At 43.8% G+C, this 57,671-nt stretch carries 48 protein-coding genes, 1 other RNA gene and 1 pseudogene (1 of these 50 running past the window's edge); 33 read left to right on the plus strand and 17 right to left on the minus strand.

Annotated features, from left to right (window positions below):
* Positions 1-292 precede the first annotated feature (292 nt).
* From KL866_RS14475 to KL866_RS14505, 7 genes are all read left to right on the plus strand, one after another.
* Positions 293-1,570, plus strand: a complete 1,278-nt coding sequence (locus KL866_RS14475; protein WP_214995672.1) for an efflux RND transporter periplasmic adaptor subunit — start codon at positions 293-295, stop codon at positions 1,568-1,570.
* A complete protein-coding gene (locus KL866_RS14480) occupies positions 1,570-4,692 on the plus strand; it encodes an efflux RND transporter permease subunit (RefSeq protein ID WP_214995674.1) in 3,123 nt (1,040 codons plus the stop codon). Before KL866_RS14475 ends, KL866_RS14480 begins: the two co-directional genes overlap by 1 nt.
* Positions 4,693-4,868: 176 nt before the next feature.
* On the plus strand, positions 4,869-5,579 hold the full coding sequence (locus tag KL866_RS14485; protein WP_025256116.1) for an SIMPL domain-containing protein: 711 nt from the start codon (positions 4,869-4,871) through the stop codon (positions 5,577-5,579).
* 174 nt (positions 5,580-5,753) lie between these two features.
* On the plus strand, positions 5,754-6,044 hold the full coding sequence (locus KL866_RS14490; protein WP_214995676.1) for a DUF1289 domain-containing protein: 291 nt from the start codon (positions 5,754-5,756) through the stop codon (positions 6,042-6,044).
* Between the two features lie 22 nt (positions 6,045-6,066).
* Positions 6,067-6,891: an HDOD domain-containing protein gene (locus KL866_RS14495; protein WP_025256114.1), complete on the plus strand. Its 825-nt coding sequence runs from the start codon at positions 6,067-6,069 to the stop codon at positions 6,889-6,891.
* A gap of 136 nt (positions 6,892-7,027) precedes the next feature.
* Complete coding sequence (locus tag KL866_RS14500; protein WP_025256113.1) at positions 7,028-7,831, plus strand: YdiY family protein; 804 nt, start codon at positions 7,028-7,030, stop codon at positions 7,829-7,831.
* Positions 7,832-8,040: 209 nt separating this feature from the next.
* Entirely contained in the window at positions 8,041-8,787 is a 747-nt protein-coding gene (locus KL866_RS14505; protein WP_025256112.1) for a YdiY family protein, read from the plus strand.
* Between the two features lie 127 nt (positions 8,788-8,914).
* On the opposite strand, the gene serA is transcribed toward KL866_RS14505, so the two are convergent.
* From serA to ssrS, 7 genes are all read right to left on the minus strand, one after another.
* Positions 8,915-10,144, minus strand: a complete 1,230-nt coding sequence (gene serA / locus KL866_RS14510; RefSeq protein WP_214995678.1) for a phosphoglycerate dehydrogenase — start codon at positions 10,142-10,144, stop codon at positions 8,915-8,917.
* Between the two features lie 399 nt (positions 10,145-10,543).
* On the minus strand, positions 10,544-11,200 hold the full coding sequence (gene rpiA, locus KL866_RS14515; RefSeq protein WP_025256110.1) for a ribose-5-phosphate isomerase RpiA: 657 nt from the start codon (positions 11,198-11,200) through the stop codon (positions 10,544-10,546).
* Positions 11,201-11,302: 102 nt separating this feature from the next.
* Positions 11,303-11,947, minus strand: coding sequence for a 5-formyltetrahydrofolate cyclo-ligase (locus KL866_RS14520; protein WP_251140081.1), 645 nt, complete (start codon positions 11,945-11,947; stop codon positions 11,303-11,305).
* Between the two features lie 45 nt (positions 11,948-11,992).
* Positions 11,993-13,609 carry an ATP-binding protein gene (locus tag KL866_RS14525; protein WP_214995680.1) on the minus strand — a complete coding sequence of 539 codons (1,617 nt, stop codon included), beginning with the start codon at positions 13,607-13,609 and terminating at the stop codon, positions 11,993-11,995.
* A 59-nt stretch (positions 13,610-13,668) separates the two neighbouring features.
* Positions 13,669-14,610, minus strand: a complete 942-nt coding sequence (locus KL866_RS14530) for a nucleoside hydrolase (protein WP_025256107.1) — start codon at positions 14,608-14,610, stop codon at positions 13,669-13,671.
* 22 nt (positions 14,611-14,632) lie between these two features.
* The gene (locus tag KL866_RS14535) at positions 14,633-15,529 is read right to left on the minus strand and encodes a ribokinase (protein WP_025256106.1); all 897 of its coding nucleotides are present in this window, start codon (positions 15,527-15,529) and stop codon (positions 14,633-14,635) included.
* A gap of 21 nt (positions 15,530-15,550) precedes the next feature.
* Positions 15,551-15,733: non-coding RNA, 6S RNA (gene ssrS, locus KL866_RS14540), on the minus strand.
* Positions 15,734-16,267: 534 nt separating this feature from the next.
* Between ssrS and KL866_RS14545 the strand changes: the two genes are divergently transcribed.
* The 8 genes from KL866_RS14545 to KL866_RS14580 all read left to right on the plus strand — a co-directional run bounded on the left by KL866_RS14545 (position 16,268) and on the right by KL866_RS14580 (position 25,845).
* Positions 16,268-16,834 (plus strand): UPF0149 family protein, encoded by a 567-nt coding sequence (locus KL866_RS14545; RefSeq protein WP_025256105.1) that lies wholly within the window; start codon positions 16,268-16,270, stop codon positions 16,832-16,834.
* A gap of 75 nt (positions 16,835-16,909) precedes the next feature.
* The gene (pepP, locus tag KL866_RS14550) at positions 16,910-18,223 is read left to right on the plus strand and encodes a Xaa-Pro aminopeptidase (protein ID WP_214995682.1); all 1,314 of its coding nucleotides are present in this window, start codon (positions 16,910-16,912) and stop codon (positions 18,221-18,223) included.
* Positions 18,224-18,265: 42 nt separating this feature from the next.
* Positions 18,266-19,657: an FAD-dependent monooxygenase gene (locus KL866_RS14555; protein ID WP_214995727.1), complete on the plus strand. Its 1,392-nt coding sequence runs from the start codon at positions 18,266-18,268 to the stop codon at positions 19,655-19,657.
* Positions 19,644-20,816 carry an FAD-dependent monooxygenase gene (locus tag KL866_RS14560; protein WP_214995684.1) on the plus strand — a complete coding sequence of 391 codons (1,173 nt, stop codon included), beginning with the start codon at positions 19,644-19,646 and terminating at the stop codon, positions 20,814-20,816. Before KL866_RS14555 ends, KL866_RS14560 begins: the two co-directional genes overlap by 14 nt.
* Positions 20,817-21,153: 337 nt before the next feature.
* Complete coding sequence (locus tag KL866_RS14565) at positions 21,154-22,704, plus strand: M28 family metallopeptidase (protein ID WP_214995728.1); 1,551 nt, start codon at positions 21,154-21,156, stop codon at positions 22,702-22,704.
* Positions 22,705-22,756: 52 nt separating this feature from the next.
* On the plus strand, positions 22,757-23,632 hold the full coding sequence (locus KL866_RS14570; RefSeq protein WP_214995686.1) for a multidrug transporter: 876 nt from the start codon (positions 22,757-22,759) through the stop codon (positions 23,630-23,632).
* Between the two features lie 203 nt (positions 23,633-23,835).
* Positions 23,836-24,747: an MBL fold metallo-hydrolase gene (locus KL866_RS14575; protein ID WP_409173990.1), complete on the plus strand. Its 912-nt coding sequence runs from the start codon at positions 23,836-23,838 to the stop codon at positions 24,745-24,747.
* 165 nt (positions 24,748-24,912) lie between these two features.
* Positions 24,913-25,845 carry an exopolyphosphatase gene (locus KL866_RS14580; protein ID WP_025256098.1) on the plus strand — a complete coding sequence of 311 codons (933 nt, stop codon included), beginning with the start codon at positions 24,913-24,915 and terminating at the stop codon, positions 25,843-25,845.
* A gap of 53 nt (positions 25,846-25,898) precedes the next feature.
* Here KL866_RS14580 and KL866_RS14585 read toward each other — a convergent pair whose 3' ends face one another.
* Complete coding sequence (locus KL866_RS14585; protein ID WP_025256097.1) at positions 25,899-26,747, minus strand: LysR family transcriptional regulator; 849 nt, start codon at positions 26,745-26,747, stop codon at positions 25,899-25,901.
* A 428-nt stretch (positions 26,748-27,175) separates the two neighbouring features.
* Here KL866_RS14585 and KL866_RS14590 point away from each other — a divergent pair, with 428 nt between their 5' ends.
* From KL866_RS14590 to KL866_RS14615, 6 genes and pseudogenes are all read left to right on the plus strand, one after another.
* Positions 27,176-28,090 (plus strand): BadF/BadG/BcrA/BcrD ATPase family protein, encoded by a 915-nt coding sequence (locus KL866_RS14590; RefSeq protein WP_214995688.1) that lies wholly within the window; start codon positions 27,176-27,178, stop codon positions 28,088-28,090.
* A gap of 131 nt (positions 28,091-28,221) precedes the next feature.
* Positions 28,222-29,358, plus strand: coding sequence for an N-acetylglucosamine-6-phosphate deacetylase (gene nagA, locus KL866_RS14595; protein WP_214995730.1), 1,137 nt, complete (start codon positions 28,222-28,224; stop codon positions 29,356-29,358).
* 366 nt (positions 29,359-29,724) lie between these two features.
* Positions 29,725-30,804, plus strand: coding sequence for a glycine cleavage system aminomethyltransferase GcvT (gene gcvT, locus KL866_RS14600; RefSeq protein ID WP_214995690.1), 1,080 nt, complete (start codon positions 29,725-29,727; stop codon positions 30,802-30,804).
* A gap of 48 nt (positions 30,805-30,852) precedes the next feature.
* Positions 30,853-31,242 (plus strand): glycine cleavage system protein GcvH, encoded by a 390-nt coding sequence (gcvH, locus tag KL866_RS14605; RefSeq protein ID WP_025256093.1) that lies wholly within the window; start codon positions 30,853-30,855, stop codon positions 31,240-31,242.
* Between the two features lie 121 nt (positions 31,243-31,363).
* A pseudogene (gcvP, locus tag KL866_RS14610) lies at positions 31,364-34,272 on the plus strand (aminomethyl-transferring glycine dehydrogenase).
* Between the two features lie 680 nt (positions 34,273-34,952).
* Positions 34,953-35,873 carry a hypothetical protein gene (locus KL866_RS14615; RefSeq protein ID WP_214995692.1) on the plus strand — a complete coding sequence of 307 codons (921 nt, stop codon included), beginning with the start codon at positions 34,953-34,955 and terminating at the stop codon, positions 35,871-35,873.
* Positions 35,874-36,051: 178 nt separating this feature from the next.
* On the opposite strand, the gene KL866_RS14620 is transcribed toward KL866_RS14615, so the two are convergent.
* Both KL866_RS14620 and KL866_RS14625 read right to left on the minus strand, forming a co-directional pair.
* A complete protein-coding gene (locus tag KL866_RS14620; RefSeq protein ID WP_214995694.1) occupies positions 36,052-37,818 on the minus strand; it encodes a hypothetical protein in 1,767 nt (588 codons plus the stop codon).
* Positions 37,818-38,939, minus strand: a complete 1,122-nt coding sequence (locus KL866_RS14625) for a DUF4297 domain-containing protein (protein ID WP_214995696.1) — start codon at positions 38,937-38,939, stop codon at positions 37,818-37,820. Before KL866_RS14625 ends, KL866_RS14620 begins: the two co-directional genes overlap by 1 nt.
* A gap of 681 nt (positions 38,940-39,620) precedes the next feature.
* On the opposite strand from KL866_RS14625, the gene KL866_RS14630 reads away from it, so the two are divergent.
* Positions 39,621-39,776: a hypothetical protein gene (locus KL866_RS14630; RefSeq protein WP_214995698.1), complete on the plus strand. Its 156-nt coding sequence runs from the start codon at positions 39,621-39,623 to the stop codon at positions 39,774-39,776.
* A gap of 360 nt (positions 39,777-40,136) precedes the next feature.
* Here the strand turns inward: KL866_RS14630 and cadR are convergent, their stop codons facing one another.
* The gene (gene cadR, locus KL866_RS14635) at positions 40,137-40,526 is read right to left on the minus strand and encodes a Cd(II)/Pb(II)-responsive transcriptional regulator (RefSeq protein WP_159609836.1); all 390 of its coding nucleotides are present in this window, start codon (positions 40,524-40,526) and stop codon (positions 40,137-40,139) included.
* A gap of 81 nt (positions 40,527-40,607) precedes the next feature.
* Between cadR and KL866_RS14640 the strand changes: the two genes are divergently transcribed.
* From KL866_RS14640 to KL866_RS14670, 7 genes are all read left to right on the plus strand, one after another.
* The gene (locus tag KL866_RS14640; RefSeq protein WP_159609834.1) at positions 40,608-41,243 is read left to right on the plus strand and encodes a cation transporter; all 636 of its coding nucleotides are present in this window, start codon (positions 40,608-40,610) and stop codon (positions 41,241-41,243) included.
* Positions 41,240-41,599: a DUF3703 domain-containing protein gene (locus tag KL866_RS14645; protein ID WP_159609832.1), complete on the plus strand. Its 360-nt coding sequence runs from the start codon at positions 41,240-41,242 to the stop codon at positions 41,597-41,599. The genes KL866_RS14640 and KL866_RS14645 overlap by 4 nt, the downstream gene beginning before the upstream one ends.
* Positions 41,592-42,476: a cation diffusion facilitator family transporter gene (locus tag KL866_RS14650; RefSeq protein ID WP_057790217.1), complete on the plus strand. Its 885-nt coding sequence runs from the start codon at positions 41,592-41,594 to the stop codon at positions 42,474-42,476. Before KL866_RS14645 ends, KL866_RS14650 begins: the two co-directional genes overlap by 8 nt.
* A gap of 87 nt (positions 42,477-42,563) precedes the next feature.
* Positions 42,564-42,959, plus strand: a complete 396-nt coding sequence (locus KL866_RS14655; RefSeq protein ID WP_057790219.1) for a hypothetical protein — start codon at positions 42,564-42,566, stop codon at positions 42,957-42,959.
* Between the two features lie 125 nt (positions 42,960-43,084).
* Positions 43,085-44,353, plus strand: a complete 1,269-nt coding sequence (locus tag KL866_RS14660; protein ID WP_214995732.1) for a TolC family protein — start codon at positions 43,085-43,087, stop codon at positions 44,351-44,353.
* Positions 44,350-45,288, plus strand: a complete 939-nt coding sequence (locus KL866_RS14665; protein ID WP_159609826.1) for an efflux RND transporter periplasmic adaptor subunit — start codon at positions 44,350-44,352, stop codon at positions 45,286-45,288. Before KL866_RS14660 ends, KL866_RS14665 begins: the two co-directional genes overlap by 4 nt.
* Before the next feature lie 53 nt (positions 45,289-45,341).
* Positions 45,342-48,455: an efflux RND transporter permease subunit gene (locus KL866_RS14670; protein WP_214995700.1), complete on the plus strand. Its 3,114-nt coding sequence runs from the start codon at positions 45,342-45,344 to the stop codon at positions 48,453-48,455.
* A gap of 370 nt (positions 48,456-48,825) precedes the next feature.
* Here the strand turns inward: KL866_RS14670 and KL866_RS14675 are convergent, their stop codons facing one another.
* Complete coding sequence (locus tag KL866_RS14675; protein ID WP_214995701.1) at positions 48,826-49,491, minus strand: hypothetical protein; 666 nt, start codon at positions 49,489-49,491, stop codon at positions 48,826-48,828.
* Between the two features lie 354 nt (positions 49,492-49,845).
* On the opposite strand from KL866_RS14675, the gene KL866_RS14680 reads away from it, so the two are divergent.
* Both KL866_RS14680 and KL866_RS14685 read left to right on the plus strand, forming a co-directional pair.
* On the plus strand, positions 49,846-50,160 hold the full coding sequence (locus tag KL866_RS14680; protein WP_214995703.1) for an HNH endonuclease: 315 nt from the start codon (positions 49,846-49,848) through the stop codon (positions 50,158-50,160).
* A 392-nt stretch (positions 50,161-50,552) separates the two neighbouring features.
* A complete protein-coding gene (locus KL866_RS14685) occupies positions 50,553-50,954 on the plus strand; it encodes a GFA family protein (RefSeq protein ID WP_073322687.1) in 402 nt (133 codons plus the stop codon).
* Between the two features lie 234 nt (positions 50,955-51,188).
* Here KL866_RS14685 and KL866_RS14690 read toward each other — a convergent pair whose 3' ends face one another.
* The 5 genes from KL866_RS14690 to KL866_RS14710 form a co-directional block, all read right to left on the minus strand.
* Complete coding sequence (locus tag KL866_RS14690) at positions 51,189-51,341, minus strand: hypothetical protein (RefSeq protein ID WP_214995705.1); 153 nt, start codon at positions 51,339-51,341, stop codon at positions 51,189-51,191.
* A gap of 157 nt (positions 51,342-51,498) precedes the next feature.
* Positions 51,499-51,723: a hypothetical protein gene (locus KL866_RS14695; RefSeq protein WP_214995707.1), complete on the minus strand. Its 225-nt coding sequence runs from the start codon at positions 51,721-51,723 to the stop codon at positions 51,499-51,501.
* A gap of 55 nt (positions 51,724-51,778) precedes the next feature.
* A complete protein-coding gene (locus KL866_RS14700; RefSeq protein ID WP_214995709.1) occupies positions 51,779-52,075 on the minus strand; it encodes a hypothetical protein in 297 nt (98 codons plus the stop codon).
* Positions 52,076-52,615: 540 nt separating this feature from the next.
* A complete protein-coding gene (locus KL866_RS14705) occupies positions 52,616-52,819 on the minus strand; it encodes a hypothetical protein (RefSeq protein ID WP_214995711.1) in 204 nt (67 codons plus the stop codon).
* A gap of 58 nt (positions 52,820-52,877) precedes the next feature.
* Positions 52,878-54,209, minus strand: a complete 1,332-nt coding sequence (locus KL866_RS14710; protein WP_285801336.1) for a HipA domain-containing protein — start codon at positions 54,207-54,209, stop codon at positions 52,878-52,880.
* Positions 54,210-54,779: 570 nt separating this feature from the next.
* Here KL866_RS14710 and KL866_RS14715 point away from each other — a divergent pair.
* Both KL866_RS14715 and KL866_RS14720 read left to right on the plus strand, forming a co-directional pair.
* The gene (locus KL866_RS14715) at positions 54,780-55,607 is read left to right on the plus strand and encodes a TnsA endonuclease N-terminal domain-containing protein (protein ID WP_214995714.1); all 828 of its coding nucleotides are present in this window, start codon (positions 54,780-54,782) and stop codon (positions 55,605-55,607) included.
* Positions 55,604-57,671, plus strand: partial view of a Mu transposase C-terminal domain-containing protein gene (locus KL866_RS14720; protein WP_214995716.1) — the 5' portion only. 161 nt of this gene lie beyond the right edge of the window; 2,068 of the gene's 2,229 nt are visible here — the first part of the coding sequence; it begins with the start codon at positions 55,604-55,606; the stop codon falls past the right edge of the window. Before KL866_RS14715 ends, KL866_RS14720 begins: the two co-directional genes overlap by 4 nt.

Consider the following 57,671-nt stretch of genomic DNA (forward strand, 5'->3'; position numbering starts at 1 on the left):
GGTTATAGCTAAATACATTCTATTATCAAATGAATGCGATGAGCGACTTTGATACGCTATCTCGCTGAGACCCACTATAACTATAAGCTTTTGCTTTCTATAAGGTTATTCTTACCTTTTCCCTAACATTCGCCCGTAGAGCTAGAAAAACACATTCGGGCATTCGTGCTCGTTTATCAATATATAACAGTATGTGATGTGTTTCATATGAAAAGATAATTATTTTTATTGTTTTGGCGTATGCATAATGCGCGGCATCAAACTTTAGTTTAATTATTTAGAGAATCTTGCAATGAATATTTTTACCCGTTTATTGGCAATAGTTAGCCTAACTGCGCTTGTCGCTGCATGCGGTGGTGACGAGCAGGATCCAAGTCAATCAATGAGCGCAAACAAAAATACAGGCATTCCTGTTGATGTGGCTTCTGTGGTAACTCAGCGTTTAACCGAATGGGACAACTTCACAGGCCGTTTAGAATCGCCGCACATTGTTGCACTTCGACCACGCGTGTCGGGCTATATCGATTTTGTTGCGTTTGATGAAGGTGAATACGTTGAGCAAGGGCAAACCTTATTCTTAATTGATAATCGCACATTTAAAGCGGAAGTGGACCGTTTGGCCGCTCAGCTTGAAGAAGCGAGAAGCCGTGTAAAACTGGCTGAGCAAAACTACAACCGCGCGTTTAAATTACGTAAAACTCAAGCGGTTTCTGAAGAAGTGCTTGATGCTCGTTTAGCAGAAAAAAATCAAGCGCTAGCAAGCTTAAATCAAACACAAGCAACGCTTGAAGTAGCGCGCTTGAATCGCGGATTCGCCCGTGTTGAAGCACCTATTTCTGGGCGTATATCGCGAGCCAATATAACAGAAGGTAACTTTGTTACTGCCGGTCAAACCGAGCTAACCCGAATTGTGTCTACTGACCGTTTATATGCGTATTTCGATATAGATGAGCAGACTTACCTTAATTACGTTAACAGTGATAAAAGTGCGTCGACCGCAGTAAGCGACCAGCCAGTAGCCATGCGTCTTGCCAACGAGTCAGACTACAATCATTGGGGCCAAATAGATTTTATCGACAATCAAGTTAACGGCAGCACAGGGACACTTCGCGTTCGAGCGGTATTCAACAATGAAGAAGGGCGCTTAATTCCTGGATTGTTTACACATTTAAAATTGGCAGGCGATACCGAAGAGCAAGGCATTTTAATTAAAGAAAAAGCCATTGGCACAGACCTTAACAACAAGTTTGTTCTGGTTGTGAACGACGAAAGTAAAGTGGAATACCGTGCGGTTACTCTAGGTGACAAAGTAGGTAGCATGCGCATTATCACTAGCGGCTTAAAAGCAAACGACACCATTGTGGTTGATGGCTTGCAGCGTGTTCGCCCTGGCGCACAGGTTGCCGCAAATGAAGTATCTATGGGGGATGACGATGCGCTTGCAAGCTTATCTAACTGGCAGTCACGTGTTGATAATGCTACTCAAGTAACCCAAAACATGGCGCAATATGAAGATGTTTTATCTGGTGGTTCATTTACCTCAGGTGCAGCAACGGCAGGTCTTAAGTAATGAATATCTCGCAGTTTTTCATTAGCCGCCCGATTTTTGCGGGCGTGCTTTCCCTGCTTATTTTTATTGGTGGTGCCATCGCCGTTTGGCAACTGCCCATCACTGAATACCCCGAAGTGGTGCCGCCTACTGTGGTGGTAACCGCGAACTACCCTGGCGCAAACCCTGAAGTTATCGCCGAAACCGTAGCCACGCCGTTAGAACAAGAAATTAACGGTGTCGAAGATATGCTGTATATGTCTTCTCAAGCTACCAGTGACGGCCGCATGACCTTAACGATTACATTCGCTATCGGTACCGATCCAGACGAAGCGACAACGCTGGTACAAAACCGTGTGAATCGCGCAACACCACGCTTGCCTCAAGAAGTGCAGCGCTTAGGCGTGGTTACCGAAAAATCATCACCAGATTTAACCATGGTGGTGCATTTAACGTCGCCCGATAATCGTTATGACATGCTGTATCTTTCAAACTATGCTGACCAGTTTGTTAAAGACGAACTAGCCCGAATAAATGGGGTAGGGCAAGTACGTCTATTCGGTGCAGGCGAGTTTAGCATGCGAGTATGGCTAGACCCTAACAAGCTTGCAGCACTTCAATTAAACCCTGGTGATGTTGCGGCGGCTATTGCGGATCAGAACCAGCAAGCTGCGGCAGGAAGTCTTGGTGCGCAGCCGACAGGCACCAGTGAATTTCAGCTGCTTATCAATGTGCGCGGTCGTTTAAAAGACGAAGCCGAATTTGAAAATATCATTGTTAAGACGGGTGAGAAAGGCGAGATTACGCGTCTTAAAGATGTGGCTCGCGTTGAGCTTGGGGCGAACAATTATGCCTTAAGATCGCTGCTTAATAATAACCCAGCAGCGGCAATTCCAATATTCCAAGCGCCAGGCTCAAACGCCATAGAAATATCTGACGGCGTGCGTTCGCGCATGGCAGAGCTTTCAAAGGTGTTTCCCGATGGCTTAGAGTACGACATTGTTTACGACCCTACTGTGTTTGTAAGAGGCTCGATTGAGGCCGTAGTAAACACGCTCTTAGAAGCCGTATTACTTGTTGTTCTTGTAGTTGTACTGTTTCTTCAAACTTGGCGTGCATCCATTATTCCATTAGTTGCGGTACCTATTTCACTGGTAGGTACATTCGCCTTTATGCAGTTAATGGGCTTTTCTCTTAATGCGTTGTCTTTATTTGGCTTAGTGTTGGCTATTGGTATTGTTGTAGACGATGCCATCGTTGTAGTGGAAAACGTAGAGCGAAATATTGCCGAAGGTAAGTCTCCATTTGACGCTACTGTCCAAGCAATGAAAGAAGTAACTGGGCCAATCATTGCTACCACGCTGGTTCTGGCTGCCGTATTTATACCAACGGCTTTCATGAGCGGCTTAACAGGGCAATTCTATAAACAGTTTGCACTTACTATCACTATTTCGACGGTAATATCTGCAATTAACTCGTTAACACTGAGTCCTGCTTTATCTGCTCTACTATTGAAGCCTCACGGTAAAGCAAACGATTGGCTTACTCGCGGCATGGATAAAGCATTCGGTCGCTTTGTATTTGCGCCTTTCAATCGTATTTTCGAACGTGGGTCAAAGCAGTACACGGGGGCGGTAGGCGGGTTGATCCGTAAAAGCGGTATTGTGCTTGTGTTATATGCGGGCCTTATTGCGCTTACTTATAACCAATTTGCAACTACACCGACTGGGTATGTTCCAGGTCAAGATAAACAATATTTGGTGGCATTTGCGCAACTTCCTAATGCCGCGAGTTTAGATAGAACAGAAGAAGTGATTCGTGAAATGTCTCGAATTGCGATGGAACACCCTGGCGTGTCAGACGCAGTAGCGTTTCCGGGCTTAAATATTAACGGTTTTACTAATAGCCCAAGTTCTGGAATTTTATTCACGCCGCTTAAGCCTTTTAGCGAAAGACAGTCACCAGAATTATCTGCAGGTGCTATTGCAGCAAAACTCAATCAGCAGTTTGGTTCTATCAAAGGGGCTTATGTCGCTATTTTTCCGCCACCTCCGGTTATGGGGCTAGGCACTATCGGTGGCTTCCGCTTGCAAGTGGAAGATAGAGGAAACTTAGGTTTTGAAGAGCTAGAGCGTGTAACCCAGGAAGTGATAGGTAAAGCGTGGGCGCACCCAGCGCTAACAGGTTCATTCACAAGCTTTACTGTAGCCGTGCCACAACTTGATGTAGACGTAGATCGTGAAAAAGCAGTGAGCCAAGGGGTAAACATCGATACGTTATTTACCACGATGCAAGCTTACTTAGGTTCGCTTTATGTAAATGACTTCAACTTGTTTGGTCGTACTTACCAAGTGAACGTGCAGGCTGATGCCCAATATCGTCAAGAGATAGGCGACATAACTCAGTTTAAAATCAGAAATAGCCAAGGTGAAATGATACCGCTAGGTTCATTCCTAGACGTTCAGCATAGCGCCGGTCCAGACCGAGTGATGCATTACAATGGCTACGTTACCGCCGAAATCAATGGTGCTCCAGCGCCTGGCTATTCGTCAGACCAAGCGAAAGCGGCCATCGAAGAGATTTTGGCTGAAACCTTGCCGCTAGGAATGACCTACGAGTGGACAGAGTTAACCTATCAGCAAATATTAGCCGGTAATGCATCAGCTTTTGTATTTCCACTGGTTGTGCTTCTCGTGTTCTTAGTGCTAGCTGCACAGTATGAAAGCCTTCGTTTACCACTGGCAATTATATTGATTGTTCCTATGACCCTATTGAGCGCCCTTATTGGTGTTCAGATTTACGGTGGTGACAACAATATCTTTACTCAAATTGGTCTGATTGTATTGGTTGGTCTTGCCACGAAGAACGCCATTCTTATTGTCGAGTTCGCTAAAGAGCTGCAGGACAGTGGCATGGATGCGCTTTCGGCAATTAAAGAGGCAAGTCGCTTGCGTTTACGCCCAATTTTGATGACATCAATTGCCTTTATCATGGGGGTATTACCTATGGTTATCTCTACTGGTGCGGGTGCAGAAATGCGTCAAGCAATGGGCGTGGCCGTATTCTCTGGAATGATAGGCGTCACTTTCTTCGGCTTAATTCTAACTCCCGTATTTTACTATTTGCTAAAACGTAAAGGTTAACTCTCCCGTCTACCCAAGCGTTGCCCTCTTAAGGGGCTCTTTAGGCCACTCAATTGAGTGGCCTTTTTTTTGCCACTATTAGTCAGTTTTTCACTCGTTTTACGTTGCTAGAATGCTTATATTTCACTTTATCGTATGGTTATAGTGAAATGCACAGCAGATAAACGGAGATTCAAATGAAAATTGGAGCTGCAATAATAATGGCATTGGGTATGGTGATAGCGGTGTCATTACTTGGCGTTCAAGTATCTTCAGCCATGAGTGATATGCAAACGTGGGACAGAGTTGTTACGGTGAAGGGGTTATCAGAGAAAGAATACATCGCCGACCAAGTGATTTGGCCTATTCAGTTTGTCGATGCGGGTAACGATTTACCTCAGCTTTATGAGCATATTGAAAAAAACAGTATAAAAGTGGCGAGCTTTTTAGAAGATAAAGGTATTCCCGCAGAAAGTATTACCATAGGTAAGCCTGAAATTAACGATAAGTTAGCGCAGCAATACGGAAGTAGCGAAAAGGCACCGTTTCGCTACAGCGCTATCCAAACAGTAACTGTCTTTTCCAATGAGGTTGAAAAGGTGCGAGACCTTATGCAGCAGATTGGTGAACTGATTAAAACTGGCATAGTGTTATCAGAGCAAAGCTATCGCGCTGCCCCAGACTACGTATTTACTCGCTTAAATGATGTGAAGCCCGCAATGATAGAAGAGGCAACGTTGAATGCTCGAGAAGTCGCTGAAAAGTTCGCTAAAGATTCAAAAAGTACGTTAGGTAAAATTAAGCGTGCTAATCAAGGTCAGTTTAGTATATCAAGTCGTGATAGCCATCATCCTCACATTAAGAAAGTACGCGTTGTGTCTACTGTTGAATATACGCTTGTAGATTAATATCCGTGCTATGCTTTAACTGCTGTTTACCTATTACTTTGGTATGCATGTACTTAGTGTATTAGATTACTGCTAATGTCTACTGGCGAGATACGCTTATTTACGTTTTAATTTGGTGTGGCGCTGATTAACTTCGGTGCTTAAAGCTCATTGTTTAAAGGTGGTAAACCTGAAATGACGGACCTCAAAGAGCAATCGCAGCAGCTGGAATTTTTTGAAATTCCAAGCCCGTGTATTGGTGTCTGCGAGTCTGGACCAAGAGGTTATTGTAAAGGCTGCTTTAGAAGTCGTGACGAGCGTCTATATTGGCTTAAAGTTAATGATGCAGCAAAAAGAAAAATAATTAGTGCGTGTGTAAGGCGTAAAAAAGCAAAGATGGCTAAATTACGCCAAGCGCAAGTACTCGAAAGCGAGAAGGCGGCGAAACAGTTTTCTCTTTTCGATAAGCCGCCTAAAAGTAGTTAAAAAAGAGATAGAGACCCATTTAATGCCGTTAGATAAGTATATTTCGTTTGCGACGAAATCCTTCACGTTACCTGATATCTGTATGCGTTTGCGTTCAATGTTGGACGATCCTCATTCCAACGTCGAGGATATTGCCAAATTGATCAGCGCGGATCCGTCTCTTACAGCAAAGGTATTACGCCTAGCTAACAGTTCCCTTTTCCGCTTCCGTTCTCAAATTGAGTCTGTCGCCAAAGCGATAAACATTATAGGCGGGGAAGCATTGTACAACTTAGTTATTGCCGAAACGGCTACATCAGCTTTTAAACATTTTGACACAATATTGATAGAGTTGGATAAATACTGGCACGCTTCAGTTTATTGCGGCATGGTCGCTAAAAGCCTCGCAATGCGTTTGAATGTTCGTGGGGCCGAACGTTTTTTTGTCATGGGTATTCTACAAAACCTCAGCGAAGTTATTGTAGCGAAGAAAGAACCTAAGCTTTATCAAGACTATCGCAGTGCTGAAAAAGCTGAATTGCCTCATATCGAGCAGCTTAAATATTTCGGTTTTACGTTTTCGCATTGTAGCGGTATCATACTTGAAAACTGGCGCTTGCCTATGGGGCTTTACTATCCGGTTACATTTATGAACGATGAAACCAAATATGTCTCTGAGGTTGATATCTGTGTACTTGCAATCGCAAGTCGTATTACATTAAGTCAGTTAGACAAAGAAAATTACGCGGATATTGAACTTTTTACTCCTGAGATAGCCAATACTGTAGGTCTGGACATGGAAGTAGTAAGTAACTCAATTGAATATGCTGAACAAGAGACAGCAAAAATTGTTTCACTTATCCACTGAGCTTGTAGTAAGACATCGCCTTAACGTTTCCGATAGTTAGCATGAACGTTGCAAAGCTCTTCCAGAGGATTGGTATAACAAGCGTCGCTCTAAGACGTGATCTAATAACTAGAAAAGCTTAACGTATATAAAGATTATGCTCACAAAAATCTTCCGGCCAAGTTTTGTCGTTGGTGTTGTTTGCCTAAGCCTTTGTGCTTCGGCCAGCGCTAGGGATCTTATTGAAACACTCTATCATGCAGATTTTACTCCCGACACTGATGATGAAATACCGCGTTTTAATCTAGATGGCGAGCTTGGTGTTCTGATTAATACCGGAAATACTTCAGCAGCCAGTGTAAAAGCAGCAGTTAACGCTGATCATGAGACCGAAAATTGGAGCAGTGTCTATTTTGCAGAACTGCTATATAAAGAGAGTGGAACGCCCACAACAGAAAGAAATATCAGTGCACAACGTTTTTTCACTAGCGCCCAATTTGATTACAAGTTACTAACACCCGGTCGGCGCCTTTTTATGTATGGTGATTATGAAGATGATCAGTTTACTGGCTACGATCATCGTGCGTCCTTAGCAGCGGGTTGGTCACAGCGCGTTTGGCGAAATGAAGATAGTGAGTTTCGTTACAGCCTAGGGCCGGGTTACTCCTTTATTGAAGTGGAAGAAGACAACGATAGCCTTGTCAATGACGGCATAATCGTACGTGCATCAGCTGAATATAAATATCACTGGAGTTCAGGTGCCAAATTGCGGCAATTTGTTAGCACAGAAGCCGGTGCGGAAAATACAAAATCACGTTCGGAAACCTCGCTATCGGCCAACGTTTTCGGCTCCTTAGCAATGAAGCTGTCTTTTATATTAAATCATGAGACAGACACGCCTGAAGATGTTGCGGCTTTAAGTACAGAGACATCGGTAGCGCTAGTCTATCAATTCTTTTAGTCAATTAGTGTAAATTTGCCGGGTATTATTGGTTTTTTACCGCCTCCGCATTGACTGAGCGACGTGAGAATGTACACTGCGCAGCAATATCTGCTGCGCTGGCCAACAAATGGCGCAGTCTAACTAATTTGTAAACTCGCATCGTACCGCTCTGTAGTACTCAAAGTGTCGTGTACAATTTATGGACCGATAATTAATAGGATTGTTTAATGAAAAAGCAAGTGCTTGCATCTCTAGTTGCAATTTCTCTTTCTCCCGCCGTATTCGCTCAAGATAAAGAAGTAAAACCTTTCACAATGGAAGGCGAGCTAGGCTTTATATCAACATCGGGTAATACTGAAACTACTTCAATCAGTGCAGGTATAACTGCACACCAAGAATTAGAGAAGTGGAGTAATGACTACGCGCTTGAAGGCTTATATAAAAAAGAAACCACGGAAGATTCTAATGGCGATGATGTTGAGTACACGTCAGCTCAGAAGTTCTTTGGTTCAGCACAGGGTAACTATAAGCTAGAAAACCCAGATAATCGTCTATTCGGCTTTGCGTCGTACGAAGATGACCGTTTCAGTAACTTTAACTATCAAGCAACGCTTGCAGCGGGTTGGAACCAAAAAATACTTGAGAATGACCGCCATACCCTTGAATATTCAATTGGTCCTGGTTACTCGTTTATTGAAACTCAAGAAGATGAAAACCTAGATAGCGTGATTGTTCGTGCATCGTCAGCGTATTCTTGGAAAATTTCTGATACTGCTAAATTTACACAAACAGTGAGTACAGAAGTCGGTTCTGATAACACAAAATCTCGTGCTGAATCAGCGCTTACGGCTACGATCAGCGGTAACCTTTCGATGCGTCTTTCTTTCAAACTTGATCACAATACCAATGTTGACGACGGCGTTGAGAAACTAGACACAGAAACCGCAGTTAGCCTAGTTTATAACTTCTTCTAAGCCGAACTAATTTGCCTGGCATACCGAAAGTAGAGCTGGGCACTTCAAAGCATTGAAGTAAAATTACAGGCATAAAAAAACGCTGCGCAATGTGCAGCGTTTTTGTTTAGACTTTAAATAAGTTTTCTTAGTGAAGAATACGTGTCTTTATTGTGCCGTCAATTTGTTGAAGCTCAGCTAGCGCTTCATAACCGCGGTCTTCTTTTACATCTACTACTACATAACCAATTTCAGCGTTCGTTTGTAGGTATTGGGCTTCAATATTTATACCTTTCTCAGCAAACGCCTGGTTAATTTGAGTAAGAATACCTGGCTGGTTTCTGTGCACATGTAATAGGCGTGAACGGCCCGTATGTTCTGGTAACGATACTTCAGGGAAGTTAACCGCAGACAAGGTTGAACCATTATCGCTATATTTTGCAAGTTTACCCGCTACTTCAATACCAATGTTTTCTTGCGCTTCTTGGGTGCTTCCGCCTACGTGAGGAGTAAGGATAACATTGTCGAAGGCGCGTAACGGCGATTCAAACTCTTCGGTATTAGACTTCGGCTCAACTGGGAATACATCAATTGCTGCTCCGTTAAGCTTGCCGCTTTCTAGCGCATTAGCTAGCGCATCGATATCAACAACTGTACCGCGCGATGCATTAATAAGAATGCTGCCTTTTTTCATTTGAGACAGCTCTTTTTCGCCAATCATATCTTGGGTTTGCTGCGTTTCTGGAACGTGAAGAGATACCACATCAGAGGTATTAAGAAGTTTTTCTAACGATTTTACTTGTGTAGAGTTACCTAATACCAGCTTGTCTTCAATATCGAAGAACTGTACACGCATACCAAGGTGTTCGGCAAGGATACTTAGCTGAGTGCCGATATGGCCATAACCAATAATGCCCAGCGTCTTACCACGTGCTTCATATGAACCAACGGCTGTTTTTTCCCATTCACCGCGATGAGCCTTAGCATTTTTACTCGGCACCTGACGAAGAAGAAGGATAATTTGGCCAAGCACTAATTCAGCAACAGAGCGAGTATTAGAGAATGGGGCATTGAATACGGGAATACCACGACGTTGTGTGGCTTCTAAATTTACTTGGTTTGTACCAATACAGAAGCAGCCTATAGCCACTAGTTTTTGCGCAGCAGCAACAACCTTTTCAGTAATTTGTGTGCGCGAGCGAATACCTACAAAGTGGGCATCTTTAATCTTTTCAATTAACTCATCTTCAGGAAGAGAGGTCTTCAGAAATTCTATGTTGCTATACCCGTTACTTTTAAGCGTCTCCAAAGCACTTTGGTGAACACCTTCTAACAACAAAATTCGGATTTTATCCTTCTCTAATGAAACTTTGCTCATGAATTCGCTATCTCTCGCTGATGTAATTTGGTTCGCTGGAATAACCCGTATAAGCGCGCTTAACATTTAGGCAAAGGTACAAAACCGTAATGGCATCAAACCCTTGACGCAATGGTAAATTTTCGCTCAAGGTTATGTTGCTAATAAGCATTGTTGCTAACAAGCATTATAATCTTGCTGATGACCATAGCTATAAAGTTTTATGGTCTCAAACCGCTATGATATTTCGACATCTATCCTTCCTTTGAAGACATCTAGACGTCTAAACGGAAATTAACAGAAAACGGGTAAAGTTAAAAGCTATTTTTGTATAGGTTTTCACCGTTGTTAGGTAATCGTTAAGCCAATAAACAGAACTTAGCGATCTAGCGGTGAAAACCGTTCCAGTATCAATATCTATTACTTATAGGTGTCGACACCGCTCTCTGTCGCGCTAAGAACAACATCCGCTCCGCGCAGGGCGAAAATACCATTGGTTACTACGCCAGGTATATTATTAATTTGCTGCTCAAGCTCTCTAGGGTTAAGTATATCAAGGTTGTGCACATCTAAAATAACGTTACCGTTATCTGTTACAACACCTTGTCTGTACTCAGGGTCGCCACCTAATTTTACCAGCTCGCGTGCTACAAAAGAGCGAGCCATTGGAATGACTTCTACGGGAAGAGGAAACGAACCTAATACAGGTACACGCTTGCTTTCATCCACAATACAAACAAAAGTAGTGGCAGCGCCAGCTACAATTTTCTCCCGGGTCAGGGCTGCACCGCCGCCTTTGATCATATGCTTGTGTTCAGTTACTTCATCCGCACCGTCAATATAAACTGAAAGATTGCTAACTTCATTAAGCTCGAACACTTCAATTCCTAAGGATTTTAGGCGCTCTGTGGATGCTTCTGAGCTTGAAACCGCACCTTCAATTTTGTGCTTAATCTTGCCCAGTTCTTCTATGAAAAAATTAACAGTAGAGCCCGTACCCACACCGACAATACTGTCTGCTTCAACATAGTCAATGGCTGCTTTGGCTACGGCTTGTTTCTTTGCGTTCTGATCCATGGTTACTCTCCAACTTTTTATACTTGCAAGTGTAACTTATAAGTGCACATGAACCCATAAGTTCATATGTTCAATTTTTTATAGTGACTATCACTATCACTATCATGAGTTAGAAAACAGAAGCGTGCGTGAAGGGGTCACGATTGCATCTAGTGGTACATCCCATGGTGCAACAGGGAGGGCATCAACTTCTTGCACATCGTGAGCGATACCTACTAATTTAGGAGTATGCTGGTTTAAGGTCGGTTGAGCATTCAACTTGCGTTGGGTAAAGCTTAAGGTGCGATCGTAATAACCCCCGCCCATACCCAAGCGGTTTCCGCTTGTATCAAACCCAACTAGGGGCATGAGAATAACATCGCATTGTGTCACAGGTATGACGGCTTCACAGGACAACACAGGCTCTTCTATGTTGTATTTGTTATTAATTAACGGATAATCAGGGGTATAAGATAAAAAAAGCAAGTGCCCTTTGCATACAGGGTGTAGCACAGGCAATGCGAACTTTTTATGCGAGAGTTGCCAGGTTGATTCAATGTAATATTTTAAGTTTACCTCGCCATCGTTAACCAAGTATCCCGCTACGGTGTCACTGCTCTCGAGAAAGGGCAGGGTGTTTAGTTGAGTTGCGACGCGCTGTGCTGCGTATTCATGTGTTTCATCAGATAAACCGCGTCGTGCTTCACGAAGTTTCTTTCGTAGTAGCGCTCTAGCTTGCATCCTTTCTTGTGAAACACTTGACTGCATAATTGACGACCTTGCTTTTACGAATAGAAAAACGAGTTTTTTCCACTATCCTAAATAGTGATTCAGCACACGAACCAATTCACTATTATCTATGGGTTTGGTTAGCACGTCATCAAGACCTCGCTCTCGCAAATACTCTGACTCAGTTATCACGTCAGCCGTTAGTGCAACAATCGGTAAATTCGGCTTATATACTTTTATCTGAGTCGTTGCTTCATCGCCTTGAATACCCGGTAAGTTAAGGTCCATGAGTACTAGGTCAACGGGGTTAGACTTCGCATATTCAACCCCTTCTTCACCTGTGCTTACCACAGAAAGCGACAGACCCAATTTTTCAAACAAGGTCTGGATAACCACTTGGTTTATATAATGGTCTTCAACCACTAACACATTCGCAGATTTATCAATGTTAACTTGTGCTACAAAGCTTTGTGGTTGTGCCTCAACGAATTGGTTCGCACTTAGCGCATCGGCGGGCAAGGTAACGCTTATGCGGGTACCGTGATTTAATTTACTGCTCACTTTAATCGTCCCATCCATAAGCTCGATAAGACGCCTAGATATATTTAAACCTAAGCCAGTTCCACTAATCGCTTGAGCGTTTTTCATTCGTTCGAAAGGTTCAAAGAGTCGCTTTTGGTCGTTATCACTTATACCAATACCTTCGTCAATGACATTGAATATCACTTTCCCGTTTTTGTATTTAACTTGTGCTTTTACGGACTTATCTTTATTGGTAAATTTAATCGCGTTAGACAATAAATTAAGTGCAACCTGTCCAAACTTGGTGTCGTCAAAAAATAACGAGTCGGGCACCGATTTATCAATGGTGGTGGAAAATACAATACCGCTGTCTTCGGCGCGAATCTTAGTTAACGAAAACAGATGTGTGAAGAAGTCGCTCGTATTCACTGCTCGAGCCATTACGCGCATTTTTCCGGCTTCTATTTGCTTGATATCTAATACCGAATTTACAATCTCTAGCAGCCTTTCGCCGCTTTGGCTTACATGTGAAAGCGGGGTGGTAAAAGACGGGGGTAATTCTAACTTTTGAGCTTCGCCTTCAAGAAGATGGCTGAACGTGTTTATAGCGTTAAGCGGTGTTCTAATTTCATGGCTAACGTAGGATAGAAAGTCAGACTTAAATTGGCTAGTGCGTTCAAGCTCTCGGTTCTTACGCTTTAGCTCTAAATGCGCTACAACTGATTTGCTCAATGTCTGCAAGGATGTTCTTTGTGTTTCAGTAAGCGTTTTCGGTTTACTGTCAATGGCGCAAAGTGTTCCAATCGCATGACCTGAAGGAGTAATGAGTGGCGCGCCCGCATAAAAGCGTATATCCGGCGAACCCGTTACTAAAGGGTTGTCATGAAATCGCGGGTCTAACGTGGCGTTAGAGATTTCAAACACTTCTTCTTGCAAAATGGCGTGGGAGCAAAAGGCTATTTCACGTGCAGTTTCTTCTGCATCTACTCCAACGCGAGACTTGAACCATTGTCTGTCAGGGTCAATAAGACTAATAAGTGCAATGGGGGTTTCGCATATTTGAGAAGCTAACGTGGTGAGGTCATCAAAAAGCTGCTCTGCTTCAGTATCGAGAACATCGTAACTGAGTAGCTCGGCAAGACGTTCATCTTCATTTTCTGGGAGTGCAGCTGCTTCCATTTATAAAACCTAACGCTGAAATAAAAAAGGGATTGTTTATTAACAATCCCTTAAACATATCACAGAGCGTAGGTGTCTATGAATAGTTGTTCCAGCTTTTTGTGGTCAACTTTGGTTGCCACTTTAATGGTATTTGCTTCGTTCCAAAGTGGGCTAGGTGTAGTGCCTGTTGGTGCAACCACTGTTTGGCCCCTGTCCAACGTGCCTGTACCAACGCGAGCGTGACCTTCAGTCAGTTCGAATAGCTCTGGGTGGCGAAGGTGAGCAATTGGGAATGCATCGTGGAAGAAACATACACGGTCTTCACGGTTTTGCGAGTAAAAGTCCATGTAGAACTGAGCACTTTCTTTTACAAAGCCACCAAGTGTATTGTTTTTCTCTTCAAGCTTTTCAACAAACTCCGGTGAGAACGGCGTGAAGTTTGTCACGTCCAAACCAAACATAGTCAGTTCCCAATCGGCAGCGAATACGATTTCCGCTGCGTGGGCGTCGTTCCAAATGTTGGCTTCTGCTACAGGTGTAACGTTGCCAGGTACAAACGCTGCTCCACCCATAATACTAACGCCTTTAACCAGCTTAGGTAGCTCAGGTTCAAGACGAAGAGCTAGGGCTAAGTTACCCAATGGACCAATTGCCACTAACGTTATTTCACCTGGGTACTTACGCGCCATGTCTACAATAAACTGGGCAGAGCTGCGTGGGTCTAACTCTGTTTTAGGTGCTTCAGGTTTAATGTGACCAAAACCGTGCTCGCCGTGAACAAAGTGAGCATACGTAGACTCAGGACCTACCCATGGCATACCTACACCTTTGGTTACAGGAATATCTTTTCCTGCAATTTCACAGAGAGTTAACGCATTTTGCGCTGCCATTGTTACCGGTACGTTTCCATAAACAGTGGTTAAACCAAGTACTTCAATGTCTGGAGACTGAAAAGCGAAAAAAATCGCCATTGCATCATCAATCCCCGGATCTGTATCTAATATGATCTTATGTGCCATTAAATTTTCTCAGTGCGTCTTGCTAGTTGGCGTGTTTCGCTAAGAAACGATCCACTTCTTTTTGTGTTGGAATACTCTGTGCTGCACCTTCACGAGTTACTGCAATCGCTGAGGCGGCACAGCCACGACGCAACGCTTGTTTTGCATCTGTGTGGTTGCTGTATGCAGATAAAAAATAACCGATAAAGGTATCGCCTGCTGCAGTTGTATCAACTGCATCTACAGAAAAAGCGTTTACTTCTATTACTTCGTCTTTACGCAGCATCATTACGCCTGCTTTACCCAGTGTAATAATAACTTCGCAGTGTGACCATTGTTCTTTGAACACTGTCACAATATCTTCAAATTCTTCTTTGCCAGTTATGGCTGCTGCTTCTGTTTCATTTACTATAAGTAAATCAACACAGTCCAGCGGAAGCTGTTTAACCGACTCGCTCATAGGGGCTGGATTAAAAGCAACTTTTAGCTGTTTTTCTTTCGCTTGGCGAAGTACTTCTTCAATGCTGCTGGTTTCGTTTTGGGTTAGTACCCAGTCTGAAGGGCGAGTATCGTCTAGCGCTTGCATAACCGTTTTGGCTGTAATGGTTTGGTTAGCACCACCAAAAAGCACAATGGCGTTTTCGCCGCTAGGCGTAACTTGAATGATAGCGTGACCAGAAGGGACTTCTGAACACTTAACACCACGGCAATCTACCCCTTTTTTAATAAGGGCTTGTTTGAAAGAGGCGTCGTTTTCGTGAATGCTGCCGACGTGTCGTACGTCTGCACCTGCTTGCGCTAAAGCAATCGACTGGTTTGCACCCTTACCACCTAGTAAAGTTTGGTAATGGGTTGAGGCCAACGTTTCCCCAGGTTGTACAAAGTGGTCTACCTGATAAACGTGGTCAATATTTATAGAGCCAAAATTTATTATTGCCATTTCTTCTTCCGTCGAAAGAGGGCGCTTCCCAGAATGCCGCTGTTCATGTTTCGCCCGTGAACCGAAAAGTTCAGGGCGGAAGTATCACAATTGCCGTAGGCTTCTCGATACGCGTCGAGCTTGCACAATAGCAGCTGTTTCAACTTCCTAGGTTTAAAGCATCGGCCAGGGACATGAATGAACTAGCAAACATCCCAGGAAACATTGTTGTTGTATTAACGCAACAGGGTATAACAAACGCAAGATCCAGTGAAGAGGATCACATAAAGCGCTTTATAACTATTTTGCGTGGTGAATATAAATGCGGTAAAAAAATACTATTTTCTTGACCAATTGGTCAGCAATTATACACGCATATACGATAAGCTCAATAACAACCAAACAGCAAATTCAGGCTCTTATAAACTTACAAGTCGTTGAGTTAGTGTTGCGAGAGGAATTCCGTATCCAACGAATATGATCTTAGATGAATTATGCCTCCGTTGCTAGCCATAGAAACATGTATTTTATTAATTTAGGGTCAATCAATGGTTGTTTGAACAGTCAGTAATCAATGCTTACGCTTGTTGTATAAAGTATAAACTCCGCAAATAAATAACTGTGTAAACACTGCGCGGTAAATTGGCAAAAGTGGGCTTTGTATATTGATTTTTGCTAGTATTAACGCCATCACGGAGTAACGGCCGAATCAAAAAGGGCTGTAAAATCTCAACTCATCTTAAATAAAGAGAACGAATCGTGGAAAAACAGCTCGATTACGATAGCGTAACTAATAAATTGTCACAGCAAGGTATCATTGTAGATGCGGCAGAAGTGCACGGTATTCTTACGGGAATGCTTTGTGGTGGCATGTCACTGACCGACCAGAAGTGGCTTGAAGCCCTTAGCGAAACCATCAACCAAGGTGATGCTTTTAGTGATCAAATTCAACACCTCCTCAATACGCTTTTCAACCAAACCTGTCAGCAGTTATTAGAGCCTGAATTTGCGCTTAGCTTGCTGCTTCCTGAAGACCAAGCGCCTATCAACGACCGCGGCGCTGCGCTTATCAACTGGGTGCAGGGATTTATGCTTGGCTTTGGCTTACATCAGCAAGATTTAGTTCAATGTTCTGACGACGTAAAAGAAGCCCTTGAAGATTTCTCGGATATCTCTCGCATGGAAGAGCCGATGGATGCTGACGAAGAATCTGAAAAAGCACTCTTTGAGGTTGAAGAATATGTAAAAATCTCAGCTATTTTGTGCTTCAGTGAACTTGGTCAATCACTTCTTGATGATCAACAAGACACGCCATCCGTACACTAGTACTTAAGGAAAGTTAAAAGTAGCAGCTGTTTAACCGGCTTACTTTACAGTGAATTAGTTAGGGTTTTCTAGTTTATGATTAGCGCTCAAGAGTTTATTGCCAGGCAAGACAGGCTGCTGGCACAGTGTCAGCCAAACAGTGTGTGTATAGTACCTGCCGCTGGGCTGGTAACGCGAAGCCGAGACACCGAGTATACCTTTAGACAAGACAGCGACTTTTGGTATTTAACGGGTTTTGAAGAGCCTGATGCATGGTTAATATTGTCTAATCATCCTCGCTACGGCGAGAGCTATCGCGCAATGGTGGTTCAGGAAAAAGACAAAAGCGCTGAATTTTGGCACGGTAAGCGCCTCGGTGCTGAAGCTGCGCTTTCTCGATTTAGCCTAGATGAAGCGTTTGAATTAGATGAATTAGAAGAAGCCTTGTTAGCGTCTATTCAAGGGCAAGACAACGTGTACTTTTCATTAGGTCATAACAAACTTAATGACAGATTATTTACAGAAGCTCTCAATACTTTGCGTGAAGCGCCAAAAGAATCATTAGCGCCTGGTGCGGTACACGATTTACGCCCCCAACTGCATGAAATGCGGCTGTTTAAGTCTGCCTGTGAAGTGGCAATGATGAAAGCGGCGGGGGAAATTAGTGCCCGAGCTCACAAACGCGCTATGCGGTTTGCTTCTCCTGGCTGTTTTGAATATCAGCTAGAAGCTGAAATTCACCATGAGTTTGCTATGGCTGGTGCGCGTTCTCCGGCTTACAGCACGATTGTAGGAAGCGGTGATAACGCCTGTATTTTGCATTACACACAAAACAATGCGCAGGTAAGCGACGGTGATTTGATCTTGATCGATGCCGGCGCAGAATATCAAGGCTATGCTGCAGACATTACCCGAACATTTCCTGCAAATGGTAAGTTCAGTCACGCTCAGCGTGAAATTTACAGTGTTGTACTGAAAGCGCAAAAAAGCGTATTGGATATGCTAGCGCCCGGCGTAACGCTTTCTGAAGCAATGCTGCACAGCGCGGAAATTATTACTGAAGGTTTAGTTGACCTTGGTGTTTTAGAAGGTAGTGTTGCTGAGAACCTTGAGAACGAAAGCTGGCGCCAGTTTTATATGCACGGGTTAGGTCACTTTTTAGGGCTAGACGTGCACGATGTAGGTAATTACAAAATAAACGGCCAAGACCGCCCACTAAAGCCCGGAATGGTTATAACGGTAGAGCCGGGTATTTATATCAGTCAAGACAGTGGAGCACCCGATAAATACAAGGGCATAGGTGTTCGCATAGAGGACGATGTGGTTATCACAGCATCGGGTGTGGAAATTCTTACATCTGACGTGCCTAAAGAGATTGACGAAATCGAATCACTAATGGCGAAAAATTAAAACAACAAAAAGCGCTAAAGCTAAAGCGACGGGAAGACAAATATAGTGGAATCGGCAGCGGTTGATGTAGTTATTATTGGTGGTGGGATTGTAGGAACCGTGCTTGCTAAAGCACTTTGTGAAAACATTTCTCTTAAAAAGTCCGAGGGTAAAAATACCGGATTGAGTGTCGCACTTATTGACGCTGCAGACCCAAAAGAAATGGCACCCTCTCACAATGACTTTAACCCGTTTACCGATACACGAGTTATTGCGTTAGCAAGACGTACGGTTAACGAATTAGCCGATGTTGGTTTAAGCCTTGACGACTTAGCCAAGCAGCACAACGGCGAACTACCGCCCAAAATAAAGCAAATAGAAGTTAGCGATAAAGGTCACCTTGGCCTTTTAAACCTGCATAGCCAAGATTATCACATCGACGCGTTCGGCCAGGTGGTAAGTTTAAGCGCACTCACGCGCTTAGCAGCAAATGCGAGTACTGCTTATCAGCATATAGCGCCAGCAAAAGTAACAGGGGTTGAACAGCACAGCGACCATGTAGACGTATTGCTAGATAGTGGAGATGTACTAACCACTAAGCTGCTAATACTCGCAGATGGCGGGCGTTCAGGTTTAGCCGAGCGTGTGGGTATTGCTAAAACCGTAAGCGACTATCATCAAACCGCTATTGTATTTAATGTGCATATGCAAATGCCTCATGAAAATAAAGCGTACGAACGCTTTACCGATTCTGGCCCCCTTGCTTTTCTACCCTTTGATAGTGAAATTAACGACGTAAAGGCGAATGGCAATGGTTTTTCAGTGGTGTGGACGCTAGAAACTCAAGCCGCTAGAGCACTTATGGAAATGGATAAAGCGTCGTTTGTTAAAGCGCTTCAACACGCTTTCGGCTATCGTCAGGGCAAAATACTAAGAGTGAGTGACACGGCTAGCTATCCTTTGGCGCTGACTAAAGCCCAGCAAGTTACCAGCCACCGAACGGTAGTAGTGGGGAACGCTGCGCAAGCCCTACATCCTATAGCAGGGCAGGGGTTCAATTTAGGCTTACGCGATTTGAGTGCCTTAGTATGTATATTAAAAAGAGAATCTGTATTAAAAAACGCTGCATCTGAGCTTTCTAAATCGCAAGCTTTTACGCAAGAAAACGCTCAAAAATCGCAATCGGAAGGTAGCGATGACCACTTTGACGCTGGCGCTTTTAGTATCATTCAGCGCTATGCGAACGAGCGTAAGAAAGACCGAGATAATACGATTGCGCTTACCGATACCTTAGTGCGAACTTTCTCCAACCAGTATTTTCCTACCGTCATAGGCCGCAACGTTTCCTTACTTGCATTAAGTATGATGCCGCAAGCGAAGAAAACCTTTGTAAAGCACACCACAGGTTATGGCGTAACACCACACGGAAATAGAGATAACAATGCAGCATGTTGATATAGCAATAGTGGGCGGTGGAATTGTAGGGTTAACCCTAGCCGCAGCGCTAAAAGACAGTGAACTAAATATAGCGGTTATTGATAAGTCGCCCTGTTATCAGGTGCTTGCAGATAAACCAACGGCGCGTGTTAGCGCAATCAATCAAGCTAATATTAAAGCGTTGCAACAGTTTGATGTGTGGCCTCATTTACAGCAAGACCGCGCCAACCCCTACACTGCAATGCATGTGTGGGACAAAGACAGTTTTGGCGATATACATTTTTCGTGTGATGAGATGGGTAGCGATACCCTAGGAGTAATCGTTGAGAATCAAGCATTGGTGAATGCACTTGCTAAGTCGGTAGAGGCTCAGCCTAATGTGCAGGTAGTCACTACGGGTATTGAAAGGGTACTTGCTGGCCCAAACCAAACCATGCTAATGCTTGATAACGACGACGTATTAAGCTGCAGATTGCTTGTAGGTGCAGATGGTGCAAATTCGTTTGTAAGGAAGCAGGCTGGCTTGGCAATTACCTTTAAAGATTATGAGCATACGGCCATTGTAGCTAATATAAAAACCGATGAGCCGCACAACAATGTGGCGCGACAAGCGTTTACGCCCACAGGGCCGCTAGCGCTGCTTCCAATGTGCGAACCAAATGTGTGTTCAATTGTGTGGTCGCAAACGCCAGAACAAGCAAGCGTGCTAATGGCACTCGACGATGACGCTTTTTGTCACGCTTTAACCGCCGCAAGCAATAGCGTTCTAGGCACTATCTCGCTTGAAACCGAGCGCGCCGCGTTTCCGCTCACCATGCGCTATGCAAGGCAGTGGGCCAAAGATGGGGTAGCGCTGGTGGGCGATGCAGCGCATACCATTCACCCGCTTGCCGGGCAGGGAGCAAACCTGGGTATGCAAGATGCCCTAGCGCTGGCTGAATCACTAAGCAGCCTAAGTAATGCTGGTAAAGATATAGGTTTATACAAGCACCTGCGCAGCTACGAGCGCAGCCGGAAAACAGAAGCCACGAAAATGATAGCAGCAATGGATGGCTTCAAGTTCTTGTTCGACGGCAACGACCCTCTCAAAAAACTAGTTCGCGGCATAGGGCTTTCAGCCACCGACAAACTCACAACCATTAAAAACGCTTTCGTCAGCCACGCCATGGGCCTTTAAACCCAAAAAATAATGGGGTCAGAGTACATTTCACAGCGTCAAGTATGGGGTCAGAGTACATTATTTCGATTTTACGCTGAGCAAAACTAAGTAATGTACTCTGACCCCATTCTTGCACTCTTGGCATTGAGATAGTTAGCGGTAAAGGATACTCTTTGATATCCTTTTTTATTTGCACCAACGGCTTATGACTATTTCTCTTTGCAAACCTTATCGTGCCTTGTCTTTCGCTTGCGCTTCTCTGCTTACCGCTACTCTTTCTATTAGCTTAGCAAGTGCCGAAACTACTACTAAAAACGCTGGTGGACTATCTTCGGCAACGCTAGCAAGTGAGAAAATGGAGCTGAATAACACCGCTATTGATTTAGGCGTTTATCGCGAGCACGTTAAAACATTGGCTAGTGATGAGTTCGAAGGGCGAGGGCCGTTATCAAAAGGCGAGAAGAAAACCGTAGAATACTTGGTAGCAGAGTATAAGAAGTTAGGGCTAAAACCGGCTTTTGGTGATAGTTACACGCAAGCTGTGCCACTCGCCAAAATAACGCCTAGCAATATGAGTTCATTAAGCATTGGTGAGCTTTCTTTTGAGTCGGGAAGTGAGTTTACTGCTCGAACACAGCGTATAGTAAATGAATACTCACTAACTGATAGTGAGTTGATTTTTGTGGGGTACGGTATAAATGCGCCTGAGTATAACTGGAATGATTACGTTGGCCTTAATGTAAAAGGTAAAACGGTTGTAATGCTGGTAAACGACCCAGGTTTTGCTTCTAAAGATCCAAATCTGTTTCAAGGCAATGCCATGACCTATTACGGCCGATGGACATACAAATACGAAGAAGCCGCTAGGCAGGGCGCAGAAGCTGTCTTCATTGTTCATGAAACCATGCCTGCTGGCTACGGCTGGGGCGTTGTTGAAAACTCAAATTCTAATACTAAGTTTAGCCTAGTTGATGACAATAATAATGCGTCACAAGTAGGCGTAATGGGGTGGCTTCACCTTAATGCTGCCAGAACGCTTTTTGAAAAAGCCGGCTTAGATTACGGCGAGCTCAAAAGAAAAGCATCCAAGCCTGGCTTCACGCCTATCTCTTTAAACACCAAAGCTTCACTAAAATTCACTAATGCTATCGAGCATGCTGAATCGCAGAATGTTGCCGGTATTATAGAAGGCACCTCAAAGCCAGAAGAGTGGGTAATGCTGCATGCTCATTGGGATCACCTTGGAAAGGTAGAGAAGAACGGCAAAACTACTATTTACAATGGTGCGGTAGATAACGCATCTGGCACAGCTGGTGTGCTAACGCTGGCAGATGCGCTCTCAAAGCACAAAAATGGCTTTGCGCGTACGCTAATGTTTAGCGCATTTACCGCCGAGGAAACAGGGCTGTTAGGTGCTGATTATTTTGCAAATAACCCACCTGTACCTACTAAGAACATGGTAGCGTTTTTAAACATCGACGGCATGAACGTAAACGACGATGTTGACTATATCTTGCAGTATGGCGAAGGCTACTTATCTATTGAAGATGATTTAGCCATGGCTGCTGGGTTACAAGGGCGAACCGTTAAGATGGACCCGCGCCCTCAAAATGGCCTGTTCTTCCGCTCTGATCATTTCGCACTCGCAAAACAGGGCGTGCCCTCTATTTTGTTTATGAGCTTAGGCGATACCGACCCAAGTTTTATCGCTAAGCGCTATCACAAAGCCGATGATGACTATCTTCCAAGCTGGACCTTAGGGGGCGTAAAACAAGATCTCTCTCTTATTGGGACCATGCTTACTCATTATGCTCAAGGTGATGTATGGCCTTACTGGAAGCGCGAAAGTGACTTTAAAGCAAAGCGTCTAGAGGCGTTGTCTGGTAGCGAAACTACCACCAAATAAAAAACGCTTGAACGGCATGTAGTAAATTGATCTTAAAGGTAAAGCGACGCTAATGAGTTGGGCATTATTCACATTGGGCGCGGTAATCATGCAAACCGTGCGTAATGCGCTGCAAAGCAAACTAAGTAGTTCAGTTAACACCTCTGGTGTTACGCTATCACGCTTTATCTTGGCTCCGCCCATAGCCCTTGTTTATTTGCTTATTCTCTATAGCAGTAGTGCAAGCCAACTGCCGCAATTTACGGGCTCATTCATAGTTGTGATTTTGTGCGCTTCACTACTTCAAATAGCGGCCACCTCGCTCATGGTGATTTTGTTTAAGCAGAAGAACTTTGCCATAGGGGCTGGCCTAGCGAAAAGTGAGGCCTTGGTTGCGGGCGTGGTTGGCATGCTCTTTTTTGGCAGTTACTTAACGCCCCTTGGCTGGGCGGGTATAGTTATAGGCGGAGTCGCAGTATTTGTTTTAAGCAGTGGTAACAGGCTTCAAGGCATTAGTTTGAAAACCATGGTGCTTGGCCTTGCCTGTGGTACCTGTTTTGCTTTAACGTCATTGCTAGTGCGCGAAGCTAGCCACATGCTCACTATACAATACACCCTTGCCGCTGCTTGGGTTTTACTATGGGTGCTATGCGTACAGGCAATAGCGCTGAGCGGGTATATTGCTTTAACTAAACCATTTGTGTTTAAGCAGTTACTAAACGCTAAAAAGCAGGTGCTAGCAATAAGTATGGTTAGCTGTTTGGGTTCTATTTGCTGGTTTACTGCCATGGCGCTGCAGCATGTAGCGCTAGTTAAAACACTTGGGCAGTTAGAGGTTTTGCTCACCCTGTTGTTATCCCATTACTGGCTAAAGAACGCGGTAACGCGTAGAGAAATTATAGGGCTTTTGCTTATTGGCGTTGCCGCCGTCATGGTGATGTGGGCATAGTGTCGAGTAAATTGTTTTTTCAGTCAGTGTTCGAAAGCGTGAATACTGACGCGATTTAAGAGTGTAGAGAAGTTTTGAAATATATCATTGGGCTTATCATATTTGCGGCGCTAAGCGCTTGCAGCACCAACTTAATTAAAGATAGCACTAAAAGCAATAACTCAGTTGTTGCAAACGAAAGCAATGTAACGCCTGCATTTCAACTGGTTACTTTAGGTGATACTGGCGGTATTAAGGATGGCAATTTAAGTGCGTTTCTGCTGAGAAGTTTAGATGAAGAAAACTACATAGCCTTGGACGCGGGAACGATTGTGAATGGTATTGATGCAGCACTGGAATTAAACGCTTTCAAAGAGCTTAAAAGTGCACCCGACGCAGACCTCAAGGCTAACGGTAATATATTGCATAATCATGTTGCAGCCTACTTAATTAGTCATGGGCATTTAGACCATGTAGCAGGTTTACTTGTTGCATCACCAGACGACAGCAACAAGCCAATCTATGCGCTTAAGTCGGTAAATGACACTATGGGCGCCACATATTTTAATTGGCAAGCGTGGGCAAATTTTACTAACAGAGGCGTTGAGCCAAAACTAAACAAATACGATGTTATCGACTTAGCGCCTCAGCAGACAGCCTCAATTAAGGGGACAACACTGAAGGTAACGCCTTTTAGTTTAAGCCACCCGTTAGAGTCGACCGCATTCGTTATTGAAAGCGAAGAAGACATGTTTGTTTATTTCGGTGACACTGGCCCTGACGATGTAGAAAAAGAAGGGAAGTTGAACGCGGTTTGGCGCTACCTTGCGCAACAAATGCGAACGAAGACATTAAGAGGTATGGTTATTGAGGTGTCGTTTCCGAACAATCGCCCTGATAACTTGTTATTTGGTCACCTTACGCCTAAATGGCTAATGCAGGAACTTACTCGGTTTCATAGCTTAGCTGAAGACAAGACGCAATTTTCTGCGATGAATATTGTGATAAGCCATATTAAATACAGCTTAAGAGCGGGAAAGCCCCCGCGCTCTGTAATAGCAGCCGAGCTGGAACAAGCCAACAAACTTGGCTTTAACTTCACGTTAGCAAAGCAAGGTCAGTCACTTGTTTTTTAGTTGGGTTTAGCGAACTGTCGTTTGCTAAACACCATTTTAATCAAACTGTTATATATACTTTCGTCGATTTTCTCTGTTGAACGATTAAATTCTGTGTAGGTAATCTCTCAAAATTTTTGCTAGCTGTTACACTTACTTCATAATCGTAAATAAAGGAAACACGTAATGTCAGAGAGAAAGTTTAGATTAGTTACCCGAAGTGATTTTGACGGGCTAGTATGCGCAGTCTTACTAAAAGACTTAGACATGATTGATGATATTTTGTTTGTGCACCCTAAAGACATGCAGGACGGCAAAATAGACATTACAGAGAACGACATTACAACTAACTTGCCTTATGTTGAAGGCTGCTATTTAGCTTTTGACCATCACCTTAGCGAAACCGTGCGAAACGCCAGCGATATCGAGAATCATATTATCGACCCGGAGGCACCCTCAGCCGCACGAGTAGTGTATGACTATTATGGCGGAGCCGAGAAATTCCCTAATATATCTGTAGATATGATGGAAGCGGTTGATAAAGGCGACTCAGCACAGTTTTCAAAAGAAGAGATTCTAGAGCCTACCGACTGGGTGCTTATGAATTTCATTATGGACGCGCGTACTGGGCTTGGCCGTTTCAGAGATTTTAAAATTTCAAACTATCAGTTAATGATGAAGCTGATTGATGCGTGTAAAGACCACAGCATTGAAGAAATACTGCAAATGGAAGATGTGGCTGAGCGCGTAAGTTTGTATCACGAGCACAACGAAATGGCGAAGGCACAAATAGCTAAGTGCTCTACCGTACACAATAACCTTGTGGTACTCGATTTAACCGAAGAAGAGACCATTTACGCCACAAACCGTTTCGTTATTTACGCCATGTACTCAGACTGCAACATTTCCATTCACAAGATGTGGGGGCTTAAAAAGCAGAACGTGGTGTTTGCGATTGGTAAGTCTATTACAAATCGTAGTTCTAACACCAATGTGGGTGAGCTGTGTTTGAAATATGGTGGCGGCGGTCACATGAATGCGGGTACCTGCCAGGTTGAAACCAGTAAGTCAGAAGCCGTGCTTAGCGAGCTTATCGACACCATCACAAGCGACGGTTAACGCGTAATAGCATACGGATGGAGGGGCAGAAAATGTACTCTGACCCCTTTTCTTTATTGCGTTAGGCGCACTTTGAAAAATTCTGCGAGGGTTTTGCTGATAACTGGGTGTTGGGTGTCTTGATTAAACAGGCAGATGTTGACCTTTCCTAGCTTGGGCAGGTGCGGGTGGTTTAGTACTGCTAAATTTGCCGGTAAGCTTGATTTTGCTAGTGCTGTAACGCCAAGGCCTTGTTGAATAGCTGCTACAAGGCCGCCCAAATCAGCATTGGTGTAGCTAATCTTCCAAGCGAAGGTTTGCTGCTTTAGCTGTTCAATTACCCGGCTTCTATACATACAGCCATCTGGCGCTAGCACTAATGGAATATTATTTCCCACTAACGGGTGAGAAGTATCACCTACCCAAACCACATCATCCTCTATTACTACTTCGCCCTCGGTTTGTTCATCTGGGTTCACCAGTGCCAATATCAAATCGAAGTGATCTCGCTGAGACGGGTGAAGCAGATCGCGACTTAACGCCGATGTAACCTCTAACGATACATCTGGATAGCGCTTTGAAAACTCACCAATTAAGCCCGGTAATAGAGTAGAGGCAAATTCATTTGGAATGCCCAAACGTAATCTGCCGCTTAGTGGCGCAGGAGTAAGGCTTCGAAAGATATTGTCGTTAAGCTCTAGTAGCTCTTTCGCTTTTGGGTAAAGCCAGTTTCCATCGGCGCTAGGTACATGGCGTTGACCTACCTTGGTGAACAGCTTTCTGTCTAGCTGCGATTCAAGCTTTTTGATTTGCAAACTAATAGCAGGTTGAGAGCGACCCAAAAAGTCGCCAGCCTTTGCATAGCCACCAAGCTCAATAACACTAACAAAGGTGCGTAAGGTATCTAGAGAAAGCTGTTTCATATTTATCAGGTTTATTAATGTAAGTGCCCTTTGTTATTGTATTTGCAAATGTATGGCACTGAAAGCCCATATTCTTAACTTAGATAAGATTTACGTTGTTAGCTGTATAAAAGCGAGCGTGAATACGCCCTTTTGAGTACCGCAAGTCAATGTAGAGTAAGCGTACTCACGTTTATAAATTCACGAATTCAAGCTAACAAACGTAGCAAACTAGGTTAAGCTAAGCGTAATTGTGATAGGCTTTAGAAAGTAAATATCGATACGATAATTAACTAATAGCAGCAAACAGTTACGCTCTAACGGCGCTTTTAAAAAATTTAAATCAGCGTGTCGATTTAAGAAGTGTTGAGCATTTAAAGTGAGTTACCTGCGCAAAACGATGTGCTGGCTAGGTATGTAATGAATGATGTTAACTACGAGAACACGTAATGAACTCTGATCTGTATTTTATCGGTATAGATGGCGGCGGTACTAAGTGCAGAGTCATAATACAAGATAAGAACGGCACGCAGCTAGGTCAGGGCATTAGCGGCCCCGCTAATATAATGCGAAACGCAGAACTTGCTAAAACCTCTATATTGGATGGAGTAGAAAAGGCTATTGAATCTGCCAACGTCTTTTTAGCTTCACAAAGCAGTGATGCCTCCATAACACCTATCACAGTATCACAATGCGTAGTAGCAGCCGGTCTTGCTGGCGCTAATATTACATCCGCGAAAACGCGCTTTGAAACCTGGGCGCACCCCTTTCACTCGCTTTATATACTAAGTGATTTACATGCTGCCTGCGTAGGCGCTCACAACGGCAAGCCCGGTGCAGTAATTATTGTGGGTACGGGCTCGGCTGGCACCGTATTCAATAAGGATAAGTTTACAGACTTAGGTGGGCACGGTTTTCCTGTCGGCGACTTTGCCAGTGGCGCTTGGCTGGGTTTAAAAGCTATTCAGCACACCTTACTATGTATAGACAATATTCGAAGCCCTGATGGCCTCGCCAAAAAAGTATATGCAGAGCTTGGTACCTCAAATGCCGATGAGATTGTGGCTAAATGTGCTGGGTTTAGTACTCATCACTACGCGAGTTTAGCACCCTGTATGCTACCGCTTTTGCGTGAAGGTAATAACCAAGCGGTTCGTATCTTTAAAGAAGGGGCAGAATACTTAGAAACTATGGCACAGCGGCTTCTAGGTGATAATACGTATAAACTTGCTTTAATTGGTGGGTTAAGCAATGTGTATGTACCTTATTTTTCTGAGAATACCCGTACGCGCCTAAAAGCATGTGAACTATCGCCAGAGCAGGGCGCTATCAAGTACGCTAAGGCAATACATGATGACCAATAACGGTAAGTAAGCCATAAGGTCACATGGCAAATTTCGATGCAAGTAATGAGATAAGCGACGAAAAAGCAACGTTATAAGCAGCAAAAAACTCTGCTACAACCGCACGTAATTAGGAAAGTGAAAGCCCAATGATGAAAACAATTTTAGCCGAAAACGTTTTGATAAATGGTAAGTGGGAAAAAGGCCAAGTACTCACTATCAAAGATGGCGAAATTACTCACATCGAAGCACTTTCTAATTCAAAAAAACAGCGCGAAGAAATTCCTGAGTGCGTGTCAAACAGGCTTATTCCTGGGTATATAGATACACAAGTGAACGGTGGCGGTGGCGTATTGTTTAATCACGCCCCAACGTTTAAAAGCATAAGCACAATGGCCAAAGCCCATCGAAAGTTTGGCACCACCACATTATTTCCCACGCTTATTACCGATGACATAGCAACAATCGAAAGCGCCGCCAATGCGGTAAGTGAAGCGATAGAAAGCGGCCACCCAAGCGTTGAAGGTATTCATTTTGAAGGGCCGCACTTAAGCGTTGAGAAAAAAGGTGTACACCTTTCGAAATACATTCGCCCGCTCACCGACAGAGAACTTGCCACTTATACCCGAAAAGATCTCGGCAAGGTTATGATTACCGTAGCGCCAGAAAATACGTCGTGTGATGTTATTCGCGACTTGGTAAATCAAGGCGTTATTGTGGCGTTAGGGCACTCTAATGCACCGTTTGAAGTGGTGGAACGCGCAATTGAGGCAGGTGCGTCTGGGTTTACTCATTTATATAATGCCATGTCGCCGTTTACGTCTCGTGAACCTGGCATGGTTGGCGCAGCGCTTTTAAGCAACAACACCTGCGGCATCATTGTCGACCATCAGCATTTGCATCCTAAAGCCGTTGAACTTGCCTTTAAAACCAAAGGGCCATCACAATTAATGCTGGTTACCGATGCAATGGCCCATGTCGGGGCTGACGAAGACGTTATAGACTTTTTCGATACGCACATAACCCGTGTCGGAAACAAGCTTACTACACCTGATGGCACCCTTGCAGGAAGTTGTTTAGACATGCACGGGGCAGTTATTAACTGCGTTAACGACATCGGAATTTCGCTAGAAGAAGCGAGCAAAATGGCAAGCGCAACACCGTCTATGTTTATGAGCATTAACGAGACGTTAGGCTGCATAGCTGTAGGTCAGCGGGCGAACTTTGTAGAGCTGAGCGAAGACAACGCACTTGCAAACGTTTGGCAAAATGGTGAAGTGTGCGTTTAGCACACTTGCTATTGAACAACTTGTAACAGGCTACTAATCAGCATTTAAACATTCCTCACAACGCCCTCAACAATTGCGTAGCAAGCATTCAGCAACGTTTCAAAAGAGCTGAGTATTAAATTGTAACTGCCCGTTCTAAACACCATCTGATATTTAGCTTTTTCAAGTTTAATAGTGCGGCTATGAATCTTCGTTAACCAATTTGAAAGTATCAGCAAGCGCTTACATATTTGCATTCCTCATGTTTTCTTAAGAATACATTTGCTTTTTAAATGTATTGATAAAAATTTCCAATTTGTTGCATAAACGTTAGCTCACTATACTCAATCTCGTTTTCTACCTTTCAAATCAAAAAGAGTAAGTGGAATGTCTAGTACCACCGCCCTACACGCAAAGCACCTAGAAGCCGGTGCGAAAATGGTCGATTTCTTCGGCTGGGATATGCCAATTAACTATGGTTCACAAATTGAAGAGCATCACGCTGTGCGTCAAGACGCAGGTATGTTTGATGTGTCTCACATGACCATTGTTGATGCCAAAGGCCCTCAAGCCAAAGCGTATCTTCAGTACCTTTTAGCCAATGACGTGGCAAAACTAAAAGACAAAGGCAAAGCGCTATACAGCGGCATGCTTAACGAAGAAGGCGGTGTTGTAGACGACCTTATCGTTTATCACTTCGACGAAACTAACTACCGTTTAGTAGTTAACTCAGCAACGCGCGAAAAAGACATGAACTGGTTAATGAGTAAAGCAGAAGGCTTTGACGTCACCATTACCGAGCGCCCTGAATTTGCCATGATTGCAGTGCAAGGCGCTAACGCAAAAGAAAAAGCAGCAAGCCTATTTAGCGCAGCGCAAAAAGAAGCGGTGGCGGGCATGAAGCCATTCTTTGGTGTACAAGCAGAAGACTTGTTCATCGCTACCACGGGTTACACAGGTGAAGCAGGCTACGAAATTATGGTGCCAGCAGATCAAGCGGAAAGCTTCTGGCAAAGGTTGCTAGATGAAGGTGTTAAGCCATGCGGCCTGGGTGCTCGCGACACCCTTCGCCTAGAAGCAGGCATGAACCTGTACGGCCAAGATATGGATGAAACCGTATCGCCACTAGCCGCTAACATGGGCTGGACAATTACATGGGAACCGGCTGAACGTGATTTCGTAGGGCGTAAAGCACTAGAAGCGCAGCGCGAAGCGGGTACCGACAAGCTAGTAGGCTTGGTTATGACTGAAAAAGGCGTGCTGCGTCATGGTCTTAAAGTGAAAACAGAAAGCGGCGAAGGCGTTATCACTTCAGGTACGTTCTCGCCAACACTTGGTCACTCAATTGCGATGGCACGAGTACCACGTGACGTTGGTGAAACAGTAGAAGTTGAAATGCGCAAAAAGTGGGTTACAGTAAAAGTGGTTAAGCCCTCCTTTGTTCGCAATGGAAAAAGTGTTTTATAAGGCCTCAGCTACTAGGCCCCAAGTTAACAGAGAATAACAGGAACGATTATGAGCAACATCCCAACTGATTTACGCTATGCCGCTACGCACGAATGGGTTCGCCCTGAAGGTAACGGTGTTTTCACTGTAGGTATTTCTGAGCACGCTCAAGGCTTACTTGGCGACATGGTTTTCGTTGATTTGCCAGATGTTGGCGACGCAGTAAGCACTGGCGACGACGTATGTGTTGCTGAATCGGTAAAAGCAGCGTCTGACGTTTACGCGCCAATTTCAGGTGAAGTGGTTGAAGTAAACGAAGACCTAGAAGATTCACCAGAACTAGTTAACACTGACCCATATGGCGATGGTTGGCTATTTAAAATTAAAGCTGACGACGCGGCTGAAGTAGAAGGTCTACTAGACGCTGAAGGCTACGAAAACAGCATAGACGAAGAGTAATTCGTTACGCAGTTTTAAAAGAACCATATTTTAAAAAGGGGCATGAAGATAATTCAGCCCCTTTTTAACTTAAAGATTTAACGCGCCCTTGCGGCAACCATTACGAGTGCTTAACAACGTTATGTCGAATACTTCCCCTACATTGGCTCAACTAGAGCAAAAAGATACATTTATCCGCCGTCACATTGGCCCGGGTAAAGGCGAAATTGAAGAAATGCTGTCTGCCATTGGTGCAAGCTCACTAGACGATTTAGTTGAGCAAACTGTACCAGCAGGTATTGCGCTACCAGAGCCACTAAAATGTGGTGAAGGGGCGACAGAAGTTGAAGCATTAGGTGAACTTAAAGCCGTTGCAGAAAAGAACAAAATTAACCGTTCTTTCATTGGTATGGGTTACTACGATACTCACGTACCGAACGTTATTCTTCGCAACGTGCTAGAAAATCCAGGTTGGTACACCGCGTACACGCCTTACCAGCCAGAAATTGCCCAAGGTCGTTTGGAAGCCATTCTTAACTTCCAACAAGTGACCATTGACCTAACTGGCCTAGAGCTGGCGTCAGCGTCATTACTTGACGAAGGTACAGCCGCAGCAGAAGCCATGGGCCTTGCTAAGCGCGTATCTAAAAACAAAAAAGCGAATGCGTTTTTTGTTGCAAACGACGTTCACCCGCAAACGGTTGACGTGGTTGAAACTCGCGCTGAAATGTTTGGTTTTGAAATCATCAAAGGTGCGGCAGAAGAAGCAGCAGAACACGACGTATTCGGTGCGCTACTTCAATATCCAACCTCTACCGGTGAAGTAAAAGACATCAGCGACATCATTGCTGCAGTACAAGCGAAAAAAGGTATTGTGGCAGTAGCCGCTGACCTAATGAGCTTGGTAATGCTTAAGTCGCCTGGCGAGCTAGGTGCAGACGTTGCACTTGGTAGTGCACAGCGCTTTGGTGTACCTATGGGCTATGGTGGCCCGCATGCGGCATTCTTTGCTACACGCGACAGCTACAAGCGCTCACTACCTGGCCGTATTATAGGTGTAAGTAAAGATAGCCGCGGACGCCCAGCACTTCGCATGGCGCTACAAACCCGTGAACAGCACATTCGCCGCGAAAAAGCGAACTCGAACATTTGTACAGCGCAGGTGCTGCTAGCCAATATGGCAAGCTTCTACGCGGTATACCACGGCCCGCAAGGTCTTAAAACTATAGCTGAGCGCATTCACCGCTTCGCCGACATTCTTGCCACTGGTATTAGCCAGAAAGGTGCAGAAAAAGGTGTAGCCCTTAAGCACAGCACCTACTTCGACACGCTAACCGTAATGGTAAGCAACAAAGAAGACGTACTAGCAAGCGCCTACGCAAAAGGCATGAATCTGCGTGCAGACCTTGAAGGTGCGGTAGGTGTATCGCTAGACGAAACCACCACGCGTGAAGACATTGTTGCACTATTCGACGTACTGCTTGGTGAAGAGCACGGGTTATCAGTTGAAGGCCTAGATGCTGAAGTAACCACGCAAGGGTTAAATCTATTCCTGATGCGCTAGTACGTACAAGCGACTTCCTAACCCACGAAGTGTTTAACAAGTATCACTCTGAAACAGAGATGCTTCGCTATATTAAGAGCCTTGAAAATAAAGACTTGGCACTTAACCACTCAATGATTTCATTGGGTTCGTGCACCATGAAGCTAAACGCAACGGCTGAGATGATCCCAGTAACATGGGCTGAATTCGGTCAGCTTCACCCGTTCGCGCCGCTAGACCAAGCAGTAGGCTACCAAGAAATGATTGCCGAGCTAGCCGAGTGGCTAATTAACGTAACAGGCTACGATAATCTTTCTATGCAGCCTAACTCGGGTGCGCAAGGTGAATACGCAGGCCTATTGGCTATTCAGCGCTATCATGAAAGCCGCGGCGAAGGCCACAGAAACGTGTGCCTAATTCCAAGCTCTGCCCACGGTACTAACCCAGCTTCGGCACAAATGGTTAGCCTTAAAGTGGTAGTAGTAGCTTGTGACGCTAACGGTAACGTAGACCTTGATGACCTTCGCAAGAAAGCAGAAGAAGTGGGTGAGAATTTATCGTGCGCCATGATCACATACCCGTCTACCCACGGCGTATACGAAGAAACTATTCGCGAAATGTGTGACATTGTTCACCAATACGGCGGCCAAGTTTACATGGACGGCGCGAACATGAACGCGCAGGTGGGCATTACATCGCCTGGCTTCATTGGTTCAGACGTATCGCACCTTAACCTGCACAAAACCTTCTGTATTCCACACGGTGGTGGCGGCCCAGGTATGGGACCAATTGGTGTTAAGTCGCACCTTGCGCCTTTCCTACCAAACCACACGGTTGTTAACGTAGAAACCGCAGGCAAAGGCTGTGGTGCGGTATCGGCAGCGCCATGGGGCAGTGCGTCAATTCTGCCTATTAGCTATATGTACATCAAAATGATGGGCAGCGCAGGCCTACGCAAAGCGACCGAAGTCGCTATTCTTAACGCTAACTATGTGGCTAAGAAGCTAGAAGGGCACTTCCCAGTGCTTTACAAAGGCAACAATGGCCGCGTAGCGCACGAATGTATTATTGACCTTCGCCCACTTAAAGAAGCAAGTGGTGTAACCGAGCTAGACATTGCGAAACGCCTAAACGACTACGGTTTCCACGCGCCAACCATGAGCTTCCCAGTAGCGGGTACGCTTATGATTGAGCCAACCGAGTCGGAAGCGAAGTACGAACTAGACCGTTTCATCAACGCCATGGTTAGCATTCGCCAAGAAATTGCGAAAGTAGAAAGTGGCGAGTGGGATGCCACTGACAACCCGCTACATAACGCACCGCACACATTGGCCGACATATGTGACAGCGACTGGAACCGCAGCTACGACCGCATGTTAGCGGCGTACCCAGCACCAGAAGTACACAGAAACAAGTTCTGGCCAACGGTTAACCGTATTGATGACGTTTACGGCGACCGCAACCTTATCTGTTCTTGCCCTAGCATTGAGAGTTATGTTGAGGAGTAGGGGGTTGGTGATGACTGTTAATTAAGTCTGTGACTATTTTAATTAAGTTTGTGACTGTAATTAAGATTGTGACTGACTAAGCTGTTTATAGATTTGAAAGGCGAGCCTTAAGTGCTCGCTTTTTTTATTTTGATAAAAATTGGCAGTTATTGTAGCAGGCGAAATTTTTTTACTAAATGTTTAAACAGTTAGTGTTGGTTGGTAACAATAATTTGTAGTTTTCTATTGCAGTGTAATTTTTTACACTTTGATGTAATTGTTTTGGGTCAATTAGTTATTTGAATTATTGAGAAGTGCTGTGATGAATGAGTAGTTATTAGATAGATAGGTTCCCAGGTAAGGGCGAACTAAATCTATTTACAAAGAATTCTACCAATCACTTCAAAAATCAGTGGAAGTTAAAATTGTTGAAAATGAGATCCCAGTAATTGAATGTACATCATGCCACAACCAGTCTTTTGATATAGATAAGGAAGAGTGCCTCCTGTGTGGTCATAAGGAAGAAGTACTTGATTGTAAATGGTGTAATGCACCGTACATCTACTCTTCATTTGAGTACGCTGAAGAGGCTGAACTGTGCCCAAGTTGTGAAAGAAAAGATGGCTACGCATCTGCTAATCATGAAAAATATTAGTGATGAGTTTGATAAGTAACGTTAGGCAGCTTTAAAGGAGTAAGTTTTGCAATTCAAATTCGATATAAAAGCCAATGCTATAGATAGCTTTAACGAAGCGCTCGTAAAGTATGAACAAGGTCAAGCAGGTGATTTAAGGGCATTTAAATTCGCAATAACGCATTTGGCACATAGCGTTGAGTTAGTACTCAAAATGTATCTTCAGACTTTAGATGAAAATCTCATCTTCTCAAAGTGCTTCAAGCATGTCACCAATAGAGCAAAGGACGACAATACTAATGTATTGGCAGCATTTAACGCTCTTAAATCAGAAAGCTTTGATTTTGAAAACCTAGTACAAGGGCACGCTTCTCCTCACACTGTCACAGTTGAACAAGCTCTCTCAATGGCTAGATGTGAAGTGTGCAGTATCACCGGAAATCATTTTGTTGATCAAGACTTTATTGATGACATCAACTGGATGAAAAGTCTGAGGAATGAAATCGAACATTTTGAGTTTGAGTTTACCGCAAAAGATGTTCGTTTAAGCGTTGGTAAGTTGGTTCGTGGATTAGATGAGTTTACTGATCTATTTTCTCTATTCGATTTAGGAAATGAAGTTGGTCAGGAACGCTATCAGGTCTTTAAGGTACTAGCGGATGAGTATGAGCATGCTGTCGCGGAAGCAAACATAGCTGTCGGGGAACAGAAGCAGGCGCTTTTTGCAGGGGTTAGGCCCAAACACCAGATACTCATAGAATGGAACATCTATACATGCCCTAGTTGTGGCAATAACACCATGATTCCTAACGATGACTCTCAGATGGGATATCGCTGTACTCTCGAAGGTTGTGGTAACGAAGAATCAGAAGATATTGAGGTGGATTGCGAAATATGCGGAGCTGCTTGGGCAAATGGAGAAATGACCTCTTGGGATGACACTTATACATATGTGTGTCCAAGATGCGAGAACCCAGAGGCTTGGTAACACGCAAAGACCGCAACTCTCACTTGGCTGCCGAGCAGCCCAAAAATACTCAAACTTCAAATTATATTATATATTCTAACACATATAATCGCCTGCGTCCGCTAAAGGCACTAATCCAAAGCTAAAGTGATAGTAATCCATATTATCTTAAGTAGAGAACTACATGTCAGTTCTTCATTTAGATTACAGTTATATCAATGGTTTCTTCATGAAGTTCTCGATAATTTTCTAGTGATTGAGAAAAAAAGCTACGCTCTAACTTTCCACCGCCTACGTAAAACAGTTTTGAGTTAGTCGGAAAGTAAGAGCTTTGAACGTCTTTAACTCTGACTTTTTCGATAGGTTTGATTTCTTCATTTTCTTCAGGAATAGACTCTTTAACATGCTCAGATATTGACACAAACGTTTGAGTATCACTTGGCAGATTATTCGCAACAAATGACAGAATAGTCTCCAAGTTAGTCTCATCAATATCCTCCTTGAGAATGGCGTCAAGCAAGAATGGTAGTCTATGGGCTGTTTTGGATTTCGCTATCATGGCGTTTAAAGCAAAGTGATAAGCCATGACGGTCTTGTGAAGTTCAACACCTTGACGTGGGAATGAATGTATTTTGTACAAATCTAGATATCGAGAATCAGTTAAAGGCTTCAGCTTTAACTGTGATGTGTATGCTGTAAATATCTTCTTGAATGCCGTTTCCTTACTTATTCGCGAGAATATTGTTTCTTGTTCAGTTACCATAGAGCCAAGAGAGAGTTTAACGCCTTCTAACTCGCTTTCTGAGTGCTCAATATCTGCTTGCATTTGTTTATATAGCGTAATATTTGCTTTATTTGCCACCCACTGTTCAAACGTAACTCCGTCTACGTTTTTGTCCAAAAGTACGCCATAATCATTAAAAATTTCGTTTTCGATAGTCGTCATTTTCTTCTTAGACGAGTTTATCTTAGATTTTTTATCAATTAGCTTAGTTGTAATGTGCGACTCAAGTTCGAGGGTATCATTATATTTTTGATAGTGGCTGTACAATCCTTCAAGTGAATATGACAGAACCTGCGTGCAGGCTGGGCAACGATCAACATCGTTGTAATTCTGTTTCTTAATATTACTCTTGGTTCTTTTCAGAATTTTATGGTGATTTTGTAACAGAGAAAATTCATTACAAAGCTTTATGTACTTGTTCCTCTCTTCCTCTAATGACTTTGCCTTTAAAACGTAGTTTTCAATATAGACTTCTGCTTGCTCGCCAAACGCTTCGTCAACTAAATTAGAAAACTGGAACTCTGCTTTCTTACTGTACCGTTTGAGGTTATTTATTTCAGCAGATAGTCGATCTCTTTCCTTTGTTAACCTTCTATGCTCCAAGCGATCAAATCTGTTACTTATACCTAGGTAATAATCTAAATAGTCGTCTTTAAATCCCTTGTAATATTGAAGATTAGAGAACGACTCACGCAAATATACCCAGCCTACAGACTGAGAAATATAATATGGTAAAAACATGCTTTCAAGCGGAGCAGATTTTAGCTCTCCTTTTTGCTCAAGAATAAGCGAAAATCCAATTAAATCTCTTATGTAATCCTTCAGTCTAATGTGCTCAACACTGTTATCTGCATCTATTCCACGGAAAGAAACTATTTTTCCGCTTGGCTCTTTGACATAGATGGATTTTGAATCCCTTACAATGGTGTAAGATTCCTCAACATCACCTACTTTCTTAGTAAAGTCTACTCTGAACGTCGGCTGATATGACAGAATTTCGTCTAAACTTTCTCTAACGTCATTAACACCAAACGCGAACATTAGACTCTGGATCAAAGAGCTTTTACCTGATGTGTTGCGCCCACTAATTAGGTTTACACCAGGTGAAAACTCATTACTGAAACAAGAATTATGCGATTCAGAACTTACAAATAATCTGTTAAACGTAATTGTTGTGTTCATTACAAGGCCTCTCCGTGGTGCTCTACAAATGAGCATAAGGTAGAGAAGAAAATATCAATATCGTTTAGATTAATGCTGTTCTTACTTTTAATATCCGAAACGTACGCTTCAAACATTTCCTCATGGCTGTAATAGTTCATAGAGTAGTCATTGTCCCTAACGAAGCTTTTGATTATCTGATGCTCGTTATTCATCATGTCCTTGAGAAGTTCAAATGTGTTCTTAATATAGTTTTCGTGACTATTTTGGATACCTATAGGAACTCGAAACTTACGGGCTAATTCTGTTGAGTGATCTCTCCACAGCTTGAATGTCTTTTGTTCCGTTTCAATGATATCAATCGCTTTCCTGATTTCATCGCCCTCAACCCTCTTAGAACTGTCAAGTAAGGTAATAATTTTGCCTTGGTTGTATATGGCTTCAACTTCCCTAAACAAGCTAAGAAGCAACTCAACGGCTGCAAAAGAATCTGATACATGTGGAAACTTTCTCCTCATTAGCCCCACTAAGCAATCTTTTTGTGCACTCTTTGTTCGTGGAAAATCCACCCATTGAATATGGAGATTGTCGAGCTCATGTTTGTGGAAAGTTAGTTCTGCCTTGTCACAGAAACTGTCTACTTTCTTGGTGATTTTGTCCTTAATATCGTCAGGAAAGGAATCGTATTTACAACTACAGTTCTGCTCGTTAAGCAGTGTTGTTATTTCCTTTTTTCCATCATCCTTTTCTTGCTGATTAGGCTTGAATTTAAGCTCAATGTCGGAGTTGGATATAAACGTTAGCTCATGAGTATAAGTTTGACATTTAGGTGCTGGATCGTTTCGGAGGTCGTTTCCAACTTCTAGCATCTTAGCTATTATTTCAGAGAAACGTTCATTTATAGTCCATACCTTGCCTGAAAGTTTTTTGGCTTGATAAGAATGCACTTCTTCAATATTGCTGCGACAATCTGTTCTGTAGCAAAATAGGAAATCGTCATGATGCTCAATACTCAGAAAGAACTCTCTTCCATTGAATCGATTATATTCGTTTAGGAGTAAGTACAACGCACAATTGCGCTGAAACTCGAATCCCAATAAAGCATCAATACCTGAGTTAGCTGATTTTTTTCTTGTACTCAAAGCTTCACCTTAATCAAAACCTCATAGCATCCTCATTACACAATGCCATTCGCCCTTAAACTTTGTGACATATTGCCACTTAAGTTGCTTAGTGTAGGAGAGCAGGTTTTGCTTCTATGTCCCTTTATTGAAGAACAGTTTTACATACTTTAGGTCAAACTCATATCCCATTGCGCTCTCATTCGGCTGATTTAAATTAAAGATTAGAAATTTTAAATTGAGGGGGCTGCCATTCGCCTAAATAAAAATCAGAGAGTTATATGCAATCGTGTGCAGTAATTTCAGACGCTAACCAGATCACGCTGTACCGTTGTGTAATGGCCTCTAAAGTCTACTCAAAACTATCCAAAACGCGCCTTTCGTGCCGATTTTGCCCCCCAAGGTGAAAATCCCGACCATAGCGCATAATCCGAGATTATGGTGAATACGTTGAGGTTGACTTACTCGGCCTGCTCGTGACTTGTTTGCTCCGGCTCTTGGGATGTTGGGTCGGATTATGTTCGGCACGGTGTGGGGCTTGGAACAGGCATTCTGCACCGCCAGGCTAGGTGACATCGACGGGGAAGCGTGCAAACACGGCGACACAGTGAGCATGATACGTCTACAAATACACACAACGCCTGCCGATGGTTGCTATACTGGAGCCATCCTTTTTCCGATAGCGAACGGTTTTGAGTGACCATGCATAAACCTGTTGATCGTCAACCATCTCATGAAGAAACGAATCACGATAATGATGCCGCCGCGCTGCTGGCATGGATTGCCCTTGGCGAGCAAGGGATCGCCGAGGATCCGCTGTCGTTTGATGATGTCATCGCGTTGTTGTCTAAAATGTAAATTAACCCACCCATTTTAGATGGCGTCTTTACGCAAGCGTGGTCAATGAAGCCTGGTTGCACGTCACGCAAGAGGACCTCGATAGCCTGGAGCGGTCATCTGGTTCTTCGTGTCTTCATGGCTGGTTTGTACGTAAAGCGGACGTTGGCATTACGAAAAGCCAACTTCTCCAATGAGCGATCAACGGACATTCAAACGATCTGAGTCCTCTGGCCGCTATGTCGGAGGTAGCGGACACATCTTTTATTTGACTATTGTCAGCTTCGAGCGAATCGTGGATCATCAATTTATAATTGATGACAATCGACTGTGCTAAGAAAGTAGGCAAGCGTAAAACTATAATACTTGTAGATATGAGTATCACTTTTCAAGTAACTGCAATACCCCACACTCTTTAACTTTTCTATCATCTGTGCATGCCGAGGCCATCTCAGATAGTGTAAGTTTTAGCTCCTCAAGCTCTGCAATGCGATGTGTGACGTCAACCATATGTTGATGGATCAAATTGTTCACACTAGAACAACTTTTGTCGGGATTATTTTTCGTATCCAACAGCTGTTTAATTTCTATTATAGTCAAATCTAATGAGCGACATTGCTTAATGAATCGCAGTGCTCTCAACGATGACGCGTCGTAAATTCTATAGTTGCCTTCACTGCGATTGCAAGCCTCAAACAAATCCTGTTTTTCATAAAAACGGATCGTCTGAATAGAACACCCACTTTTTTTTGATAGCTCACCTATTTTCATAAACGCGCCTTTTTGTTGTTGACTCTATACTAAATATAGACTTTACACTGTACCTATAATTTTGGGAATAAGAGTTGAACAATGAGTGGTTGCGGCTGTGAAGTGGAAATCAAAGATGCCTCACAAAAACGGGTTTTGTATTGGCTGCTTGGCATCAATGCGACGATGTTTTTCGTTGAGATGACCGTTGGTATTTTGGCTGACTCTACTGCCTTGATAGCAGACTCTATGGATATGCTAGCGGATGCGGTTGTATACGGCATAGGTATTTATGCTGTGGGTCAATCTATACTTTACAAAGCCAAAGCTGCGCAAATCAGTGGTTACTTTCAGCTGTTGCTGGGCGTGATCATTCTCATTGATATTACCAGAAGATTATTCTTGGGCAGTGAGCCTATCTCATCATTAATGATAGGAATGGGGTTCATTGCACTCATTGCAAACGTCGCTTGCTTGGTGATTATTCGTAATCATAAAAACGACGAAGTACATATGCGAGCCAGCTGGATTTTTTCAGCTAACGATGTCATTGCCAACATGGGTGTCATCATCGCCGGTGTTCTAGTGGTATGGCTTGATAGCAGAATGCCGGATCTGGTTATCGGCTGTATAGTGTCAATAGTCGTGCTACGCGGAGCGTGGATGATCCTGAAAGACGCCAAGCAGGAAGCACTTAATAACGAAGTACAGAAATGTAAAGCGGGTGATCCACAATGACATACAATAAAGCCGTTAAGCCGCATATCGATTCCAAATTAACCGATTACTTAGATGCAATGTCTAACAATAATGAGAGGCAGGCATTTGCAGCGCTGGAGGATGCGCATGTAATTGGTCAGCACTCTACTTATTATCATTGTTTAATCCATTATAAAATGCTGCGACATGGTTTTCTAAACAAAGATTGGAGAGCCGTTTTTGGACAAGTTATAAGAATAATTGGTGCTGCAACCAAAACCGCTATCGGCCTTGTACCCAAAGGGAACACAGGTGGCACTAATATCAGTCCATTCAAACGACTACCGGTAAGTGCTAAAAATCAAGCGATATTGGACAAAATCAATCATGCATAATCATAACCACAGTCACAGTAATAACAGCGCTTCAAAACGCATTGGCTGGGCATTTTTCTTGAATGTCGTATTTACTATCATTGAATTTATTGGCGGATGGCTGACAAACAGCACGGCCATAATGGCTGACGCAGTACATGATTTGGGCGATAGTTTATCTATTGGCACTGCATGGGGATTGAACAAGCTAAGCGATAAAGAAGCGAATACCACATTTTCATATGGTTATAAACGATTTTCGCTGTTAGGCGCTTTGATCAACGGAATTGTTTTAACTATAGGCTCAATATGGATTTTGTTCGAGGCCATACCTAGGCTTTCAGCACCTGAAATGCCGCAAGTGGAAGGTATGTTAATGCTTTCGATATTTGGTATCGCGGTAAATGGTTTTGCCGCATATAAACTTAGCGAAGGGAGCTCCTTAAACGAACGTATCTTAAACTGGCACTTACTTGAAGATGTATTGGGTTGGGTGGCAGTGCTGATCGTATCGATTGTGCTGATGTTCAAGCCATGGGCAATTTTGGATCCCATTTTATCTATTGGCTTTACATTATTCATTTTATTTAATGTCGTCAGAAATCTAAAAGAAACCTTGTTGTTATTCTTGCAAGGCACGCCAGATACGACGCAGATGGTGAAAGTGCGTAAAGTACTTATGTCAAACGCTGATGTGGCGGATATACATCATTTTCATATCTGGTCTTTGGACGGTGAACATAGCGTCATGACGGCACATGTGGTGTTGAAACAAGATGTTTCGATTTCTCAATTGAGAACACTCAAAGACGAATTTCGTCACGACCTTGGTGAATTTGACTTTGTGCACACTACCATTGAAATTGAATTTGCCAGTGAAGATTGCCGTGATAAGTAATGTAATGGTTGAAATACTTTGTTTTGGTTGGTCGATTGGCCTTAGTTCGATAAGCTGTTAACATAAACATGATGAGAGAAGATAGATATGTTTAGTGTAAGGGTGGCAAGTTACCTGTTGATTTCGCTGATTTTGTTTCAGTCGTTTTCGGCTGTCGCTAATTCCTTGGATTTTCATGTTATCGACTCGCAACATCTAAGCGAAATACACGAACATCAGGCGGGAGATAACACTGTTTCTGCGAAGGCGCTTGTTCAACAGCAATCTAACGAACAACCCAATGCTGATAAAATCACCGTAGATATTTCTCATAATCCCGCTGATTGCCACCACTGTGGTCATTGTCACGGAACCCATGCTCACTGGCTTGGAAACAGCAATGGCATCGAACTCGATTCTGTTACCACCCATCACGGTTTCTATTACTTAACGAAAGTAATAGAAGGGCCCGTCACACAATTGTTACGCCCACCTAAAGCATAACCCTGAACTAATCAAACACCGTTCGCCAACAACTTGGCGATATATATTTTTGATAATTTAGGAATAAAACAACAATGAAATTTTCATTGAATAGTCCTGTGCGTGTGCACGCTTGGGTGGTTTCCATGATGATTGTCCTTTTGACAACACACACCGTGGTAGTAGCACAAACAAACAGTACCAACAATCTAGAAATAACGTTGCAAAGCGCCATACAGCGTACATTAACTAATTCGCCAGAATTGCATGAGTTCACATATAGGCAACAAGCAGTTGAGGGGGAAATTAAAACGGCGTCTCTCAAACCTGAGGTTACAGCCGGTATTGAACTAGAAAACTTCTTAGGTACAGGAGATGTCTCAGGAACTAAGGACACCGAGATGACTCTCACATTGTCGTCGGTCATTGAATTGGGCAATAAACTCAACTCACGTAAGGAGTTTACTAAGGCGCAATCCACCTTAGTCGAAGCACAAAAACAAGTGCAAACCTTGGATGTTTTAGCTGAAGTGACACGTCGCTACATCGATGTCTTAGCGCAACAAGCGCTAATTGACACTCAACAAGAGACAGAAACTCTTGCCCGATATACCTATCACGCGGTCACAAAACGTGTGGATGCGGGAGCATCTCCAGTATTTGAACAGCAACGTGCTGAAGCTGCACTGGCAAGAGCCAGACTGGATGTGGTGACGGCACAGCAGACTAAGCAAGCCATGATAAAAAGCCTGGCTATTATGTGGGGGGAAAAAAATCCTACTTTTACTGGTGTTGAGGGTGACTTATTTACACTGCAATCATCTCCTTCATTAACCTCGCTTTTCAACACACTATTGAACAGTCCCAATCTTGAGGTCTATACGAAAGAATCGAGATTGCAGGCATCTCAAGTCCGCCTTACTCAAGCAGCTAATCAATCAGATTTAAGCTGGACAGCGGGAATAAGACGTATAAATAGCATTGATGATACCGCTTTCGTAGCAGGTGTCAGCATGCCGTTGTTTGCGGCAAGTCGAAACCTTGGTGAGTATGAAAAACAACGGGCTGTTCAAGGGCAATTGGAACAACAAAAACAGTCTGCAACCCAAAACCTTTACCATCAACTAAATATGGCGCTAGTAGCGAGAAATAATGCGCTGCTCAATGTGCAGACACTACAAGACTCGATTATCCCGCCGTTAGTTCAAGCGCTGAAATTGGTAGAACAAGCCTATATCAATGGGCGTTTTAGTTATTTTGAGTGGGTCAGCACCCGTCAAGAACTACTTAATGCCAAGCAAGCCTTAATTCAGTCTGCCAAACAAGCACATCAGCGGGGGGCGGATATTGAATCACTCACTGCGCAACCGCTTGCTGATGCAAATGTCACATCTTCTTCGAGTAAAAATCAATGAATAACAAAACAGTAATCAAGACACAAAACACCCTGCGAACTTTCATAACATGCAGTGTGTTCATATTACTTATAAGTCGTCCAATATACGCATCAGAAGGCGAACATAGGGATGAAGATACCCACAACGCTGAATTTGTGCTTATATCTGACAATATGGCGCAAAAAATGGGTGTGGTGACACAAAAAGTGAGTGCAGGACAACTCAATATCACCACTACCGTTTACGGAAATGTGGTGACCGACCCGGCTTCACTGAGTCATGTCCGCGCCCGGTTCGACGGTATGGTGACTAAAGTCAACGCAAATCTGGGTTACAAAGTCAAAAAAGGCGAGACACTGGCAATCGTTGAATCCAACGAAAGCTTGAAAAGCTACCCCGTTACAGCACCGTTTTCAGGAAGCGTGATTGCGAGGCATGCCAATGAAGGCGAGTTATCTAATGGACAAGTGTTATTTTCAATCGCCAACTACGAGGATGTGTGGGCGCAGCTTAAGATTTTCCCACAACAACTCTCAGAGATAGCTGACCAACAAAGCGTTCAGCTTAGTTTGTCAGAGGCAAAGTTAAACACAACTATTCAGCATATTTTACCATCACCCGATGAAAAGCCTTACGTCTTGGCTTACGCAAAAATTGCCAACACGTCAGGTAGGTGGCCTGTTGGCGCAGCTATCAAAGGTCTGGTCACAATCAACAAACTTGATGTCGCCATGATGGTACCTAAAGCTGCGATTCAAGAATTTGAAGGGACATCTGTAGTATTTGTTAAAGAAGGTGAGGAATACCATCCCGTTCCCGTTATGCTTGGTCAACAAGATAGTAACAATATCGAAGTGTTATCAGGCCTGCATATTGCAGATGTCATTGTCAGCCAGAATAGTTATCTATTTAAAGCCGATTTAGAAAAGTCGGAGGCTGGTCATGATCATTAATCACGCAAGACTATCTGTCTGGTCTATCGCCCTAAATATTGGGAGACAAACACATGATTGAGTCAATACTGCGTTTGTCTATTGAGCGTCGAGGTTTAATGTTGATGCTAATTTTTCTTGGGCTGGGAATGGGGCTATTCAGTTACCAAAAATTACCTATTGATGCGGTACCTGATATCACCAACGTGCAAGTGCAAATCAATACACAAGCACCGGGTTATTCGCCCTTGGAAACCGAGCAACGGATCACGTTTGTAGTAGAAACAGCATTGGCGGGATTGCCTGAACTATCCTACACCCGCTCTTTATCCCGCTATGGGCTATCTCAGGTAACAGCAGTATTTGATGAAGGCACTGATCTATATTTTGCGCGTAATCTCATCAATACGCGACTAGGAGCAATCAAAAGTCAGCTACCTGAAGGTTTAGAGCCAGAAATGGGTCCTATCGCTACGGGATTGGGCGAAATCTATATGTATACCTTACGAGCTGATCAAAGTGCCGTGCAAAAAAATGGTGAGCCATATGACGCAATGGCTCTTAGGGAAATTCATGACTGGATAGTAAAACCTCAGCTTGCACTCGTTAAAGGGATCACAGAAGTAAACGCCATTGGTGGTTACGTAAAGCAATATCATGTGAATCCTGAACCACAGAAAATGCTAAATTTTGACATTAGTCTAGGAGATATCCATCTTGCTCTGGAGCGAAGCAACGCGAATCAGGGAGCGGGGTTTGTTGAGCGCAATGGACAACAAATATTGGTGCGCTCACAAGGTCAGCTCCAGACACTTAGCGATATAGAAAATGTGGTAATAAAACGCATTAATACTGTCCCCGTTGCGGTGAAAGACATTGGTAGTGTAGCTATTGGCAAAGAGCTGAGAACCGGTGCGGCAACACAGGAAGGTGAAGAGACCGTTTTAGGTACCGCAATGATGCTTGTCGGCGAAAACTCACGAGCCGTTGCCCAATCAGTTGCCAAGAAGGTGAAAGACATCCAATCCAGCTTACCTGATGGTATTGTCATTGAGCCAGTCTACGACCGCACCCTACTGGTCGATAAAGCTATCGACACGGTTCAGAAGAATTTAGTAGAAGGGGCGTTATTAGTCATAGTGATTTTGTTCATATTACTTGGCAATATTCGCGCCGCGCTCATCACTGCGGCAGTTATTCCGCTAGCGATGTTGGCGACCATCACAGGGATGGTTAATACCGGTGTGTCTGCCAATCTGATGAGCCTTGGTGCATTGGATTTTGGATTAATTGTCGATGGTGCGGTAATCATCGTAGAGAACTGTATCCGGCGACTATCCGAGTCACAGAAACGAACAAATGGTGTTCTGCAACTTAAAGAAAGGCTTGAGCTGGTTTTTCAAGCGACCAACGAAGTCATTCGTCCTAGCTTGTTCGGTGTATTGATTATTACTGTGGTGTATATCCCCCTGTTCTCATTGACAGGCGTTGAGGGCAAGATGTTTCAGCCAATGGCGGCAACGGTCATCATGGCGCTGATAGCAGCGATGCTGTTCTCCATTACCATTGTACCAGCGGCAGTCGCGATGTTCATGGGCGGAAAAGTCAGTGAAAAAGAAAGCTTCATTATTGTTGCAGCCAAATCCGCCTATCGCCCCATCATTCATATTGCACTGAAATTGCGCTGGATAGTGATTGTCGGCTCAGTCGTGCTAGTAGTAGGCAGCTTATGGCTGGCAACGCGACTAGGCTCTGAGTTTGTTCCCCAGCTTGATGAAGGTGACATTGCGCTACACGCTATGCGTATTCCTGGCACTGGTATAGAACAAGCCGTCGCCATGCAAAAGACGCTTGAATCTACCTTGATGGAATATGAGCAGGTACTCACAGTGTTTGCGAAAACCGGTACAGCAGAAGTAGCTACCGATGCGATGCCGCCCAACGTAACCGATACCTTTGTGATGCTAAAACCACGTGCGCAGTGGCCAGATCCAACTTTGTCAAAAGCGGATTTCGTAGAAACCCTTGAGCGAGACTTACAAGCGGTGACAGGCAACAACTATGAATTTACCCAACCTATTCAAATGCGCTTTAACGAGTTGATAAGTGGAGTGAGAGCTGATCTTGGCATTAAAGTCTTTGGAGATGATTTAACCACGCTTGTTGCCTCTGCAAACGACATCTTAACGGTTTTGCAATCAATAGACGGCGTGGCGGATGCACGACTTGAGCAGGTCGATGATATCCCTATCTTCACTATCAATCCTAAGCCAGTCGAGTTGGCACGTTATGGGTTGGACGTCGCCGACTTGCAGGAGTGGTTGGCGTCGGCCATCGGGGGTAATACCGCTGGCTTAATTTTTGAGGGAGATAGACGATTCGAGTTGCTTGTGCGATTTGATGAAGGTATTCGCACCGATTTAGATGCTATTGGCAGCACTCCTATTATTACATCCGATGGGGAATTTGTACCGTTATCAGAAGTCGCTACACTGAGTTACTCGTCTGTTCCCAATCAAATCAGTCGAGAAAACGGTAAGCGCAGAGTCGTGGTTACCGCCAATGTCAGAGAACGCGACTTAGGGAGTTTTGTTGACGAAGCAAAAATCAAAATAACCGAACAGGTTGCACTGCCCGCAGGCTACTGGCTGGATTATGGTGGCACGTTTGAGCAACTTGAAAGTGCCAGTCAGCGACTGTCTATCGTGGTGCCTGCCACGCTATTTCTAATACTTGTGTTACTAGTGGTGGTGTTTGGCTCATTTCGTGATGCCTTGATCATCTTCACTGGCGTGCCTTTAGCCTTAACGGGAGGTGTCTTCGCGCTCTGGATGCGTGACATGCCACTGTCTATATCTGCCGGAGTCGGGTTTATTGCGCTCTCTGGTATTGCGGTACTAAACGGCTTAGTGATGTTGTCATTTATTAAACAGCGAGTACTAGAAACAGGTGACTTAATTAACTCGATCGTTGACGGGGCTATCACAAGATTGCGTCCGGTTTTGATGACGGCACTGGTAGCAAGTTTAGGCTTTATTCCCATGGCACTTAATATCGGAACGGGGGCTGAAGTGCAAAGACCGTTGGCAACGGTAGTGATTGGCGGGATCATCTCATCGACCATTCTAACATTGGTCGTTTTGCCTATTTTGTATCGGGTAATGCATTCGAAATCAACGAAAGTGTGATTGTTAAGCACCGTATTTAAGAAGATACGGTGCTTTTCGTCTTAAAATTCAAAATAATTGAAAATGATCACTGGATAGTGTGTCCACCAATAAGGAACTGATTGTCCAGAATGCTACGATTGCCACTATTTCAATCAAGGTGGAATGAAGATCCGCGAATGACATAAACATCTTCGGCAGGTTTAACGCTCGTCTGTCCACTTAGGTTCACATCTGCCTTCCAGAGAACTTCTTTTAAACGGCTGCAATTGGTAAAATGCAGAATCTCATGAATTAATACCTGAACGTCCGCTCCTTGTCTAATGCCGACTGTCAGGGCAAGTCGAGACCTTTAAATCAAAGTGTCAGATTAGATATGAGCCACTACACATTAGATTGGGAAGAAATGGCTCGGGTCGACATTAATATCTAACGGGGCATTATGGTCGCCCTTATAGATTTCGTCGGGGAAAATTACGATTCGCCATTCGTCTTGTCCAATGAATGGTTCTTCCGGCGACTTCCGCAAGCAATTAGGGTCGAACGAATGAATGCTTTCTGCTTGATCTCCTTCGCCGATCTTAAATATGCCCCCTTGGCCCTCTTTTATGCGTGACTTGGAGATTGCAGTGTGTTGGTAACTAACTTGACCATAACGATAACCTCGGACATTAATCTTTTGAGACACTTGATACAAGACCTCTACGGCTAATTTTGAGAGGCATTTAATTCCGAAAGTATGCCCCCCGAATCCACTTATGATGTCCTCTCGTATGCCTACCCCGTGGAGTGACATTATGTAATGAGGGGGGAGCTGAGTTCCAATAAGACCATTTCCTTTCGTAATTAACCTCAAACCTTTGAACTGTATTATTTGTTCCGCCTTAGTCCCGCTGATTCCTTCAATAGCGTCTTGTCGTTCCTTGTTTTCGAGGGTTTGATAGTATTGGTTGCTCCTGAGCCAAATGCTGCCTTCTTCAATACTCGCCTTATATACCTTTTCGTCAACAGTTCTAAAAATCATAGGTTGACCAAAGTCTGTGTCGATATGTGCCATTGTGTTACCACTCCCTGATAGTCGAAAATAAAGCACTCCGCCAGACTACAACCTTTCTGAACCATCAGCATTAACTATTAAATAGTTTTCTATGGGTTTAGTTGAAAAAAACTCGTAAAATAGTGTACTTTAAAACTGAGACGGCCGCTTCTGACCATTTTCAGTCTCGGCAGCGGCTGTTTTAGACTCCAATGAGCGAGAAGCGGATGAAAATCGCTAGCGGATTAAATATAGGTTAATGGTCCATAGCGGACCCTCTAAACGCATACTTGAATCCACGTTAATTTATTTCTTCCGGAATTACGGTTAATTCTCTATAGTAAATTGCTATGCGTAAAAAGGACGAATAGAGCTATGGCGAATAATTGGAATATTCCAGCAGAGATAGAAAAGGAAGTCCGCGAACGTGATAAGTCATGTGTTTATTGCGGTAACGAGTTTCTATCACACAAAGAATCTGCAAAAGCTTCTGCAAGCTGGGAACACATCATCAATGATGCTTCAATAATCACCAGAGAAAATATATGTCTTTGTTGTCGTGGCTGCAATGCAAGCAAAGGTCAAAAACAGCTTTCGGTTTGGCTTCAAACTAAATACTGCGTTGAGCGTGGCATTACCCGAGAAACTGTGGCACCAATTATTAAACAAGCGATTGCAAACGGGCAATAATATCGTGAATATCAAAGCCAGCGACATTCGCCAGCAAGTTGGTTGGACTCGCGACTTCGGTGCTCGTCTGTGTTGGTGGGGAGGAAGATCTCTTTATCAAAATTTTTAGTTCTAAAGTGAGTTGGTAGACTTTACCGAAGTCTCCGCTCCTGACCATTTTCAGTCTCAGTAGTGGCTGTTTTAGACTCCAATGAGTGAATAGCGGAAGAATACAGCTAGCGGTTTAGATAAAGGTTAATTGCCCAGAACGGATCTTTTATACTCATAATTGAGTCCCATCAAATTGGCTGACATTAAACAGATATATTTATTCCGGAACTACGGTGAATTCTCTATAATTAGATATTATGTGTATTTCGCTACATTCACCCCGTGCCATGAAAGAGATTCTGATGACTGATCATGTCGGTTCTTGTCTATGTGGTACCGTCAAATTTGAGGTTAAAGGTGACTTCAATGGCTTTTACCTATGCCATTGTCAGCATTGCCAGAAAGATACAGGCTCGGCTCATGCAGCAAACCTATTCTCACAGTCAGCGAAATTGGTCTGGCGGTCAGGTGCAGATGCTGTGACGTCCTTTACGCTTCCAGGCACTCGTCATAACAAAAGCTTTTGTAAGTTGTGTGGCTCAGCATTGCCGAACACTCAGATCCCAGACTTGCTCGTCATTCCCGCAGGATGCTTAGACACAGAAATCTCAATCGTGCCAACAGCGCACATCTTTTCATCCAGCAAAGCTGTGTGGGATGAGGGGTTAGAGGACCTGCCAAAATTCGAGGGTCTGCCAGATTGAGTAACCACCACATAACCAGTGGCTGCTGGCGGACGCACCTACGCTAATCTCCGGCACATCGCAAAGCCAAGCGTTGATACCCGCTTTTGCAAATTTATTTTCCCAAAGTGAGTTTGGTGGTCTTTATGGAAATGACCGCTTTTGACCAAAGTCCGAAGTAAAGATTACATCATTTAACGTCTGCTTTGTCTTAAGCCGTCATTGAGAAAGCAATGAACTGGTTTGCGAAATCGTTCATTTTACAGACTTAGGTTGGTCCGGAAGTCCACGTGCTTTTCTTTTTTCTGCCAAGTTAATTTCTGCAAGAATATCAACAGCTTTCGCTCTGGCAGCCAATTGTACTTCTGGCTTAGTCTTCTTACGAAGTTCATTTAATGATTTAGCCATCATATCCTCCTTGGCCCTTATCGGCCCTTAAGTTTAAAAGAAGTATCTATTCTAATCCCATTTGGGCGATCATCGGATACTCGTAATATTACCTAAAGTTTCTGTGCATTTTTTGAACGCACAAAGTTCAAGTTAGCTTACTTCTGAGCTAGGTAAGTTATGATTCGTTGCCTATTTGTTTCTTGATTAATTCGATAGCCGCTAGCTTATTCTGATATTGAGAACGATATGACGTACTTTGAACGGTAATATCGAATTCAGCATACCTTGCTTCAACACCCACCTCGGCGCTGGCGATAACGCTTCTTGGGGACTTGATGATTTTGAATTCGATGTCGTTGATATCAACACATCCTGCCTGCTGAAACGATTTACCCATCATATTCTTGAACCTTATTAAATTTAGATACACATCACGGTTTACACTCCCCCCTAACTCACGCGCAGGGAGCCAGCGCTTGGCGATATAGCATTTCATAGCGGTCACATAAGCGTCGGTATTCAGGAGGTTCGATACCCAATACGTCGATACTCGGGGTTGGAATACCTGTACGCTTGTCGATATCGATGTAGAAGACATGAAAGGCTGACTGTTCACTACTTAGCGCGTTGAGCTCTCTGAGCAACTTTATAAACAAGAATACATAGCGGGCATCAATGGTGGCTTGGCATGAAAGTGTAAGAAACTCGTGTTGTCCGACGAATAGGGTGAGGGAATGTTTGTCGAATGTCATGGGCTTATCCTGATGCTGTTTATTTATACAGTATGGCATGAATTTCAGCGTGTTCAATCTGTTTATGTATTTTGAACGGATTTACAGGCTCAAGCCTCGTTTTGGGCAAGCTTCGCTTGGACATCCAGTATGCTTGTTTTTTTGGTATTTTATTTGTGCTTTTGATGTAATCCTCATGTTTTATGATGAAAGAGAACAAGGTGATTTCAATAGATATAGGCCGCTGCGATTATATTTTTACGACTCACCTATATATAGTAGTAGGACCCTTTTTTTGGCTTTTACAGTTAGAAATTTGAGTTATTTTCAAAGTGTGACGGTCGTCACAAAAATGCGAGCCGTGAGGGGGGCTGAATATCTCTTTTCTGCTGGTTTTTTGAATATATTCAAAAGCTCGTGTTTTTTGCGTCGCGTACATGCTTTTTTCTTCATTTTGAAAGAAAAAAGAGGAAGAGGTGCGTGTTGAGGAAAGCAACTGGGTGTTGCTGAGCCGGAAGGCTCAGGACAAAGGGCAAAATGTGTTACGTGCCTCGGTCGTCACTATTTGCATTCCCGTGCTGTTTGATTGGCAAGTAATTGGGCAATCGCTTCAAGAATAATAGCGGCATCGGCAACGTTGTTTGTCAATACACCGTCATCACCATAGAAGTAACAAACATTCCCATTTCGACCAATGACACACGCGGCAAGTGCGTCGTCCAAAAGGTGCTGGCACACCTTCGCGTTACTATCATCGTTATTCATAGTCTTTCCTTGTTGTGCTGATAGCTATACGGCTATCGAGTAAACTGATGCGTTAGCGTTAGAATAGCGTGCGCTGAATTTCATCAAATAGCGCCACTTCACCAAGGAAATGGTTGGCTCGCTGTTTGATAAGTTCAATGAGTTGGGTCAGGCAGTGATTTTTCCGTCGCGAGAATTTCGCGTCGCGACACAGCGATAATGACGCAGTTTTAATGCACGCCGTAGCGACTCCTAAAAGCACGTTCTTTAGCTGTTCTGGGGTAATGCCCACTTCCTCTGCAAAGCACAGCAGGTGATAGGCAGTGATTGCCTCAATATCGAATTCATCGCCGATGGCCATTGCTAATGACGTATCGAGCTTCGGATCACCTTTTGCTTCGAAGATAATAGAGACGAGGTCGTAAAAGGGGGCCAGGTGAATGCCCGATGGGTCGACATAAAAGCTAATGTTCTTTGCATGGGCGTCACTGTTGCCAATGACAAGGTTAAAGCAGACCCATGCCAACAATTGCTCTATCGCATCCTCAGACTGGCAACGCTCACGGACAAAGCCGAAGAGCTGAGACAAATTTGCACCGTCACGGCAATGAGCAACGTCTTTATGTGAGCCATAAAGTCGCTCATATTTGTGCTCTGGCGGCAGGTTGAGTGCTTGGCAGCCGTCGATGATGTGACGCTTGCTGACAGTCCCGTCTTCACTCACATCCCTGTCAAAGCGCTTCACGAGTAAAGTGTCAGGCAAACGCTTCGTGCGCGTTAATCTACGGAATTCAACCTTCGCGACAGGCAGGCCAATTGCTTCAGCCATCAGCATGCAAAAGAGCTCATTGAGTACGATGGAATAAGCAGGTGGCATGAACTTCAGAATGTGAGTGGATGGAAGTGCGCTCGTCCCAAGCTGATAGGTGTTCTCGGGTGTCAGGTATACGTTGAGTTTCTTCTGTACCCCTGCAACGTTGAGGCGAAACAAGCCGTCGAAAATAACGACATTCGTCCCCTGAGAAATCCGCAGACCAAGCTCTTGCTCAGACAGCTCTCGCACCTCTGGCTCAATAGTATCGGGATACTGAAAATGTAAGATGCCTGCACTTTCTGACGCGATATGCTTGAGAAGGCCTCCAAGATTGTGGCGTGAGAGGGAGTAGTTATTGAGTAAACACTCCAGTGCAGAGCCTTCGGGTAACAGGTTATTTAAGAAGCGACAAAGACTTTTGGTATCAACTGGCTTGTCCAATGGGAGGTGGGGGGAGATGGCATAGCCGCTTTTTAACCAGCACTGGTCATAGCGAAATGTAAATTTCATCTCAGAGGTTATCATCAGACTCCCCACCTTTTGCGACTCGGCAAACACCTCGAACTGATTTGATGGGTGCTGGGATGTATTTAGCATGTTGGTGCTCAAACTGATGAATTGGTCACTAACACGTTACCAATGAGTTTTTTGTCTGTAAACCTTTTATTTATCATGTGGTTACGCGTTATGGTTAGTGTCATTTTGATACTAACCTATGACAATTTTTCAGAGATTTTTATGAATTGTTGTCGTGAATTTCTTTTGCTTTTTTAGAGGGAAAAGTGGGGCAGATTTTAGCGGATAGTTTATGTAGGTAGATGATTTTACATAGGAAGTACCACCACTTGGGAGTGGGTGCTGTTGGCGCTAGCCACGACAAAAAAGAGATAAAAAAATCTGAATTTTAAGGAAAAAAGCTACTGAAGGAAAAAATACTTAAAAATTACGATTTTTAAAAAAATACATTAATATCATGAAGTTACGTGTCAAGTTGATATAGCGGAAAATCGCTTAAAAGATAAGTTTATACGGCTAAAATTGACTGATTTTAAAACTCTCATATATTATGTAAGTTTCTGAATTATAACATAAAAATTCAATGACTTGCAGTCTTGAAAAACACTTTTTTTGCTGTATGGTGCGTGTTTTTTATACAGGGTGCGCAGCATGAAACACATTATCGTCACAGCGAGTTACGACGACATTAAAAAGCTGAATGCATGGAAGCGCGACTATCAACAGACCGGGCTTTTTAAGCCTTTTGTTACAGTAAGAGATGTCAACAGGGTCGGGCGAAGACATTGGTCTCGCTGTCCCGTTCAAGAGCTTGAGACGCATGAGCTGTCAGACGGTGAATATCGTGCATATAGAAAGCTAATGATGTCCAAGCATTGCATAGAAGTGCTAGAACAATATCCGCTTGATATCGATGAGACTCTCGATATCGCTGTTGCGATGAATCTTATTCATCCACGCGATTATAAGTCTAATATCGCGCACGTGATGACGACAGATTTTCTTGCTAAATATCGCTCTGCAACGGGAGAGAACTATCGCATTGCTTATACATTTAAGTACTTTGACGTGATTTATGAAGAAGATGAGTTGGGGAATATCTCTCGTAAAAATGAGCGGACATGGCAGAAATTTGAAATTGAAAGACAGTATTGGCAGCGCAGAAAAGTCGGCTATCAAGTGCTCACTGAGCGAGATGCGACGAAAGCAGAATCGTGGAATTACAATTACTTTGAGCGAGGGCTTGGGACAAAAGCGACTTCATCTGAATTAGAAGCATTTTGCCTAGACTTTATCGAGAGTTGGTTAGCATCGCCCAGGGCTGAATTGCAAGAGCATTTACAGCGAATTTCAACAACTAACAACGAGAGTTTTCAGCGTGTGCAAAGCTTGTTTCAGAGCGCTTGCCAGAGAAGCCTATTGCCCATCGATACGACTAAATATGTTCGCTTATTTCGTCCTGTAGGGCTGACGATATGATTTATGCGGGACAACATATTGTCGATGATAAAAAGCGTGTGAAGCTACTGGTCTGTCACGTTGATTTGGCGTTAAAAACGGCCGCGGTAACGGATTTGGTGCGAATAGAGGGGGCAGAGAATATACCTAAGCCAGCGCTGATGAAGTTTTCAGCGTTGTACGCCGTATTACGAAGCCCAAGTGCAACGTCGGCGCAGTATGAGTTCGATGCAGAACTGTCTTTAAGCGATGATGCAATTACGCAGCTAGGCAAACAAAATTGGCTCAAGAAGCGTGACAAGAAATACACGTTAATCGCGCCTCTTACAACAGAAGTTATGATACGCCAATACTTATATCGAGATGGTATTGCAGAAGACGTCAGGCAGTTAATTGACACTAATCGGCAGCTAGCAATTCCTGGAGCATGGAGTACAAAAGGTGCTTATTACCATGCACTGAATCGCTTTATCGTCTTCGGATGTACGCGGAATGCTTTACTCCCCGTCAAGCTGAAAAATGTTGGCAAGAATACACATTTGCCAGCAAAAATTGGTGACAAGAACATTAAACGTGGTCGAGGCGGTGCTGATAATCGTTTCAGTCGCTCTAAATCCATGGGCGTGACTGAGCAGCATAAAGCGCAGATGCGTGCGACCATTGCGTTCATGAAATCCAAAGATGGAAAAATTCAATACCCAAAGTTTGCGATTTATAAAGCGATTGAATTATATCAGTACAATTTTGAGTCGACTGTTATCGAGCGAACTGTCGATAATGTAACAACTGAAACACGCATTCCGTTTGACGAGGAACACTCGCTCTCAGAAGCCCAGTTGAGGTATCACTACAAACAAATCCTTGATAAAACTGAGTATTTGAAAATCCGGTATGGTCACATCGCTTATGAAAAAGATCATGCTGACAGACAGGGGAGCTCACACGACGGCGTACTAGGGGCAACATTTCGCTATGAAGTTGACGCTACCGTTTTAGATAAATATATACGCTATCCATTTGATAATACTGGCCAATACTCGATGGGGAGACCTGTCCTTTACATTGTTATTGACGTGTTTTCTACGGCGATTGTCGGAATGTACGTAGGATTTGATGGCCCTAATTGGGCCGGGGCAAGTCAGGCTCTAGTGAATGCATGCAGTGATAAAGTGGCGTTTGCTGCACAATTTGGCGTGACGATTACTGAAGATGAGTGGCCATGCCACCACGTTCCAGTGGAAATCACCGTTGATAACGGCAGAGAATATCCCGATGGTCTTATTGAGTCAGTGCTTCGCACCGAAATCGGCGTGCGAGGGTTTAACTTTACGGCAGTATTCAGAGGTGATGCCAAAGCCGTGGTTGAGAAAAAGTTTGATGTCTTAAATAAAGGCTCACTTCATTTTTCACCGGGAGCTATCCCAGAAGCCCCGCAGCGTGGGGAGCAGCATCCATCTAACCAAGCGCTTCTCGACTATGATTCGCTCGTTGCTGAGCTTATCCATACGATCGTCTTGCACAATAACTCCGCAGACAGACTGCATCGACTAGATATAAACGCTATCCGAGCGGGTATTGATATCACGCCGATCTCGCTCTTTAAGCATAGTTTGACTCAAGAAATGAATGGCGGCCGGGATGCAAAAAAAGAAGAGCAAGGACGTCTACAGTGGGCTTTCTTGCCTGAAGAGACTGCGTCAGTTCGGAGCGATGGCATTTATTTTGATGGTCTTGTTTATTATTCAGATTACGCGAAAAAAGCTGGATGGTTCACAAAAGCAAAACATCATGGCGCGTTCAAAATTCCTGTAAAGCGTTGGCGGCAATGGACGACGCACCTGTGGCATAAAACACTGGATGGTCAGTATGTTTGTTTCAATTTGAAAAATGTTAACGATGAAAGTCCTTTCATCGATCAACATTGGGAACCGGTGCTTCATCTGCTGGAGCAGTTCAAAGATAAACGTCATGAAAACAGGCTTAATCTGAAGAAACTGCGCATTGCGAAACAGCAGTATTCTCAAGAGCTCATACGCTTAAATCAGCAAATTATTGCAAGTGCTCCAGACAATACTCGTGTGAGCA

It is taken from the genome of Alteromonas sp. ALT199 (assembly GCF_018619335.1).
GTDB lineage: Bacteria > Pseudomonadota > Gammaproteobacteria > Enterobacterales > Alteromonadaceae > Alteromonas.

Coding starts and splice junctions, on each gene's coding strand:
- KL866_RS14475 (WP_214995672.1), top strand. CDS start 293: ATGAATATTTTTACCCGTTTATTGGCAATAGTTAGCCTAACTGCGCTT.
- KL866_RS14480 (WP_214995674.1), top strand. CDS start 1,570: ATGAATATCTCGCAGTTTTTCATTAGCCGCCCGATTTTTGCGGGCGTG.
- KL866_RS14485 (WP_025256116.1), top strand. CDS start 4,869: ATGAAAATTGGAGCTGCAATAATAATGGCATTGGGTATGGTGATAGCG.
- KL866_RS14490 (WP_214995676.1), top strand. CDS start 5,754: ATGACGGACCTCAAAGAGCAATCGCAGCAGCTGGAATTTTTTGAAATT.
- KL866_RS14495 (WP_025256114.1), top strand. CDS start 6,067: ATGCCGTTAGATAAGTATATTTCGTTTGCGACGAAATCCTTCACGTTA.
- KL866_RS14500 (WP_025256113.1), top strand. CDS start 7,028: ATGCTCACAAAAATCTTCCGGCCAAGTTTTGTCGTTGGTGTTGTTTGC.
- KL866_RS14505 (WP_025256112.1), top strand. CDS start 8,041: ATGAAAAAGCAAGTGCTTGCATCTCTAGTTGCAATTTCTCTTTCTCCC.
- serA (WP_214995678.1), bottom strand. CDS start 10,144: ATGAGCAAAGTTTCATTAGAGAAGGATAAAATCCGAATTTTGTTGTTA.
- rpiA (WP_025256110.1), bottom strand. CDS start 11,200: ATGGATCAGAACGCAAAGAAACAAGCCGTAGCCAAAGCAGCCATTGAC.
- KL866_RS14520 (WP_251140081.1), bottom strand. CDS start 11,947: ATGCAGTCAAGTGTTTCACAAGAAAGGATGCAAGCTAGAGCGCTACTA.
- KL866_RS14525 (WP_214995680.1), bottom strand. CDS start 13,609: ATGGAAGCAGCTGCACTCCCAGAAAATGAAGATGAACGTCTTGCCGAG.
- KL866_RS14530 (WP_025256107.1), bottom strand. CDS start 14,610: ATGGCACATAAGATCATATTAGATACAGATCCGGGGATTGATGATGCA.
- KL866_RS14535 (WP_025256106.1), bottom strand. CDS start 15,529: ATGGCAATAATAAATTTTGGCTCTATAAATATTGACCACGTTTATCAG.
- pepP (WP_214995682.1), top strand. CDS start 16,910: ATGATTAGCGCTCAAGAGTTTATTGCCAGGCAAGACAGGCTGCTGGCA.
- KL866_RS14560 (WP_214995684.1), top strand. CDS start 19,644: ATGCAGCATGTTGATATAGCAATAGTGGGCGGTGGAATTGTAGGGTTA.
- KL866_RS14565 (WP_214995728.1), top strand. CDS start 21,154: ATGGAGCTGAATAACACCGCTATTGATTTAGGCGTTTATCGCGAGCAC.
- KL866_RS14570 (WP_214995686.1), top strand. CDS start 22,757: ATGAGTTGGGCATTATTCACATTGGGCGCGGTAATCATGCAAACCGTG.
- KL866_RS14580 (WP_025256098.1), top strand. CDS start 24,913: ATGTCAGAGAGAAAGTTTAGATTAGTTACCCGAAGTGATTTTGACGGG.
- KL866_RS14585 (WP_025256097.1), bottom strand. CDS start 26,747: ATGAAACAGCTTTCTCTAGATACCTTACGCACCTTTGTTAGTGTTATT.
- KL866_RS14590 (WP_214995688.1), top strand. CDS start 27,176: ATGAACTCTGATCTGTATTTTATCGGTATAGATGGCGGCGGTACTAAG.
- nagA (WP_214995730.1), top strand. CDS start 28,222: ATGAAAACAATTTTAGCCGAAAACGTTTTGATAAATGGTAAGTGGGAA.
- gcvT (WP_214995690.1), top strand. CDS start 29,725: ATGTCTAGTACCACCGCCCTACACGCAAAGCACCTAGAAGCCGGTGCG.
- gcvH (WP_025256093.1), top strand. CDS start 30,853: ATGAGCAACATCCCAACTGATTTACGCTATGCCGCTACGCACGAATGG.
- KL866_RS14620 (WP_214995694.1), bottom strand. CDS start 37,818: ATGAACACAACAATTACGTTTAACAGATTATTTGTAAGTTCTGAATCG.
- KL866_RS14630 (WP_214995698.1), top strand. CDS start 39,621: ATGCATAAACCTGTTGATCGTCAACCATCTCATGAAGAAACGAATCAC.
- cadR (WP_159609836.1), bottom strand. CDS start 40,526: ATGAAAATAGGTGAGCTATCAAAAAAAAGTGGGTGTTCTATTCAGACG.
- KL866_RS14640 (WP_159609834.1), top strand. CDS start 40,608: ATGAGTGGTTGCGGCTGTGAAGTGGAAATCAAAGATGCCTCACAAAAA.
- KL866_RS14645 (WP_159609832.1), top strand. CDS start 41,240: ATGACATACAATAAAGCCGTTAAGCCGCATATCGATTCCAAATTAACC.
- KL866_RS14650 (WP_057790217.1), top strand. CDS start 41,592: ATGCATAATCATAACCACAGTCACAGTAATAACAGCGCTTCAAAACGC.
- KL866_RS14655 (WP_057790219.1), top strand. CDS start 42,564: ATGTTTAGTGTAAGGGTGGCAAGTTACCTGTTGATTTCGCTGATTTTG.
- KL866_RS14660 (WP_214995732.1), top strand. CDS start 43,085: ATGATGATTGTCCTTTTGACAACACACACCGTGGTAGTAGCACAAACA.
- KL866_RS14665 (WP_159609826.1), top strand. CDS start 44,350: ATGAATAACAAAACAGTAATCAAGACACAAAACACCCTGCGAACTTTC.
- KL866_RS14670 (WP_214995700.1), top strand. CDS start 45,342: ATGATTGAGTCAATACTGCGTTTGTCTATTGAGCGTCGAGGTTTAATG.
- KL866_RS14675 (WP_214995701.1), bottom strand. CDS start 49,491: ATGGCACATATCGACACAGACTTTGGTCAACCTATGATTTTTAGAACT.
- KL866_RS14680 (WP_214995703.1), top strand. CDS start 49,846: ATGGCGAATAATTGGAATATTCCAGCAGAGATAGAAAAGGAAGTCCGC.
- KL866_RS14685 (WP_073322687.1), top strand. CDS start 50,553: ATGACTGATCATGTCGGTTCTTGTCTATGTGGTACCGTCAAATTTGAG.
- KL866_RS14690 (WP_214995705.1), bottom strand. CDS start 51,341: ATGGCTAAATCATTAAATGAACTTCGTAAGAAGACTAAGCCAGAAGTA.
- KL866_RS14695 (WP_214995707.1), bottom strand. CDS start 51,723: ATGATGGGTAAATCGTTTCAGCAGGCAGGATGTGTTGATATCAACGAC.
- KL866_RS14700 (WP_214995709.1), bottom strand. CDS start 52,075: ATGACATTCGACAAACATTCCCTCACCCTATTCGTCGGACAACACGAG.
- KL866_RS14705 (WP_214995711.1), bottom strand. CDS start 52,819: ATGAATAACGATGATAGTAACGCGAAGGTGTGCCAGCACCTTTTGGAC.
- KL866_RS14710 (WP_285801336.1), bottom strand. CDS start 54,209: ATGCTAAATACATCCCAGCACCCATCAAATCAGTTCGAGGTGTTTGCC.
- KL866_RS14715 (WP_214995714.1), top strand. CDS start 54,780: ATGAAACACATTATCGTCACAGCGAGTTACGACGACATTAAAAAGCTG.